Below are 57,671 nucleotides of genomic sequence, written 5' to 3'. Positions count from 1 at the left end.
CTGCTCATCATGACGATGCCCACACAGGTTTCGGCGCTCGGCTTTTTGAACCTGATGGACTCGATGAAGCTGACCAACACCCTCTGGCCGCTGATTCTGCCGAGCATCGCCGCACCGACAGTGTTCTTCTTCATGAAGCAGTATATGGATTCGAGCCTGCCGCGCGACATTATTGATGCGGCGCGCATTGACGGCTCGGGAGAGTTCCACACCTTCAACACGGTCATTCTGCCGATCCTGAAGCCCGCCATGGCGGTACAGGCAATATTCAGCTTTGTGGGCGCATGGAACAACTACTTTATCCCGGCGCTGATCATCAACGATGCCAAGTGGAAAACGGTGCCCATTCTGGTTGCACAGCTGCGCAGCGCGGACTTTTTGAAGTTCGATATGGGCAAGGTGTATATGATGATTACCATTGCGATTCTGCCCGTTATGATCGTCTATCTGCTGCTCTCCAAGTACATTGTCCGGGGCGTTGCATTGGGCAGTGTGAAAGGGTAAAAAAGTTTTATAGACCGTAAAAAGCGGGCGAACAGAAATGTTTGCCCGCTTCAGTTTGTCGGAAAAGCCCTTTTTCGGGTAGAAATGTAGGGCGCGTGTCTATCTCCGCGCTAAGAGCCGCCGCTGTGCGGCGGTTGCGCTCCGAAACGCGCCTGCGGGCGCAGTGACCGCGCCGCACCGCTGGCTGCGCGCAGCGCATAAAATCGCGCCGGACGGCGCACGGTTTCACGGTATATCGTACTATTGGATAGGCTCCATGCGCGTCTTGATGATCTCGCTGATTTTCTCGGCGTCGCTGTCGGGTTCGGTCAGCCCAACGATCTGCCCGTCATCCGCCATGCCGAAAATAAGCGCGCCGCCCAGTGTGTTCGCAAAAGCGCTCATGCTCTTGCACCAGCTTTTGCGCGAACTATCGGTGCTTTAATTATACAACTTGGCAGGGTCGGTTTGCAATCGTAAGTTGTACTCTCCGGTGGTAAGTTGTACGCATGGCCGTAAGACCATAGCGGGATGAATCCAATTTTTTGTAGTTTTACGGATAGGATACGATAGTATATTAGTATTTTATTTATTTAGTTATTTATTTGTGCAGGCTTTTCCTGTACAGGGAAAGCCCGTTCAGGTAAATGCCTTTGCGGTAAAATAAAAAATCCCCGGAAAGCGGGGAATTTAGGGCGCTATTTGGCTGGGAGGGACAGCTCCGACGCGGTGTGAATGCGCCTAAACAAGGGCGTTTCTCGCGGCGACAGGGGCGGTGTGCGTGAATGCTGCGGAGTAGTGCTTGTGTACAACTTCTTGTTGGAGGATAAAACTTATATACGGATTCGTAGGGCTTTTCACTGGCAAGAACCCAGTGATGCTCGTATTCATGTTTCTCAATGAGACTAAAGCTGCGCATTTATTTGAGAGTTGCGAGTCAGAATCCGTCTCACAGATTTGCCCCCAAAACTGCCCCCAAAAGGGTTTGGAACGGGTCAGCACGATGCGGCACTCCTTTGTACACAGGGGACAAAATCTATTTCGAGCCTTGGTACACAATACCACCAAACCCAACAAAACATCACTGTAACGCACGATTTTTAGATTTCTCATAACCCGGAGGTCGCAGGTTCAAGTCCTGTCTCCGCAACCAACAAAAGCTCGTTGAAACGACAAGTTTCAACGAGCTTTTTTCTACATCATGGAAAAAGTGGTAACAAGCTGGTAACTTTGACCCCAAAATGACCCCAAAACGGCAAAACGACTGCGCCCGGACGGCTGAAATTTTCAACCGCCCGGGCGCTTTTTGTGGATAAATTTTGCGGAGTTGGCAGGTAAAAATAGGAGCGGTCAGCGTAGTCAGCTCGCCTTGACGAGTACCAACACGCTGTTGTTTGGCACTACGATTTGGTCTTGTTTGGTGGGAATGGGTGGGTTCTTGTACTGGCGCAGGGCTTTTTGGATTTGCTGCTTGACCTCGAGCAGGGCGGCGTCCAGCGTGGGGGCTTGTGCGGTGACTTTGGGGAAGTCAGGAACATGGGCGGTGCAGCCGTCCGGGGATAAGGTGCAAAGTACTGGGTACGGCTGATTCTCGATGGAGATGCGGTACTGCATCCCGAACATATCGTCCATCTTGTCCATCTCATGGCGCTTGTGTTCGTCCATGCTGTGGACATAGGTGTCCATTGTGAACGCCACCGAGTAGTGACCAAGGATGGCTGACAGGGTCTTGTAGTCCATGCCGCACTCCAGCGCACGGGTGGCAAAGGTGTGGCGCAGGGCGTGGAAGGTAAAGTGTCCGATATCGGCATCCTTCAACAGGCGGTCGTAGTAATCCTTGAAGGTTTTCTGCTCAAAGTAGTGTCCAAACTCATTGGTGACGATGAAGCCGTCATCGGTGTACTTATCCCCTGCCCGCTGCTTGTCCTGCGCTTGCTGCTGTTTCCAGCGGGCAAGCTCATCTACCATTGTGCGGGTCAGCGGAATCGTGCGGCGGGAGTTTTTCGTTTTGGGTGTACCGAATACAATTTCGGTCTTGTTCTCGCCGTCGTGGGCTTCGTACTTGGCAAGGCGGTTGATGGTGCGGCGAACATGAAGTTGCGCAGTGGAAAAGTCGATGTCCTCCCACTTTAGTGCCAGCAACTCCCCCATCCGCAGCCCGGTACACAGGTCTAAGCGGATAAACACGCCATAGCGGTGGCGGTAGCTGGCCTGCACCAGCGCCCGCTGCTGGTCGTTGGTAAATACGCTGATTTCGGGCTTTTCTCCGCTGGGCAGGGTCACGGCATCGCAGGGATTATAAACCAGTAGATGCTCTTTTACAGCTTGTTGTAAGCACTTGTGTAATGCCATGTGGTAGTTGCGAAGCGTCTTGGGCGACAGCCCTTCTTCGCGGAATTTGTAGTTATAAAATTCCTGCAGGGTATGAGGTTCAAGCTTCTTGAGCAGGATTTTTCCCAGTACACAAAAGTGCTTGTTGAGATAACTGCGGTAGCTGGCGTAGGTGGACTGCTTGACGGTATCTTTCATGTAAGTCTCCAGCCAGTATTCGTACCATTCGCCAAGAGTCACCGACATAGGATCGCGCCAGCCCTGTGTGCGGACTTCGTGGGCTTGCTGCTGCAGGATTGCGATTGCCTCTTGCCGCGTGTTGCAGCAGGTGGATGTACGCCGGGGCTTGCCTGTCTTGTAGTCGATTCCGGCAGATAGCCGCACCTCCCACCGTCCGTCTGTTCGCTGACGGATGTTGCCCTCGTTGTGTCCGCGGCGCAGGGCTTTTTTAGATGTGTCTTTCACGGTGCATCGTCTCCTTTCGTGACACAAAGACTACCACAAGAGTGCGGAGAAAGCTATTCATCAGACCCGACAATCTTCGGATTCTCGTTTTGGGCTTTATTGACCTTTTGCCGTTCCAGCCAGTCAAGCAGTTCATCCCGCCGCACCAGCAGTCGGTTTCCAATGTGGAACGCAGGAAAAGTCGCGTCATGGAATATGCGGTAGGTGGTCGAACGTGAGATACCGAAGTAAGTTTGCACTTCCTTGGGGCTGACAACATTGGGCAAATTTTGAAATTCCGTGTTCATGGGTTCCTCCTATGTAAGTAGTGAAAAAACGCTTTCACTATATAGCCACTGGGAAAAGGCAAAAAGTATCGCAGACTTTTGAAATGTAATAATTTGTAATAAAATGCCGGCATTATATAGCCATTGGGAAAAATCAAAATCTTACCTGCTATAAAAATTTTCATCAAAATTAAAAAAGGCAAGCCGCAGATTAAAACGGCTTGCCTGTAGAATGACGATGCTGACGGTGATGACGATGTTTTTGATATACCCCTTTACCCTATCCCACGAACACCGTCACCACCGTCACGCTTATAGCAAAATGACGCTTGCAGTTTACTACTGCTCAAAACAAAAATAGTGATATTACGAGAAACACAAAATCAGAATGACGCAAGGCTTTCGTCAGGGGGTCTGGGGTACGCCCCAGAAATGTGCATGTGGATGACCACATGCTATGCTAGCAAAACACGTTCCCGCTCAAAGCGGGGGTAATCAAAGCGGATACGCATACAAATTCGTATATGCTCCAGAGTGAATCAGTTTAGATTCATCCAAAAATCTTGACTCGAAAAAGTGAATCAGTTTTGATTCACTCGGCGGAAAAATCCACAATTCTCGGTATATGCACCATACAATCCCAACGTGTGTAATTGAGGTGGAAATCAGGTATCCAAAGGCGACAACTGCTTGTGCCTAAAAATACAAAGGACGCTGTGTTTCACGCCGCATCACTTTTGCAGAGCACATATCAGCTTGTGCGCAATGCTTTGGGGCGCAATCGCCCATGTATCAACTCCGTCTATCAGGTCAAACAGCATGGAGTTTGTACCTAGTGTAATGCGTTTGCGCTTAGCATTGGGAAAGTATCGTTTATGCCACAGCGTAGCAAAACGCGTCTACCCAAAACAGTGGCTATCATGGCGCGCATACAAATTCATACATTCCTCGGGCGTGAATCACTGCGGATTCACGTCTGTCGAAAAAGTCCAAATTTCAGACATAGGTTTTTTGCATTGAGTTGGGGATGGGGCGCGTGCTACAATCAAAGCTAGAAAGCTGTGCCCTTTTCCGGGCAAGATTGTAGGAGGAACTGTCAATGAAACTTCGACTTGGCATCATCGGCGCGGGCAACATTGCCTCCGCCCACATCCAAAATGTCCTGGACGGGAAATGCCCGAATATCGAGATTGTGGCCGTGGCCGACCGCAAGGAGAGCCGCCGCCAGTGGGCTGCCGAAAAACTGCCCGATGCCCGCATTTTCACCGAGGGCAGCGACCTTATCGCCGCCAAATGCTGCGACGCGGTTCTCATCGCCGTGCCGCACTACCAGCATCCCACGCTGGCCATCGAGGCGTTCCGCGCCGGGCAGCACGTCATGTGCGAGAAGCCCGCGGGCGTCTACACCTTACAGGTGCGGGAGATGATCGCCGAGGCCGACAAACACCCCGAGCTGACCTTCGGCATGATGTTCAACCAGCGCACCAACTGCGTCTACCGCAAGATGAAGGAGATGCTGGACGCGGGCGAACTGGGTGAGCTCAAGCGCGTGAACTGGATCGTCACCGACTGGTATCGCACCCAGTTTTATTATGACTCCGGTGCATGGCGTGCGACCTGGGCCGGTGAGGGCGGCGGTGTGCTGCTGAACCAGTGCCCCCACCAGCTGGATCTACTGCAATGGCTGTGCGGCCTGCCAGTGCGCGTGCATTCTTTCTGCCATGAGGGCAAGTGGCACGACATTGAGGTCGAGGACGACGTGACCGCCTACATGGAGTTTGCCAACGGTGCGACGGGTGTGTTCATCACCACCACCGCCGACGCCCCCGGCACGAATCGCTTGGAAATCACCGGCACGAAAGGCCGTCTGATTTGCGACGAAAACGGCCTGACCTACGACCGCCTGAAAGAGGATGAGCGCATCTGGTGCGCCACCTGCAAGGAGGGCTTTGAAAAGCCCGGCTGTGAGCGTGTCGAGGTCGAGACCGACGGCGAAAACCCGCAGCACGCAGGCGTGCTGAATGCCTTTGCCGCCCACATCCAGACCGGCGCACCGCTGGTGGCAGACGGCCGCGAGGGCATCAACGGTCTGATGCTCTCCAACGCCATCCACCTGTCGTCCTGGCTGGGCGAGACGGTCACGCTGCCCATCGATGAGAAAAAGTTCCTGAACCTGCTCAACGAGCGCCGCGCTCACTCCCGCCTGAAAGAGGACACCGACGTGGTCATGGACACTGCGTCCAGCTACGGCGGCGGGGCAAAATAAAATGGAAAAGGTAAAAACGGCGGTCATCGGCATTGGCAACATGGGCACGGCACACGCCCAAAGCCTGTGGGATGACCGTGTGCCCGGCCTGGCGCTGGCCGCAGTTTGCGACACCGACCCTGCGCGGCTGGCCTATGCCGCCAAAGCGTGGCCCGGTGTGGCCTGCTATGCCAGCGAGGACGCACTGTTGGCCGCAGGCGGTGTGCAGGCGGCCATCGTTGCTGTACCCCATCCGCTGCACAGCAAAATTGCCTCGCTGGCGTTAGCGGCTGGGCTGCACGTGCTGGTGGAAAAACCGTTGGATGTCCGCCTTTCGGTCGCACAGGCATTGTGTGCACAGGCAAAAGCCAGCGGCAAAGTGTTTGCCCTGATGCTGAACCAGCGCACGAACCCGCTGTTCGCCAAGGCGCGGGAAATCGTGCAGGGCGGCCAGCTTGGGCAGCTCAAGCGCTCGGTATGGATCATCACAAACTGGTATCGCACCCAGCATTACTATGATTCCGGTGCGTGGCGTGCCACCTGGGCGGGCGAGGGCGGCGGCGTGCTGCTGAATCAGGCACCCCACAATCTTGACCTGTGGCAATGGATCTGCGGCATGCCTGAGAGCGTGACCGGCTACTGCGACGTGGCTCGCTACCACCACATAGAGGTCGAGGACGACGCGACGATTTTTGCCAAGTACCCGAACGGTGCGACTGGTGTGTTCATTACCTCCACCGGCGAGATGCCCGGCACGAACCGGCTGGAAATTGCCGGCACAAAGGGTAAGCTTGTCCTGGAGAACGGTGTGCTGAAATGGTGGCGGTTGAAAACGCCCGAGGATGCCATCCGCTTTGCCAGCTCCGACAACTTTGTGACGCCGGACTGCGACTATCAGGAGCTCACCCCCGACGCGCCCGAATCCGCGCACATCGGCATTTTGCGGAACTTCGCGGATGCGATTTTGCACGGCGCACCGCTGCTCAGCCCCGGCGAGGACGGCCTAAAAGAGCTGGCCATCTCCAACGCGGCCTATCTCTCCCAGTGGACCGGCAACGCCGCCATGCCGCTGCCGCCGGATACCGTGCTGTTTGATAAGCTGCTGGCCGAGCGGGTCAAGACCTCCGCCTATAAGCCCAAGACCGATACAGAGCACCCCGACGGCCGATACAGCCGCCGTTGGCAGGTGAATTGGTAACAAGGAGAACGCTATGTCAAAAACAACGCAGCTGTCTTTCCCGGCGGCGGATCCATTTATCCTGCGTGCTGTCGATGGGCGGTACTACCTTTACTGCACTAGCGAGGACGGTAGCGGCATCCCTATCCATGTGTCCGATGATTTGGTGCACTGGCAGCGATGCGGCACAGCCATCGGCAAGGATACCGCCCGCTGGGGCGTGGGTTGCTTCTGGGCGCCCGAGTGCTATGAGATAAACGGAAAATACTACCTGTTTTACAGTGCCGACTGGAAAGAAAACCCGACCGGTGCACTGGAAAACTTCCGAATCGGCGTCGCCGTGGCAGATGACCCGGCCGGGCCGTTCGCCGATATGGCCGACAAGCCGATTTTTGACCCAGGGTATCCCATCATCGATGCCGACGTTTACACCGAGGATGGGCGATACTACCTTTACTATTCCCGCTGCTGCTATGAGCACAATGTGGACGGCCTTGAAGAAAGCTGGATCTACGGCGTGGAGCTGAAGCCCGATTTTACCGGTGTTATCGGCGAACCTGTGCTGCTGCTGCGCCCGGAGCAGGAGTGGGAGGGGCGCAGCGCTGCCGCCACAGGCCGCCGCTGGAACGAGGGTTCGTATCTCCTGAAGCACAACAGAAAATACTACATGACCTACTCCGGCAATTTCTTTGCAGGGCCGGACTACGCCGTTGGCTACGCTACGGCTGACACCCCGCTGGGCCCCTACACAAAAGCACCGGAAAACCCGATTTTGGAGCGCGGCGCACAGGTGACCGGCACCGGCCACAACTGTATGTTCCGCACCACGGCGGGCGAATTGATGATTTGCTACCATGGCCGCACCGAGGCCACCGGCACTGATCGCATCGCCTTTATCTCCCCGGCACATTTTGATGAGCAGGGCAGATTGGTCATCGACGCGGAATAACGCACAACACAAAATCCCCCTGCACGTTGTCGTGCAGGGGGATTTGTGTTTTTTATTGGTCGGCCATCTGCTGGGCTTTCAAGCATAGCTCGGCAGCTCTAAAGGCGTGCGCCTGAGTCATGGCGGTCTCGGTGCGGTCGATGCAGTCGCGGATCAGCCGCCCAAAGAAAGGGCAGCCCACCTTGCCGGTGGCATTCGTGCTGAACTCACCCTGCCGGTTGGCCCAGTAGACCATGTTCTCCCGCTTTTCGCCGGCGGCCAGGTCGATGAACTTGCGCAGTTCGATGTAACCGTCTGTGCCGGTGATGAACGTCCGGCCATCGCCCCAGTTGCGCAGGCCGTCTGGCGTGAACCAGTCTACCCGAAAATACCCGCTCACGCCGTTGGCGGCGGTGGCGGTACATTCGCCGAAATCCTCAAACTCCGGCGTGGCGGGGTGGGCGTAGTTGGCCTTGCGGGCAAAGGTGATGTCGACATTCTCGACCCCGGCAAAGTAGAGAAACTGTTCCAGTTGGTGGCTGCCGATATCGCACAAAATGCCGCCGTACCGCGCTTTCTCGTAAAACCAGGCCGGGCGCGGGCCGCCCAAGCGGTGTGGGCCGAAGCCCTCAACGTGCAGCACACGGCCAATCGTGTTCTGTTTGATAAGATAGTCTGCCAGCGTGGCGGCCTCGCTGTGCAGCCGTTCAGAGTAGTAGACCATGTACTTGCGGCCAGTCTCGGCCACAGCGCGGCGGGCTGCTTCCAGCTGGGGCAGGCTCGTCATTGGCGCTTTGTCAACAAAATAGTCTTTCCCGGCGGCCATCACCTGCAGGCCAAGGGGGCAGCGCTCGCTGGGGATGGCGGCACTGGCGATAAGCTGAATATCCGGGTCGGCCAGCAGCTCGTCCAAGCTGGCCGCTGCCCGCGCCTGAGGAAAAGTGCGGCGGTAGGCGGCAACTTTTTCCGGGTCTTCATCCCAAACGGCGGTCAGTGTTGCACCGGCTTCCAGCAGACCGTTTGTCATGCCGTAGATGTGGCCGTGTTCCAGCCCCACGGCGGCAAATTGAAATTCCCCGGGGCCGACGACGGGCTGAGGTTTCGGCGGCAGGTGCAGCTCCATGTTACAAAAACTCCTTCAGGGCGTTGCAGGCGGCGTCAAAGGCGGCATCGCTGCTGGGATAGCGGTAGCCGCCCACATGGCTGGTATTGCCGTCCTGTTCCAGGTCTTTCAGTCCCTCAAACACTTGCAGGTGCGGTTCCACGGTCACGTCCTCACCGCCCTGGGCGCGGTAGGCGTCCAGAATACGCTTGACGTTGCCCAGACCCTTGCCCGCGGGCACAACGCTGCCATCGGCCAATGCGTCTTTGATATGCAGGTAGTCAATGTAGGGGTTCAGTTCTTCCCAGGCGCTCCACGTCTCCTGGCCGCACTGCACATAGTTGGCGGGGTCGAACACGCCGCGCATCTGGGGGAACGCTTTGTGCAGGTCAAGGCAGCGGGAGGCGATATCACCGTAGATGCCTTTCTCATTTTCGTGGCAGAACAGCACGCCGCTGCCCTCGCCCACGCGGAGCATTTCGCCCACTTGGTCGATGACCCTATTGCGGTAGTCGGCGGGATCCTTGCCTACGGGGATGTAGAAGGAGAACATCCGCAGCCGCTTTGCGCCCAGCACCTGGGCAACTTCCAGCGTGTGGCGCAGCTGCTCAAGGTGGGCGGCAAAATCGCCGGTCTCAATATCGATCTTGCCGATGGGCGAGCCGATGGACCAGGTGCACAGCCCCGCGTCGTCCAGCTTGCGGCGCACCTCTTTGGCCTTTTCCAGGGAAATGGCGGAGACGTTCTCGCCGTCTACCCCGCGGATTTCCAGGCCGTTCAGCCCATTGCGGCGCATCGCCGCAATCTGGCTGTCGATGGCGGGGGATGCTTCATCAGCAAACGCGTAAATTCTCATGGGAAACCTCCTCTTCGGTATATGTAGGGGCGCACCTGCGTGTGCGCCCGCCTTGCGTGGCAAACGGCTGCGGGCGTACACATAGGTGCGCCGCTACGGAGTAAAGCCGCTTGCAAATCACGAACAGCCGCGCGGGACGTCTGCCCTGCGCGGCTAGGGGAAAATCACAGCATCAGTGCAAACAGTCCACCCTGCACGCTGCGGCCGATAAAGGCCACGAACCGAGTCGTTTTCGTGTCGTACCAGTCAGAGAACGGTACGCGGGACGTTGTCTCGTGTAGCTCTTTGGCAACCGGCGCAATCAGCGCGGCACGCACGGCCGGGTCGTCCGCCATGCGGGCGGTCCAGCAGATCCAGTCGGACTTGGTGTAGTCCGCGCGGGAATCCAGCGGCAGGCCGTAGGTGTTGATGCGCGGCAGATAGCTGGCGGTCTCGGCGGCGTAGAAGCTGTCGGGCAACAGGCCGAGGTGCAGCACCTTGTCCCACAGCAGATTGTACTTCATGCTCCAGCCCTGGCCGTCCAGTGTCAGCGGGGTGTTGCCTTTATCGCCGATTTTTTCCAGCAAGTGGGCGGCCATCGTCTTGGCCTGGGCGGTGCAGCTCTCGTCGCCGGTCAGGCGGGCATAGCAGGCCACGCCCACAATGGCCTTGGCGGCCAGATTGACGTTGTGTGCCAGGTGCCCGGCAAAGTCGTCGGTGCACAGCTGCTCGGCAGGGTCCTCACCATATTGTACCAGATACTTGACCCAGTTGTCCAGCAGCGAGCGGTACTGATCGGCCAGTGCCTTGTCCGCGCCAAAGGCGCGGGCGGCCTCCAGCATAATCAGCATATTACCGCACTCTTCCACCGGCATCTGGTAGCGCGGATCCCACACATCCGTACCGGCAGGGTACAGGTAGTACGGCGGGTGGCTGGCCGTGCGGCCAATGGGTTTGCGGGCAGCGTAAACCTGGCCGGTGGCCAGCGGGTAACGGCCGACATCATGCGGGGCAAAATCGCAGTCCCAAACCGGCATGGAGGCAAATTCCAGCACCGGGCGGCAGAGGGCATTGACGAGCTCGGGGCAGTAGTGCAGGAACAGCGGGATGGAGGGGTAGCTCACATCCACCGTGCCGATGCAGCCGTTGGAATCGTTCTCCTTGGAGAGGAATGCCATCTCGCCCTTGGGCGTGGCGATAAGCTTGTGCGCGGCAAAGGTGTGCCGCCAGGCGGCGTTGACGATATCCTCGTAGTCCTGACCGCCGGCTTTCTGAGCATCGTTGCTGACGGTCTCATCCATGGCAGCACAGCGCAGCAGGATCTCGTCAAAGTGCTTTTGGGCGTAAAGGATGGCATCGGTGATCTGGCGGCCATCACGGCGATACCATGCCTTGCACAGATCGCCGAAGTAGTTGATGGAGGCAATATCGTCATAGGCGATGACGGCCTGCGCGGGCGCACCGCCCACGGTCAGGCTGCAGGTGGTCTGCACGCCGTCGCCGACGGCCTTGACAACGCCGTCGGCGCTCAGGTACAGGTAGCCCCAGTCGATCGTGATGTGGTCAGCGGAGTGGCTCAGCGGCTTCTGGGTCTCCTGGCCGATGTAGACGGTCTGCTTTGTGCCCAGCGTATACGCGCCGTCGATCATATTCGGGCGCAGCTCACCGTCATAGCAAAGCTTGTCGGACAGGTGCAGCTTGACCTGCACGTCGTGTGCCTTGCCGTCGGTGGCCTTGGCGCTGAATGTGACCAGTGTCAGGGGCATACTCAGCAGATCCAAATCGTCGGGCAGGGCGGGAGTGGCAAAGGTGGTTTCGAGCTGCACGCCGCCAAACTCGCTGACAAAGCGGGTGCGGGTGGCCGTGACTTTCAGTTCGGTCAGCGCGGCCTCCGGCTCTGCACCCTCGCCCAGGAAACGGCAGGCAGCACCGTCCACGGTCAGCACACCGCGGATGGACTTGGCCGGGCCGCTCCAATGGCAGGTGTCGGTCTGGGTCATCGTGTCAGCGGGCATCCAGATGGAAAGATAGGGGTCAGACGCCACCAGTGGGATGGCGGGAAGTCTGTCGATACAGAGCATACGCAAATTCTCCTTGTTGAAATGTGGAAAACTCAGCCTTTCAGACCCTGGATGGAGATACCCTCGACAAGGTTCTTCTGGAAGAAGAAGAAGAGGGTCAGCACCGGGACAAGGGAGGCAGTGGACATGGCAAATGTTGCGCCGTAGTCAGACATCGAGCTGTCGTTGAACATCTTCAAAGCGTAGGCAACGGTGTAAGTGGCGGGCTTGTTCAAGTAGAGCAGCGCACCCATGAAATCTTCCCAGCTGCCCATGAAGGTCAGCACGCCGACAGTGACGAGGGAGGGCACAATCATCGGGACGATGATGCGGAAGAAAACGCCGTACCAGCTGCAGCCGTCGATCTTGGCGGCCTCGTCCATATCGCGGGGGATGCCGCGGATGAACTGCATGATGAGGAAGATGTTGAAGCCGCTGGCAAAGAAAGACGGTACGATCATCGGCAGATAGCTGCCGACCCAGCCCATTTTGTTGAACAGGACAAAGCGGGGGATCATCATGACCTGACCGGGAAGCATCATCGTAATGATCATCAGCACGAACCAGACGTTGCGGCCCTTGAAGCGGATGCGCGCCAGACCAAAGGCGACGAGCGCCGAGGAAATCGTCATGCCGATGGCGGAAAGAATGGCGACGAACAGCGAGTTCTTGAAGAACACCGTGAAGGTGTAGCCGCCAAAACCCTGCCAGCCCTTGATGTAGTGTTCCAGCGTGGACTGGGCAGGGATAAGGGAGGTGGCGGTGGTAAAGATATCACCGTTGGGCTTGAAGGACGAGGCAATCAGCCACAGCACCGGGTAGAGCATCAGGAAGCTGACAAGCAGCATCAGCACATGGTAGATGGTGGTACTGACCGCACGCCGGCGAGACATGCTGGGGGAAATGTATTTCATCAACATAGTCAATTACCGTCCTTCCGATTCATAGTAGACCCACGCGCTGGAGGAGCGGAAGATCAAAGCCGTGAAGAAGGCGATGATCAACAGCATGAACCATGCCATGGCGCTGCCGTAGCCCATCTCAAATTGGTTGAAGGCCTTGTTGTACAGGTAGACACCGTAGTACAGGGTCGTGTTCAGCGGCTTGCCGCCGGTGATGAGGTAGCTGGAGTTGAACGCCTGAAACGCGCCGATGACCTGGTTGATGAGGTTGAAGAAGATGATGGGGGTCAGCATCGGCAGCGTGATGGAGAAGAAGCGGCGCACAGGGCCGGCACCGTCCACGATGGCGGCCTCGTGGTAACTCTGGGGAATGTTCTTGATGGCGGCCAGGAAAATCAGCATCGAGGAGCCGAACTGCCACACGCCCAGGGCAATCAGGGTGCCCAGCGCGGTCTTGGGGTTGCCCAGCCAGGCGGTGCTGTCCGGCAGGCCGAAGAAGCCCAGCACCTGGTTGATGACGCCCTTGGGGGAGAACAGCTGCTTCCACAGCAGGGCGATGGCAACGCTGCCGCCCATCAGGGACGGAATGTAGAACGCGGCGCGGTAGAAGCTGGTCAGTCGGGTAGAGCGGGACAGCACCAGCGCGACGAGCAGTGCGACTGTCAGCTTGATGGGCACCTGGATCAGTGCAAACTTGAAAGTGACTTTGAAGGACGTCCAGAACAGATCATCCTCCAAGAACATCTTCTTGAAGTTGTCAAGGCCCACCCACTTGGGGGCGGACAGGATGTTGTAGTTGGTGAAGGCCAGGTACAGCGAGGTGAAAAAGGGAATGGCAGTGAACACGATCAGACCGATGATAAAGGGGAGAATAAAGACATAGCCTGCAACATTGTCCCGATCAAGCCAGCTGCCGAGCTTGTGGGAAAAGCCGTCTTTCTGTTTCATGGCAATGGCTCCTTTCATGGAATGTGGGGTGATTCAAAGAATCGCGCCGAAGGGAAAGACCTCCGACGCGATCAAGGAGAAGAAAACTTTTAAAAGAAGAAGGGGATAAGGAAGAAAATCAAATCTTACTCAGCGCTGGCCAGGATGGCGTTTGCTTCGTCCATGAACTGCTGGGCAGCAGTGGGCAGGTCGGTGATCTCGCCGTAGCGGACCTGGTCGGAGTACTGGCTCAGCAGGTCAGAGATCTCGGAGTGCTTTGCCGGGTCGGGGTTCATCAGCGGGGAAGCCATGTTGGGCTGGCTGACGTAGTCAACAAACTCAACGACCTGCTTGCCGACCTCGTCCAGAGTGGGGGCGACATACTCGCGCATCTCAGAGGAGATGGGAACGGCGCGCTCGATACCAACGATATCGTAGCAACTGGTGTCATTGGCGAAGTAGTTGATGAAGCGAACCGCGGCGTCCTTGACATCGCTGTCTGCAGCAACGCACCAGAACATGGCGGGCTTCAGATAGGTGGCGGAAGCGGTGGCGTCATCGGTGTTGGGAATCATGACCATGCTGATGTCCTTGCCGGTAGCATCGCGGTAAGCCTGCAGCTCATTGGAGTTCTGGTAGCGGCTCCAGGAGTCCATGACCATCGAGTCAAAGGCAGTGGTGGCGGTCTCTTCACCGATCATCAGACCCCAGCCCTCGTTCTGAGCATCCAGTGCCAGCTGCCACATATCCACGATGTACTTCGGATCGTCGAAGCCCAGGGCAGAAGCGTCGTCATTGTAAAGGTTCATGCCGTAGTTGCGCAGGCGGAAACGCAGGTTATCCGCAGAGCAGCTGGTCACGAAAGTATCGCGCAGGCCGGTGGCCTCATAGACTTTCTTGGAAATGTCGGTATACTCGCTCATCGTCGGGTTCATCGGCATCTCGATGCCCAGGTCATCCAGAATGTCCTTGCGGTACAGCATGACGGGGGCGTTCGTGCCGGTGGAGACGGCGTACAGCTTGCCGTCGATCGAGCCGGAGTCAATGACGCTCTGGGCAACGTTGCTCAGGTCAAGGCTGCCGTCGGCAACGTAATCATCCAGCGGTGCCATAACGCCGTTTTCAACGTACTGTGCCAGCTTGGCGTAGTCCATCTGGAAAACGTCGGGGGTCTGGCCGCCGGCGACCTGAGCGGGCAGCTTGGTCCAGTAGCCGTCCCAGTCAGAGTAGTCCATCACGACTTCAATGTCGGGGTTCTCTTCCTGGAATTTCTCCAGCATCTGGGTGGTCAGCTCATGGCGGGTCTGAGAACCCCACCACAGGATGTTCAGCTGGGTCTTGCCGTCCGCCGTCGTGCTGGCGGAAGAAGCCTCTGTGCTGGCATTCGTGCTGTCAGTGGAAGCTGCGGTGGAATCCGCGGCGGACTCGGCAGCAGAGCCGCAGCCGGTGGCAACGCTGGCGACCATCATACTGGCGCATAGGGTTGCGAGTACTTGTTTCTTTTTCACGTGAAGCACCTCCATGTGTTTCTTTTTGTTGTCATCATTATAGCCAAAAGTTTTGCGAAACTGAATTCACTTTTTCGATTTTTTGGTATGTTTTTCCGGGATGTACCCAGAAAAAACAGAAAAACCGCCGGAAATCGGCGGCTTTTGGGTGGGCGGTGCGGGTTTACCCCTGCCCGGTCTGCTCGTCCAGCTGCTTGCGGTAGTCCTTGGGAGTCATGCCAGTGTATTTGCGGAACAGCTGGCTGAAATAGTGCGGGTTCTCGCCCAGGCCGACTTTCTCGGCAATTTCGTAGCTGTGCAGCGAGGGATCACTGCGTATCAGCAGCTTGGCGTGTTCCATGCGGATGCTCAAAAGCTGGCTGCTGAATTTCTGCCCCACAGAGCGGGTGAACTCGCGGCCGATGTAGTCGGCGTTCATATATACTACATTGTCGGCAATATATTGCAGGGACAGCGCCTCGTCGGCATAGTGGGCGTTCATATAGGCAAGCATCTGCTGCACAAAATCATTGCTGCGGGCAGCACCGCCCTCCTTGCGTAGGCGCAGCAGGCTGCGCACGATGAGGTCTTCCAGCGATTCACGGTCGCGCAGTGCGTCGGTGATGACATTCATACCCCACTCGGTCTGGCCGCTGCCCATGCTGCCGGTCACAACGGCGATCAGCGTTTCCTGCAAAAGGCTGGGGTCTTCCACTGTTTTGACCAGCTCGCCAACCTGGCGCTTGATCTGGTCGGCATTCAGGCCGCTCTCCCGCAGGGCGTTGAAGCTGTCCACCAGCGATTTGATGCGCTGGCGACGCTCATCATAGAGATACAAAACCTTTTTGCGGTTTTTGTCAATGTTCGTGCAAGCACGGCGCAAGGCGTTCTCCAATTCCTCCTGGTCGCAGGGCTTAAGCAGATACTCGATGACACCGTATTTGAGCGCCTCTTGCGCGTACTGGAAGGTATCATACCCCGACAGCACGATACATTGCAGCATCGGGTGCAGGGCCACGGCACGCTGCACCAGTTCCAGGCCGGTCATGCCCGGCAGGCGGATGTCTGTCAGCAGGATATCGGGCATATCGTCGGTCATGCTGTCCAGCGCGGCAATGGCGTTCGGGCAGGAGGCTGTCATTTTCAAGCTCAGCTTTTCCCAGTCGATCATCCGCTCCAATCCCTCGCGTATGATGGGTTCATCATCGACCAATAACAGTTTGTACACGGTGTTCTCCCTTCTTTTCTCCTGTACCGCGGGGCGTTGAGAAATCCGCCCGGGGTGTTTCAGGTTTCTCCGGCCTTGTATCCGGCAGATGGATGATGATCTGCGTGCAGCCGTCCTCGCAGCGGATGCGCAGGCCGTACTCTTTGCCAAAGGTGTGCTGTACACGCTTGTGGATGTTGCGCAGCCCGATACCAAGCCCCTCGGGCTGGACCTCGCCGCTTTCCAGCTTGGTCAGAATATCCTCGTCGATGCCGGGACCGTTGTCCTGCACGATAACGTCTATGCCGTCCGGAACTACATTGCCGCTGATGCGGATAATGCAGGTGTCCAGCATATGCTCGGCGGCGTGGTGGATGGCGTTTTCCACCAGCGGCTGCACAGTCATGGCCGGGATGTGGCAGGGCATGACGGCATCGTCCACGGCGTACTCCACCTGCAAACGCTCACCGTAGCGTATCTCCTGGATGCTCAGGTAGTCGCGCACGGTCTGCAGATCCTCCCGCACGGTGACGACGTCGCGCTTGTCGTTGAGCGAGGCACGCAGCAGTTTTCCCAGCGACGAGGTCATAACGGCAATGCGCTTGTCGCCGGAGTTCTGCGCCAGGCAGTAGATGGATTCCAGCGTATTGTATAGGAAGTGCGGGCGCACCTGAGCGCGCAGCTGCTGCATCTGCTTTTCCTGCAAAAGGTGCTGCTGTTCTTCTTTTTCGTGGTTGACGCGGGTCCATTCGCGGGTCATCCAGTCAAAGCCGCGGTGCAAATCGCCGATCTCATCAAAACGGTCTTTGTAGCAGGCACTCTCCTGGGTGGAGATCGGCTCACCGCTGATGGCAAAGGCGTCGAATTTTTGCATCAACACCTGGAAATGAACCAGGATGCTGTTGATCAGCCCGGTGCTGACGGCTACGACCAGCAGCGCCGCCCCCAGGATGCAGAGGATGGTGACGCTGACCGCAGCCAGCGTTGTGGTGCGGATGCCGCTGTAATCCACCAGGGTCACATATTTCAGCCCGTTGGTGGCGGTGTACCGCACGCAGAGAACCGGCTTGCCATCGGATTTCATATAGGTGTAGCCGTCCTCGCCCATGCCCAGCGCACGGATGCCCTCGTCACTGGCGTACAGGCAGATCCCTTTATTATAGACCGCACAGCGCGGCTCTACGCCCAGACTGCCCATGGCCTGGCTGTACTGCTCGACCAACGAGGGAAAATCTACCTCGATGAGCATATAGCCGAGGTTGTCCAGCGTCATGTTCTCCATCTCGCGGATCTCGCGCACCAGAAACAGACGGGAGGCGTCGCCGTTCTCCTCGGTCAGCCAGACGAACCGGCCCTGCCGCCAGGCAGCTGCGGTCATGCGTTCATCGGTCAGCTCGTTCGCGCCGCTGGACGCCCGGAAAAAGTGGCTGTATGTGGTGCCCCGCGACGTGCGCAGCTGAAAGCTGACCGTGTTGGAGAACCATAGGCTGTAATACGCCGCGCGGCTGGCGACGTTGCGCTCTGCCTCAATCCAGGTCAGCGTGCCCGGGGAAGCATCTTTTATGATGGCCAGATTTTCCTGCAGCGAGGAATCCGTCAGGATGCGGTAGCTGATATCCTCATAGTTTTTCATCTCGTGCTTGATCTGCTCGGCATAAAGGGAGATCATCTGGGAGCTGCTCTCGTACAGCTGCTCGTCGTAGGCGCGCAGCGGAATCAGCAGCGTCGCAATGGCGTCCACGCCGATGATGACGATGCCGACCAGCAAAATCAGCAGAAATTTCGCCCGCAGATGCAGGTTCTGCCAGAACGTTTGAAGCTTACGCATGGAGGACTTCCTTTTTTATATTTATTGTATTTATAGAACGCTGTGCGCTGCGGTGGTCGATTTATACTATAATTTATACTATAATACATCTATAAGTGTGACCGTTTCCATACACCTGCGTCAAGTCAAAAACTTGATTTTTCGGTACAAAAATCCGATGTGTGTCCCGAAAATTCATAAAAAACCACGCAAAAGTCGAAATTTTACCGGTAAAGTACGGATTTGTGAATTGCACACTGCCCGGCAGACGAGTATGCTAAACTCAAGGCGCGCTGTGCGCATTTAGATTGTAGCACAACGCAAATCAGGTTTCCAGCATGAAACACTTTGATTGCATTTGTTCAAAACTTGTAAGGGGGCATACCATGGAATTACTTCATTCCGAATATAAGGATCGGATTGCACACTGGCAGCGCGTGCTGGCGCAGGACTTCTACCGCCCAGAGGGGGAAATCGCCTTTGAGGGCTTTACCACGATGGATCACCTGACGCCCGAACAGGCGGTGGACGGCGGCTTCCGGCCTGTGCCGGTGGGCACGGTCTGGGGGCACACCTGGGAATATCTGTGGCTGCGCGCTACGGTCACGCTGCCGGAAGAAACCGCAGGCAAGGCCGTGGCCATGTCGCTGGATATGGGCGGCGAGGCCACGCTGTTCGTCAACGGACAGGCTTTCGGCACCCGTCGTGCCGAGTGGGTCAGCGTGCCGCACCACTATATCAGCGATAATGTGCTGACCCGCTGCGCTGAACCGGGGCAGAAGTTTGACCTGCTGTTTGAGGTCTACGCCGGACACTATTTCCCCGATGTGGGTGGCTGCTGCACCGGCCCCGTGCTGCCCGGCACGCTGGGAGACCCCAAGGCCGAGGGGAGCCGCACCCGGGTGGGCCGCAGCACCTTCGGCGTCTGGAACGAGGACGCCTACCAGCTGTGGATGGACGTATCCACCCTGCTCATGCTGATGGACGAACTCCCCGAGGATTCGCTGCGGGCGGCCAAAATCGCCGACGGCCTCGAAGAATACACCCGCATCGTGGACTTTGAGCAGCCGCCCGCCGCCCGGGACGAGAGCTACCGCAAAGCCCGCGCTGCCCTGCGCCCGCTGATGCAGGCCCACAACGGCAGCACCGCGCCGCTGATGGCCGCCATCGGTAACTCTCACCTTGATCTGGCATGGCTGTGGCCGATGGCCGAGACCCACCGCAAGACCGCCCGCACCTTTGCCGCGCAGCTGCGCCTGTTGGACCGCTACCCCGAGTACCGCTATATCCAGAGCCAGCCCGCCGCCTACGAGATGTGCCGCGAACACTACCCGGAGCTGTATGCTCGCATCAAACAGGCCGTAAAAGACGGCCGATGGATCGCCGAGGGCGCAATGTATGTCGAGCCGGACACGAATATGCCGTCAGGCGAAGCGCTTGTGCGGCAGCTGGTTCTCGGCAAGCGGTTCTATAAAGAAGAGTTCGGCGTGGACAGCAAGATGCTTTGGCTGCCGGATACCTTCGGCTATTCCGCTGTGCTGCCCCAGCTGCTGGCAAGCTGCGGCGTAAAGTATCTGGTCACGCAGAAAATCTTCTGGAGCTACAACGAGGGCGATCCGTTCCCCTACCACTACTTCAACTGGAAGGGCATGGACGGCAGTCAGGTCGTATCCTTCCTGCCAACCAACTACACCTACCGCACCGACCCCAAGGAGCTATGCGGCGTCTGGAAAAACCGCGTGCAGAAGCGGCATCTGGAAGATTTCCTGATTCCCTTTGGCTACGGTGATGGCGGCGGCGGCCCCTGTCGCGATTACATCGAGTACGCCCTGCGCGAAAAAGATCTGGAGGGTATGCCCCGGGTCGAGATGATGTCGCCGCTGGATTTCTTTGACGATTTGCAGGCCAAGGGCGGGCCGAAGAACACATGGGACGGCGAACTGTACTTCAACGCCCACCGCGGCACTTACACGACCCAGGCCGCCGTGAAGAAAAACAACCGCCGCAGCGAGCACGCCCTGCACCACATGGAGCTGTGGGGCGCACTGGCTGCCCAACGCGGCCATGCCTACAACGCCGCCGAGGCCGAGCGCCTGTGGAAAGTTCTGCTGCTGCACCAGTTCCACGATATCCTGCCCGGTTCGTCCATCGCCCGCGTGTACACCGAGGCAAACGCCGCCCACGCTGCGCTGCAAAAGGACGCCGCTGCGCTGTACACCGCCGCCCGCCGCGCTCTGCTGACGCCCAATGAGAACGCCGTGACCGTCTTTAACGGCCAGGGCTTCGCGCGGGAGGAAATCATCGACCTGCCCGCCGCTTTTGCCAACGGTGCGAAAACCGCCGAGGGCGAGACTGTGCCGGTCTGTGCGGGCAAGGCGCGGATTACGCTGCCCGCGTTCGGCGCGGTGACGCTGCTGCCCGCCGCCAACGGCACAGCCCCGGCGGCTGTGACCGCCACGGCTACCGCCGACGGCGCGATCCTGCGCAGTGACCGCGTGACGCTGACGTTGGACCGCGAGGGGCATGTGACCGGCTACACGCTGGATGGCCGCGAGATGACCGCAGGCCGCCCGATGAACGTGCTGCGGATGTACAAGGATGTGCCCCGCATCTTCGATGCCTGGGATATCGACAGCAACTACCGCGAACAGGATTCCTGGACCTCCACGGCGGAAACATTTGAAATTGTAGAGGCCGCCGGTTTTGCTGCATCGGTGCGATGGACCGGGAAGATCGGCCATTCCACCGTCGCGCAGACCATCACGCTGTGCGCAGACAGCCCGGTGGCCGAGTTCGATACCACCGTCCAGTGGCACGAGCTGCACCGCCTGCTGAAAGTCGAGTTCCCGGTGGATGTGCGTGCGGAGAATGCGTACCATGAAATTCAGTTCGGCTATGTCGAGCGCCCGACCCACCGCAGCCGCGGCTATGACCAGCAGCGGTTTGAGGTCTGCAACCACCGCTACACAGCCCTGGCCGACAACGCCCACGGCTGCGCGGTGGTAAACGACTGCAAGTACGGTGTCGGCGTGGAGCAGAACAGCATCGAGCTGACGCTGCTGCGGGCAGCGGCCTCACCCGAGATGGGCACCGACCAGGGCGAGCAGACCTTCCGCTACGGCTTTACCGCGTGGAACACGTCTTTCGCCGAGGCACCCATCGTGCAGCAGGCGGCAGCGTTCAATGATGCACCGTTTGTTGAACTTGGCGGTGCGCTGCACGCATTCTCCGCCTTTACCACCGATGCGAAAAATGTTATCCTGGATACAGTCAAGCCCGCCGATGACAGCAGCGGGGATATCATTCTGCGCGTCTACGAGAGCAAAAAGGCCGACACGTTCTATCATATCCAATCCGGCCTGCCGGTGCAGGCACTTGTACCCTGTGATTTGATGGAAAACCCTATCGGCGAGGCCGCTGCCGCGGATGCCCAGCTGCACGTCAAGCCGTTTGAGGTGCAGACGTATCGCGTGAAATTATAAATGACTGGAGGAATTTTCATGTCCAACCAACGCCCGCGCATTGTGCTTGTGGGGGCGGGCGGGTATGGGCGGCTGTATGTCGAGACGATGGCCCAGCGCGATTACGGCGCGGACCTGGCGGCCATCTGCGATATCGACCCTCATCTTGCCGACCGCATACCCATCATCCGGGAACAGAGTATCCCGATCTACCCTAGTCTCGAAGCCTTTTTTGCGAACGATACCGCCGACCTTGCAGTACTCGTCTCGCCGGTGCATTTCCACACCGATATGGTGCTGCTCTGTCTGGCGCATGGGCTGAACGTTCTGTGCGAGAAGCCCCTCTGCCTGACTACCCAGGAGGCCGAGACGATGCGCACAGCCGCCCAAAAAGCCGGGCGGTTCCTCTCCATCGGCTACCAGATCGACTACCGTCGCGACGTGCTGGCTCTGAAGCAGGATATCTTGGCCGGGCGGTTCGGCGCACCCAAGCGCATTGCCGTCTACCACGGTTTCCGCCGCGGCGCAAACTACTACGCCCGCAACGACTGGGCCGGGCACATCACCTGCCATGGGCGCGAAGTCTTTGACAGCCCCTTTACCAACGCCTGCGCCCATCATTTCCAGATGCTGACGTTTTTACTGGGGCCGACGATGCGCACAGCCTGCGATATCACCGGCGTACAGGCCGAACTGTACCGCGGCAACCCGAACGTGGAAAACTACGATGTGGCGGCACTGCGGTTCAAAATTGCCGGCGATACGCCGATTTTGTACTACACTGCCCACCCCATCCGCACCGAGTGCTGGGGTCCGGTGGGCGTGATGGAGTTTGAAAAGGCGACCATCACCTACACTGGGGAAAAGCCGGTGTTCCATGGCGTGATGGCCGATGGCACGCCTTTTGACTATGACGCGGTGGCCCCCGGCGGCGATATGCAAAAGCTGGTGGACGCCATCACGGCCACCGTCACCGGCGAGCCGCCCATCTGCGGCGTTGAGGCTGACCTGCCCCATATCCACGCCGTGCGCCTTGTGCAGCAGAACCCCATCACCCCCATCCGCCCCGAACTGGTTGAGCGGGTGGAGCAGGACGGCGACTGCTTCTATTTTGTCAAAAAGCTGGAAGAAACGCTGGCCGACTGCGCCAGACACTGGGCATTGCCCGGCGAGCTGGGCATTAAGCTGGGGTGAGCCTTGACCCCTGCAAGAAACAGAATTGTCCAAAACAGGGGCAGAATAGGTCAATCCGCGCCGCCCGGGTGCAAAACCCTGCGTGGACGGCACTGTAAAGCTGCACAAACATAAAGGCACTGCTTTGTGCAGCTGGCCAAAAAATCCTGCCGCAAAGACAGAGACCGCTCTTTATACTGTAAAAAATACACGAAAACGCGCTGTAAATTTTGGCGGATTCCGCCAACGGAGAGAGAAAAGGAGAAAAGGACTACAAAATTGTACAAATTTGGGAGAGAATAGTCAGAGAGAACCCGGGCTTTCCTGTGATAAGATGAAGATGCAGAAACAAAGGGGGCGCTATCCGGAGAGCGCCCCCCTGAATACAGAATCATACAGGATAATCCAAATCACGAAAGGAAAGCCCATGAAATCGATTGATGTGTTTTGCCATCTGATGCCGCCGGAATACGCGAAAATCTGCATGGCAGAAGCCCCCAACAAATCCCATATGTTTGTCCGGGCGCTCAATGTGGCGTCCATGTCCAACATGGACGCCCGCAACGAGGTGTTGAAAGCCTTCCCCGGGTACAAGCAGATCCCCAACATCGTTTCCCCGCCGGTCGAAACCTTTGCCGGGCCGGACAAATCCCCCCGCCTGGCTGCCATCGGTAACGACGAGATCAAAAAAATCGTTGAGGCCAACCCCCAATTTTACGAAGGCTTTATTGCCGGCATCCCGTTCAACAATGTGAAAGCCTCGGTCGAGGAAATCAAGCGCGCCAAGGATATGGGTGCCAAGGGCATCCAGATCTACACCCACATGAACGGCGAGGCCATCGACACCGAGAAGTACTGGCCCATCTACGAGGCCTGCGAAAAGTACGATCTGCCCATCCTCATCCACCCGGTGGGCGGGCAGATGGTGCCGGAATTCCCGAAGGAGGATCGCTCCAAGTACGAGCTGTGGTTCACCATCGGCTGGCCGTATCAGACTACGGTCGCTATGATGCGCCTTGCCTTCTCCGGCATTTTTGAGGATTTCCCCAATATCAAGATCATCACTCACCATGTCGGCGCTATGATCCCGATGCTGGAAGGCCGCATTGAAAACGGCCTGAAGATGTACGGCAGCCGCACCGCGCCCGAACTGCGCGATGAGCTGACCAAGACGAAGATGAAGGGCGCACCCATCGATACCATACGCAAGTTCTATGCGGACACGGCGTCCTTCGGTTCGACCTCCGCCATCCGCGCGGGCATCGATTTCTTCGGCAGGGATCACATCGTTTTCGCGACCGATATGCCGTTTGACCCCGAGCAGGGGCCGGGCTACATCGACCGCACGCTCAAGTGCATTGACAATCTGGGCTTGAACGAGGATGATAAGGCAGCCATTCTGCACGGCAACGCGCAGCGGCTGTTCCATGTATAAGGGGGATATTATGGCTACTCTGATTTCGGTTCTGACGAACCAGTTCTTTCTGATTTTTCTCGCTATCGCACTGGGCCTGCTGCTGGGCAAAGTGAAAATCGGCAACTTCTCGCTGGGCGTTTCCGGCGGTATCTTCTCCGGCATTGTGCTGGGCTATATTGCACAGGCCTGGGCCAAGGGTGTGCAGGAGGGCGAGCTGGGCTACGCCAGCGCGGCTTCGGTGCTCAAGACCGGCGTTGTCAGCAATTTGTTCTTTACATTTTTCCTGATGCTGTTCCTTGTCTCCATCGGCATGAAGGTCGGCGGCAGCATCGGCGCTATCTTTAAAAAATACGGCGCTAAGTTCGTCGTCATCGGTGTGATGATCCCGGTCATCTCGATGGCCGTCGCGCTGGTCGCCTACCATCTCGTGTTCAAGAACAGCCCCGCAGTCGGTGAGTTTGAGACCATTGGTATGTTCGCCGGTGCTATGACCTCCACCCCGGCTTACGGCACCGCGCTGGACGCTGTCGGCAAGGTCGTTGCCGGTGACGCGCTGGAGGCTGCATCCTCCGCCATCAGTCTGGGCTACACCGTGGCCTTCCCCATCGGCGTGCTGGTCATCGTTGTGATGATCTCTGCCCTGCCCAAACTGTTCGGCATCGATGTGGCCGCTGAAAAGGCAGCCTACGAAAAAGAGCTGCAGGAGAGCGCTAGCAACGAGAAAAAGCTCAAGGACGGTCCTCTCGACTTTATGGTGCTGGGCTTGGTCGCGGCTGTCGGTATCCTGATTGGCAACATCAAAATCCCCTTGGGCGGCTTTGGTGAGTTCTCTCTCGGCGCTGCGGGCGGCATCCTCGTCTCCGCACTGATTTTCAGCTATATCGGCAAAATTGGCCCCATCAACTTCCGCATGGATCAGAAGGCGCTGGGCATCCTGTACCAGACCGGCCTGACCTTCTTTATGGCCGTTGTCGGCCTGCGTTACGGCTATGACGTCGTCAACTCCCTGATGGGCTCCGGCCTGCAGCTGGCCATCGCCGCCGTCTTTGTCGAGGCCATCGCGGTCCTCATCGCCTTTATCGTCGGCCACAAGGTATTCAAAATCAACTGGATCATCCTCAGCGGTGCAATCGCCGGCGGCTGCACCTCTGCCCCGGGTCTGGGCGCCGCCATCAGTGCCACCGGCTCTGAGGAACCCACCGCCGGTTACGGCGCAGCACAGCCCTTTGCCATCCTGGCAAATGTTTTGCTGGCAACCTTGTTCTTCAATATTGTATAATAGGGAAAACGACCCTTTACGCAAGGAGAACTGAATTATGGAAGACGTCCGGATTGAACACAGATACAACGCGTCCGACTTCAAACTGGGAAACCACCACGAAAATGTCTACCAGATGCTGCTCATCACCAATGGCCGTATCCGCTACCGCGTAGGCAGCAAAACCTACGAGACCGGCCGCGGCGGGATACTTGTGCTGAACACGCTGGAGGAACATGACCTGGAAGTGCTGGAATACCCGTATGAACGCTACATGGTCCGTGTTCAGCCGGACTTTTTCCAGAATGAGGTAAAATATCCCGAGGTCATTGCGGCCTTTATCAAGCGGCCGCCGAACTTCTCCCACCTGATTACGGTGCCGGAGCCGGTCTGGAACTATCTGTATGATATCGTTCTGGAAATGGAGCGGGAATACAACGCCAAGAAAAAATATTGGGAGCTGTATGTGGGCGCGGACCTGCGCAGAATGTTCATCACGATTTACCGCGAGTGCGCGGATGTTATGACGATGAAGATAGGCCACAGCGTTACGGTAGCCTACAACATCATGAATTATATCAACCACCATTTTGCCGAGGAAATCACCGTAGACAAAATTGCGGCGGAATTGTACCTGAACAAAAACTATATCGCCCATGTATTCAAAGAGGAGACCGGGTACAGCCTGATCGGCTATGCCATCGCCCTGCGCATCAACCGTGCCAAGGTGCTGCTGACCAAGACGGACAAGAGCATCACTCAGGTGGCGGCGGAGTGCGGGTACGACGATTTCACCTATTTTTCCCGCCAGTTCAAAAAGTCCACCAGCCTGACACCCAGCGCCTACCGCAAGACCCATGCGGATGAGGACGAAGAACAAAAGAGGTAATACAATGCCACAAGAAAAATTTCACTATAAATCGTTAGAAGAAATCAAGCAGCGTGCCGCAGAGCTGGGGGTTGACCTGCCCTTTGCAGCTGACACCCACGCGCTGGCGCAGCCGCTGACCGTGCGTAATATTACCTTCCCGAACCGTCTGGGCATCGCGCCCATGGAGGGCGCGGACTCAACGCCCGAAGGCGCACCCACCGAGTATACGACCCGCCGCTATGTCAACGAGGCTATCGGCGGCAGCTCGGTCATCTGGTTCGAGGCAATCTCCATTGTGGAGGAGGGACGATCCTCCCAGACGCAGCTGCTGCTGACCCGCGACACGCTGGACGAGTTCAAGAAGATGACCACCGCCGTCAAGGAGGCGGGCCTCAAGGCCAACGGCTATGCGCCGTATTTGATCATGCAGGCCAACCACAGCGGCCGCTACTCTAACCCCGGCAACAAGCCTGCCCCGATGATCGCCTACCGCCACCCGATTCTGGAGCAGTACCGCGCCGCCGATGATTCCTGCATCGTGACGGACGACTACCTGAAAGGGCTGGAAGAAAAGTTCGGCGAGGCGACGAAGCTTGCCAAGGAGGCCGGTTTCGACGCCGTCGACATCAAGAGCTGCCACGGCTACCTGCTGGCAGAGCTGGCATCCGCCTACAACCGCCCCGGCGAGTACGGCGGCAGCTTTGAAAACCGCTTCCGCCTGCTGAAAAACGGCATCCGCGCCGCCAAGGTGTACGAGGACGACAGCTTTATGGTCACGGCGCGCGTCGGCATCTACGACGGCTACGCCTACCCGTGGGGGTTCGGTGTCAGCCCGGAGAGCGGCATGACGCCCGATTGGACGGAACCCATCCGCCTGGTGCGCGATTTGCACAACGAACTGGGGCTGAATATGGTCAACCTGACGATGGGCAACCCCTACGCCACCACCCATGTGACCCGCCCCTTCGACTTTGGCAAGTATGAACCGGACGAACATCCGTTTGTTGGCCTGTCCCGCATGATCCACGGCATTGGCGCAGCGAAAAAGGCGGTGCCGGAAATGACGGTTTGGGCATCTGCACCTACTTACCTGCGAGCCTATGCGGATCTGTTCAGCGCAGGCGCGGTCGAGCAGGGCCTGTGCGATGGTATGCTGTTCGGCCGCATGGCCTTTGCTGACCCGGATTTCGCCAACGAGATCGTCAAAAATGGCCGCATCGACCCTAAGCGGGTCTGCCTGACCTGCGGCAAGTGCGGCGATTTGATCCGCGCGCACAAGCCCACGGGCTGTGTCATCCGCGACAGTAAGACGTTTATGCCGTTCTACAAGGAATTCTTGGAGATCAAAAAAACCCAGCCTGCGAACTTCCGCGGCTGATGGAGAGGGTGTACTTATGAAAAAAACTGCCATCGTCACCGGGTCCAGCCGCGGCATCGGCTTTGCCATTGCCAAGCAGCTTGGGCTGGATGGATACAATATTGTTATGGTCGCCACCGGCCCGCAGGAGAAAAACCAGCATGCGCTGGATGAGCTGAAAACACAGGGCATTGACTGCGCCTATGTGCAGGCCAACATCGGCAGCGCCGACGACCGCAAGAAGATTCTGGACGGCGCACTGGCCGCCTTTGGCCGCGTGGATGTGCTGGTTAATAATGCAGGTGTTGCTCCCAAAGTCCGCGCCGATTTGCTGGATATGAGCGAGGAAAGCTTTGACTATGTTGTCGGCATCAACACCAAGGGCAATATGTTCCTGACGCAGCTGGTGGCCAAGCAGATGATTTCGCAGGAACCTGTCGATGGCCGCAAGGGTGTCATCGTCAATGTGTCCAGCTGCAGCTCGGTGGTGTCCTCCACCAACCGCGGTGAATACTGTGTCTCCAAGGCGGGTATCTCGATGCTGACGACGCTCTACGCCGACCGCCTGGCTGCTGAGGGCATCCTTGTCAACGAGGTGCGCCCCGGCGTTATCGCCACCGATATGACCAGCAAGGTGCAGGGCAAGTATGATGCCTTGATTGAAAAGGGCACCTTCCCCATCGCCCGCTGGGGCACGCCGGAGGATGTGGCCGGGGCCGTCAGCCTGCTGTGCAGCCCCCGCCTGCGCTACACCACCGGCAACTACATTGATGTGGACGGCGGCTTCCATATCCAGCGCCTGTAAGGGAGCAACGAGATGGAAAACGAAATTTTCCGCGCCGGAAATTATACCGCCAAGGTCGTCCGCTGCAACACGGCCATCGTGGGCAGCGGCGCGGCGGGCTTCAACGCCGCCGACCGCCTGTGGCAGCTGGGGCAGCATGACATCGTCCTCGTCACCGAGAACCGCGTCGGCGGCACCAGCCGCAACACCGGCAGCGACAAGCAGACCTACTATAAGCTGACCCTGTCCGGGGGTGACCCCGACAGCGTGCGCGAGATGGCCGACACACTGTTTGCGGGCCGCTGCGTGGATGGTGATATTGCCCTGTGCGAGGCCGCGCTCTCGACCCAGTGCTTCTTGAAGCTGGTCGAGCTGGGCGTGCCGTTCCCTCGCAACCGCTACGGCGAGTACATCGGCTACAAGACCGACCACGACCTGCGCCGCCGCGCGACGAGCGTCGGCCCCTACACCAGCAAACAGATGACCGAATGTCTGGAAGCTGCCGTGCAGGCCAAGGGCGTGCCGATGCTGGACAAGACACAAGTCATCAAAATTCTGACGGACGGCGGTACGGTTTGCGGCCTGCTCTGCCTGAACACGGCTGCGCAGGACGCCGCCGACCGCTTTACGCTGATTCGATGCAAAAACGTTATCTGGGCCACCGGCGGCCCCGCCGGTATGTACGCCGACAGCGTCTATCCCTTCAGCCAGTATGGGGCCACCGGCCTTGCGCTGGAAGCAGGCGCAAAGGGCAAAAACCTGACCGAATGGCAGTACGGCCTGGCATCGGTCGCGCCGCGGTGGAATGTGTCGGGAACGTATATGCAGGTGTTGCCGCGGGTCTACTCCGCAGCGGCGGACGGCAGCGGCGAGCGCGAGTTTTTGATGGACTTTTTCACCGACGCGCACGATATGCTCAGCAAGCTGTTTTTGAAGGGCTACCAGTGGCCCTTTGATGTGCGCAAGGTTGCCGACGGCAGCTCCATCATCGACATCCTTGTGTATCTGGAAACCTGCAAGGGACGCAAAGTCTATCTTGATTACCGCACAAACCCCGCGGGCGGCGCGTTTAGCTATGACGCCTTGCTGCCCGAGGCGCGCGAGTACCTGACCCGCGCCGGTGCCTGCTTCGGCACGCCGATTGAGCGGCTGGCGCATATGAACCAGCCAGCCATCGATTTTTACCGTGATAAGGGCGTGGATTTGTACACCCAGCCGTTGGAGATCGCCCTCTGCGCCCAGCATAACAACGGCGGCATTGGCATCGACTGCTGGTGGCAGACCGATGTGAAAGGCCTGTTTGCCGTGGGTGAAGCCGCTGCCAGCCACGGCGTCTACCGCCCCGGCGGCACGGCGCTGAACGCCGGGCAGGTGGGCAGCACCCGCGCGGCACAGTACATTGCCGCCCGCTGCCAGGGCGATGCGTCTGCCTGCTTTGATACGGCAGCCGCCGCTGCCCTGACCGAGATGGCTGCGCTGGCGGATGCCTGCCGCGCCGATACCGGCAATGTGCGCGCCCTGTGGCAGCACGCCGCCGAGGGCATGAGCCGCTGCGGTGCGGCCATACGCGACCCGGCGCAGATACGCGCCTACGGCAAACAGGTGGAAGCGCAGCTTGCCGGCTTTGCCCAAACGGTCAAGGCGGGCAGCCGCACCGAGCTTGCCATGGTCTACCGCCTGCGCGATATGCTGCTGAGCCAGCACGCCTACCTGACCGCCATGGAGGACTATACCGCCCACGGCGGCAAAAGCCGCGGCAGCGCCCTGTACACCGACCTGACGGGCGGGGTCAAGCCGTTTGCCCAGCTGCCGGATACCTTCACCTTTGCCTTGGACGAAACCGAAGCCCCGCTGATTCAGGAGCTGTGGTTCGAGGATGGTACCTGCCGCACCGGCTGGCGCGCCCCGCGCCCCATCCCCGAGGATGACGACTTTTTTGAAAACGTCTGGCGCAGCTACCGCGAAACCGGCAACATATACTAAAGCAAGCGCAGCTTCGTGAAAAGCTGCGCTTTTGTAAAAGGAGTGGGAACTTTGTTTACTATCATCAAACGGCGGGAGCTGAACCTTACCGTAACCGAACTTTGCATCCATCCCCGGCTTCATCAAGCATGTCGCCGAGGGCGACTTTGAGGCCGCCTACAACGTGATTGCCCAGTCCAGCGCGCTGCCCGCCGTCTGCGGACGTGTCTGCCCGCAGGAGCACCAGTGCGAAGGCAAGTGCGTCCGCGGCATCAAGGGCGAGGCTGTCGGCATCGGTCGTCTGGAGCGCTTTGTTGCCGACTGGTACCGCAACAACGTACATACCAAACCCACCGCCCCCGCGCCCAACGGCCACAAGGTCGCGGTCATCGGTGCCGGCCCCTCCGGTCTGACCGTTGCGGGTGATCTGGCCAAGCTGGGCTACAAGGTTACCGTCTACGAAGCCCTGCATGTGGCCGGCGGTGTTCTGATGTACGGCATCCCCGAGTTCCGTCTGCCCAAGGACATCGTCCAGCACGAGGTCGAGGGCCTGAAGGAACTGGGCGTTGACATTGAAACCAATATGGTCATCGGCAAGGTGCTGACCATCGACGAGCTGATGAACGACTACGGCTTCGAGGCTGTCTATGTCGCGTCCGGTGCCGGTCTGCCCCGCTTTATGGGCATCCCCGGCGAGAGCCTGAACGGCGTTTACTCCGCCAACGAGTACCTGACCCGCGTCAACCTGATGAAGGCGTACAAGGAGGATTCCCGCACGCCCATCATGAAGAGCAAGTCTGTCGCTGTTGTCGGCGGCGGCAATGTTGCCATGGACGCCGCCCGCTGCGCCAAGCGTCTGGGTGCCGAGAATGTCTACATCGTCTACCGCCGCGGCATGGCCGAGCTGCCTGCCCGTAAAGAAGAGGTCGAGCACGCCGAGGAGGAGGGCATTGTCTTTAAGACGCTGACGAACCCCACGGAAGTGCTGGGTGACGAGAACGGCTGGGTCAAGGGTATGACCTGCGTGGAGATGGAACTGGGTGAGCCGGACGCCTCCGGCCGCCGCCGCCCCCTCGTCAAGGAAGGCAGCGAGTTCGTTCTGGACGTTGATACGATGATCATGGCGCTGGGCACCAGCCCCAACCCGCTGATCCGCTCGACCACGCCGGGTCTGGACGCCGACAAGCACGGCTGCCTGATCACCAACGGCCCCGACGGCCTGACGAGCCGCCCGATGGTCTACGCCGCCACGGTCATTCTGGCCATGGGTGCCGGTAAAGAGGCTGCAAGAGCGATCGACGCGGCGATTCAAGCGGGGAAGCCGTGTTGATTTAATTATACCAGAGACAAAAATCACAGTGCAATCGTAAGTTGTACTCTCCGGTGTTAAGTTGTACGCATTACGGCAAGATTCCAGTGGAAAAAATCCGTTTTTTGTAGTTTTACGGATAGGATACGATAGTATCTTAGTAATTTATTTAGTTAGTTATTTATTTGTGCAGGATTTACCTGTACAGGGAAATCCCGTTCAGGTAAATGCCTTTGCGGTAAAATAAAAAATCCCCGGAAAGCGGGGAATTTAGGGCGCTATTTGGCTGGACAGGCACCGTGTCGATGCGTTGCGAACGTACCCAAACAGAGGCGTTTCTCGCGGCGACAGGGGCGGTGTGCGGGGATGTTGCGGGTTGGGTTTGCATACAACTTCTTGCTATGGAGTAAAACTTATATATTAGTTTGCTGGGCTTTTCCTGTGTGAGAACCCCGTGATATCAGTATCCCAATTTTGCAATGAGACCAAAACTGTGCATTTATTTGATTGGTGCGAGTCAGAATCCGTTTCACCGATTTGCCCCCAAAACTGCCCCCAAAAGGGTTTGGAACGGTTTAGCACCGTATAGCACCCTTTTGTACACATGGGACAAAATCCGTTCTGAGCCTTGGTACGCAATACCACCAAACCCAACAAAACAGCAGACCAACGCACAAATTTTAGATTTCTCATAACCCGGAGGTCGCAGGTTCAAGTCCTGTCTCCGCAACCAACAAAAGCTCGTTGAAACGATAAGTTTCAACGAGCTTTTTTCTGCAATATGGCAAAAGTGGTAACATTCTGGTAACTTTGACCCCAAAATGACCCCAAAACGGCAAAGTGACTGCGCCCGGACGGTTGAGATTTTCAACCGTCCAGGCACTTTTTGTGGATAAATTTTGCGGAGTTGGCAGGTAAAAATAGGAGCGGTCAGACAAATTCACTGACTGCCTTGTGCGGGTTTCTGTTTGGCACTTTTGCGGTACTCGTTGGGGCTGGTGCCTTCGACCTTGCGGAAGCATTTGGAAAAATAGGGCAGTGAGCCGAAGCCAATCTGCTCAGCAATCTGGGTCAGGCTGAAATCGGTGCTGGTCAGTAAGGCTTTGGCCTCGGTGATGCGGCGCTTCATCAGGTAGTCGATGGGGGAGAAATTATACTCGTTCTTGAACGAGTGGGACAGATAATATTTGTTAACGTGGGCAATCTCCGCAAGCTTGTCCAGGGTAATGCTTTCACTGTAATTTTCATCGATATAGCGCTTTGCGGCGGCACATTCCTTGCTCTCGGAGGGCGGCGCAGTGAGGCGCAGCGAAACCGATGCCATGCGCACGATTTTGACTAGCAACACCTCGGTCAGGTCCTGGCAGACCATTTCGCAGCCGTCCTCTCGGGCATCAATCTCCCGCAGCAGCATCTTCATCAGGCTCAGCAGCTCCTCCCGTACGGAGCTGCATTTCAGCATGGTGTAGCCGCGATCCTTCTGCTCAAACAAAATTTCAATGCCTTCGATGCCCAGCACAATGTATTCCAGTGGGTTTGCCTGGTAACTCAACTCGGTGTGCAGGGTGCGGGGATTCACAATGACCATATCGTCCGGTGCGACGTCCAACATTTTGCCTTCGACGTTGAACTGACCGCGTCCATCCACGCAGTAGAACACTTCGGTGCAGGAGTGGGTATGCGGCACCGAGTTCCAGTCCCCGCCGAAGCGGCTCTTGCTCACGTACAGCAGGCGGATGGCCTCCCGCGGGGGAACATCCATATTGAATTCATACCGTGTGTTCATAGGCGGTGCGCCTCCGAATGACAAAATATTTACAAAAAATCCAAAGTATGCAGAGCAATATCGTTACATAATTAAGCAAGAACGGAAAGGTAAAAAGTCACGGGCCGTTTCCGGTTCCGTCCTTATTATATACGCATTTGGGGCGCATGGCAAGAGCTTTTCATAAAAAATCACGATGCAAAACAGAATAACGGCACGTTTCGCTGCAAACAGGCCCAAAGTTGGCAAGCTGCACAAAGAAAAGTCTTACTTTTTGTGCAGCTTTTTCTTTATTTTCTGATGTTGCCGCCGACATTCGAAAATAAAGCAAGATAGTACAAATGCGCAACAATATACCTACTGTTCAAAGAGGGCAGAAACAAGTATGATGATGTCAATGAAACGATGCCTGCTGCGGCAGACAAAACGGACAGAGAAGGGATTATGAAGATGGAGCAGACCGGAAGATTGACACTTCCCACAGACGCGGATGTGGTCGAGGAGACCCTGCGGCTGAAAAATCTGTTGGGCGCGGATGCGCTGCGCGACTGCGACGGTACCGAAATGCCGCAGGAATTGCTGACAGACCCCGCCAAAAAGTACGCTACCTATTATACGACCCGCAAGGACAACGCCTGGGCGGAGGCAAACCCGGACGAAATCCAGCAGGAGTACCTCATCAGCGACCGCCACACGGCGCGCGGCACGACGCTGCGCATTCATCTGATGGACGGCTTCCACACCCAGCAGCTCAAGGTCAACACGCTGGATGACCCCAAGCGCTGGTGGGAGGTCATCGACCGCACGACCGGTGAGGTCGTACCCACCGACAAGTGGTTCTTTGACGAGCCGACCGGTGAGGTTGAGATCGAAACCGTCCCCTACCACGAGTACACCGTCAGCTTTCTGGCGTTTTTGATCTGGGACCCCGTACACATGTACAACTTCCTGACCAACGACTGGAAGGACACGCCCCACCAGCTGACCTACGATGTGCGTCAACCCAAAACGCAGGCGTATGTAAAAGAAAAGCTGCGCCGCTGGTGCGAGGCCAACCCCCACATTGATGTGGTGCGGTTCACGACCTTCTTTCACCAGTTCACGCTGACCTTTGACGACCAGAAGCGCGAGAAATTCGTCGAGTGGTTCGGCTACAGCGCCAGCGTCAGCCCCTACATTCTGGAAAAATTTGAAAAGTGGGCAGGGTACAAGTTCCGCCCCGAGTTCATTGTGGATCAGGGCTACCACAACACGATGTTCCGCGTGCCGAGCAAGGAGTTCCGCGACTTCATCGAGTTCCAGCAGCAGGAAGTCTGCGCTCTTGCCAAAGAGATGGTCGACATCGTCCACTCCTACGGCAAGGAAGCGATGATGTTCCTCGGCGACCACTGGATCGGCACCGAGCCCTACGGCAAGTATTTTGCCTCCATCGGGCTGGACGCCGTGGTCGGCTCCGTCGGCAGCGGCGTTACGCTGCGGATGATCTCCGACATCAAGGGCGTCAAGTACACCGAAGGCCGTCTGCTGCCCTACTTCTTCCCCGATGTGTTCACCGAGGGCGGCGACCCGATCGGTGAGGCCCGCACCAACTGGATGAAGGCCCGCCGCGCGATTTTGCGCAGCCCGCTGGACCGTATCGGCTACGGCGGTTACTTAAAGCTCGCCAGCAACTGGCCCGGCTTTATCGACGAAATCCAGAATGTGGTCGGCGAGTTCCGCCAGATCCACGAAAATATGCAGGGCACAAAGTCCTACGTTGCCCCGTTCAAGGTGGCCATCCTCAACTGCTGGGGCGGTCTGCGCAAGTGGATGAGCAATCAGGTGCATCACTCCATTTATCACCGTGAGACCTACTCCGCCGAGGGTGTTCTCGAATGCCTGAGCGGCATGCCGTTTGACGTGGAGTTCATCGACTTCGATGACATTCGCAACGGCATCCCCAAGGACATCGGCGTCATCATCAACGTCGGCGATGCGTACACAGCCTTCAGCGGTGCCGAGAACTGGATCGACGAAAAGGTCGTGACCGCCATCCGCAAATTTGTGGACGAGGGCGGCGGCTTCATCGGCGTGGGCGAGCCCACCGCCTGCCAGCATCAGGGGCGGTACTTCCAGCTGTCCGACGTGATGGGCGTGGACCGCGAGATGGGCTTCTCGTTAAGCACCGACAAATACAACACCTGCGACCCGCACCACTTTATCCTGGAGGATATTGACACCGCCGTTGATTTCGGCGAGGGCACGAGCCGCATCTACGCGCAGGGCAAGCACTATCAGATCCTGGCGCAGGACGGCGAGTACAGCCAGTTGGTCGTCAACGAGTACGGCAAGGGCCACAGCGTCTACTTTGCCGGGCTGCCCTACTCCCCGCAGAACTGCCGCATTTTGCTGCGCGCCATCTACTACGCCGCCGGTATGCCGGAGGAGATGAAACACTACTACGTGACCAACGTCGATACCGAGGTCACGGTATTCCCCGAAACGAAGCGCATCGCGGTCATCAACAATGCAGATGCCGAGGAAAAGACAGACCTGTACATCAAGGGGCATCTGATCGACAGCCTGACGCTGGCCCCGCGCGAGATGCGCTGGGTAGACGATGCCGAATAACACCCGATAATTTATGCCCCGCCGTGGGACATACGTTATACAGCCAAAGAATGGAGAAACATTTTTAAGGAGGAAATCCCCATGAAAAAGAAGAATGCAGCAGCCCTTATGGCGGCAGCTATGGCAGCATCCCTGCTGGTCGGCTGCGGCGGCGGTGCCGCTTCCAGCAGCGCAGCTGCCTCTACCGCCGAGAGCACCCCTGCCGAATCCACCGCAGAATCCACTGCCGCCGACACCACCGCTGACGGCGACGAGACCCTGACCGTATGGGCATGGGACCCCAACTTCAACATCTACGCCCTGAAGCAGGCGGAGGCCATCTACCAGAAGGACCACCCCAACTTCAAGCTGAACATTGAAGAAAACGTCTACAGCGACATCGAGACCAAGCTCATCACCGCTGCCACCAGCGAGGATTACAGCACCCTGCCTGATCTTTTCCTGATGCAGGACTACTCCTACCACAAGATGGTCGCCAACTTCCCCGGTATCTACACCGACCTGACCGACTCCGGCTTGGATTGGGACAAGTTCTCCGGCGGCAAGCTGGCTGATTCTACCGTCGATGGCCACCACTACGGTCTGCCCTTCGACAACGGCGCTTCCGTCATGGCGGTTCGTTCCGATATGATCGAGAATGCCGGTCTGACCGTCGACGACTTCAAGGATCTGACCTGGAGCGAGTTCGAGGAGAAGGCGCAGAAGGTCGTGGACGCCAACGGCGTGCCGATGCTGACCTCCTCCGGCGGCTCCGAACTGATCATCGAGATGATGCAGTCTGCCGGTGCCTCCCCCGTGGTGGACGGCGAGGTCAAGATTGCCGACAATGCCGCGCTGAAAGAGTCCCTGACCGTCTACAAGGACATGGTCGACAAGGGCATTCTGGCCGAGTACACCGACTGGGACCAGTACATTGCTTCCATGAATGACGGCAAGGCTGCCGGCGTCATCAACGGCTGCTGGATCATGTCCAGCGTGCAGGCTGCCGCGGATCAGTCCGGCAAGTGGGCTATCGTGAATATGCCCAAGCTGGACGGCATCGACGGTGCCACCAACTACGCAAACTGCGGCGGCGCAAGCTGGGCCGTTTCCTCCAACTGCAAGAACACCGAGCTGGCCTTTGACTTCCTGAAGAGCACCTTCGGTTCCAGCGTCGAGCTGTATGACGATCTGCTGCCCAACGCCGGTGCGATCTCCAGCTACCTGCCCGCTGCCGAGAGCGACGTCTACAACCAGCCCTCCGAGTTCTACGGCGGCCAGACCGTTTACAAGGACATCGTTGAGTTTGCAGGCAAGGTCCCCGCATTCGACTGCGGCGCTTACTACTCTGACGTGCGCAGCGCCCTGACCGATGCCGTCACCAACGTCGTCCAGAACAACGCCGACATTGACAGCGAGATGCAGAACGCCCAGGATACCGTGGAGTTCAACATCGCTGGCTAAGCAAAACATGACACATACTGTGTCCGGTTACAACTGAGAATTTGCCAAGGGCACGGTTTGCATCTGATACGTCCGCTGCAAGCCGCGCCCTTGCTTTTGTGGCAAAATAGGAGACACTACGATGAAGAAAAAAGGACTGAATATGGAGCAGAAGCGCAGCCTGACGGGTTGGGCCTTCCTGCTGCCGGCAGCACTCCTGATATTTGTATTCTGCTTTTACCCCATGGTGCAGGCGCTGATCCTTTCGTTCCAGAAAGGCACCGGCAGCGCTGTACAGCCTGCGGGCTTTGCCAACTACGCGCGCATTTTAAAGGATGCCACGTTCCAGCAGTGCCTGTTTAACACGATTTTCTATTTCGTGATCCAGGTGCCCATTATGCTGATCCTGGCATTGATCCTGGCGCAGCTGCTCAACAGCCCGGACATTAAGGGCAAGGGCATCTACCGCACGATGATTTTCCTGCCCTGCGCCACGTCGCTTGTCTCCTACTCGATGATTTTCAAATCCCTGTTTGCCAACGATGGTCTGGTCAACCGGGTGCTGTCCACCGTGGGCATCCCCACAGTGGATTGGTTCCAGAACGCATGGGCGGCACGCTGGGTCATCGTTATTGCGCTGGTCTGGCGCTGGACCGGCTACAACATGGTTTTTTATCTTGCCGGTTTGCAGAACATTGACTACTCGATCTACGAGGCGGCCCGCATCGACGGTGCCTCCCCGCTGCAGCAGTTTGTTCACCTGACAATCCCCCTGCTGAAGCCCACCATCCTGCTGACTGCCATCATGTCCACCTCCGGCACGCTGCAGTTGTTTGATGAGTCCGTCAACCTGACGGCGGGCGGTCCCGGCAAGGCAACCATGACACTGACCCACTATATTTATAACATCTCGTTTGTCGAGACGCCCAAGTTCAACTATGCGGCGGCGCTGTCGGTGTTTATCCTTGTGGTCGTGGCAGTGCTGTCTGCCATCCAGATGAAAGTAGGTGATAAGCGTGACTAAGGGTAAAAAGATTCTGGCGCACGCTGTGCTGATTTTGGCCAGCTTCTTGTCTGTGTTCCCGCTGTACTATATGCTGTGCGGCGCGACGAACACCAGCATTGATGTTGTGCGCGGCAAGCTGATCCCCGGCACCTATCTGGTAGAAAACTTCAAGTCGCTGGTTGCCAACCAGAATCTGGGGCTGGCAATGGCAAACTCCTTCCGCAACGCCATCCTGATGACACTCATCACGCTGCTGGTCTGCTCCATCGCGGGCTATGGCTTTGAAATTTACCACGATAAGGCGAAGGACGCCCTGATGAGCGTCCTGCTGCTGGCGATGATGCTGCCGTTCGTGGCCATTATGATCCCCCTGTTCAAGATGATGTCCCACTGGGGGCTTGTCAACAGCTGGGCGGCGTTTGTGCTGCCGTCCATCTCGACGCCGTTTATGATCATGCTGTTCCGGCAGGCATCGCGTTCCTTCCCCAATGACATTATTGAAGCGGCGCGTCTCGACGGTTTGAGCGAGATCGGCATCTTCTTCCGGATGTTTGTCCCCATCATGCGCTCTACCTACGGCGCGGCGATGACTGTCACGTTTATGAACGCATGGAACAGCTACCTCTGGCCGAAGATCGTATTCCAAAGCAACGCATCCATCACAATGCCGATGCTGGTCGCAAACCTCAAGAGCGGCTACAGTGTGGACTACGGTATGCTGATGCTGGGCGTTCTGATCTGCACACTGCCCACCGCGATCATCTTCCTCTGCCTGCAGAAGAGCTTTGCCAACGGCATCACGGGTGCAGTCAAGTGATGGACGAACGAACCTACTGCCTGACGCCGGAGCAGTGGCGTCACGCCAAAGCCTGCCTGACGCTGGCAAAGCGCTGGGGGCTGATCGACGACGACAGCCCCGAGGCGCTGGAACGCCGCCGGGCGGCCAAAAACGCGCAGGCGGAAAGAGCGGAGCAGGACGGCAAGCCCGTGTACGGCACGCGGCGCTTCTCTGCCCCTGCCTACCTGCAATATGAGCTGACCCGCTTCAAGCTGGATTTCGCGGAGCCGTGCGAAAAAATCCGTGCGCTGGGTATCTGCCCGGATTTTACCGATGCACAGACCCGCGCCTGGTATGACGCGAATCCGGATCTGTTCACGCGGTACGCCGGCGACAGCTTCCCCTATGAGGAAGTAAAGCAAATCATCGAAAAGCGGATGCGGGAGGAGGTGTACAACAGCCTTGTGCAAGACCTATTACGTGGACCCACAGACAGGCCGTGACACCAACGACGGCCTGACGCCGGAAAAACCACTGGCCACACTGTTTGCCGTCAACCGGCTGGCCCTGGCCCCCGGTGACACGGTGCTGCTGAAATGCGGCAGCGTGTTTGAAAAGCAGTTCCTGCACCTGCGCTGCTGCGGCGAAAAAAATTGTCCCATCACCATCGCTGCCTATGGTGAAGGCAGCGCCCCGCGCATTGATGCTGACGGGCAGGGGCTTTGGTATCAGGACTATGGCTGCGCACTGGATTCACCCACCCATGTGTACCGCGGGTATGTTTCCTCCGCCGTGCTGCTGTATGATGCAGCCTATGTCACGGTGCGTGATCTGGAACTGACGAACCGTGCCGACGCTGTCATCGGCGAGCAATATTCCCAGCCGGATAAGCTGGAGCGCACCGGCGTGGCTGTGGTGGCGAAGGACAGGGGCACACGCTGCGGCATCACACTGCAAAACCTGCTGATCCATGATGTACACGGCAACGTGTACGACAAGCACATGAACAACGGCGGCATTTACATGACCGCCTTGCAGCCCGCAGATGAGACCGCTACCGGCGCGGCACGCTTTGCCGATGTGCTGGTCGAGGGCTGCTATGTGGCCCGCGTCAGCCGCTGGGGAATCGCGGTGGGGTATACTTACGCCCATGCGCAGTTCCAAGGTGCTGAACTGGCAGAAAAGACCTTTTTGCAGTACGGTCACGAGAATGTCGTTCTCCGTGATAACTACGTGAAAGCGGCGGGCGGCGACGGCCTGACGGTCATGTACGCCCTGCGCCCGCTGGTCGAGCACAACACGGCGGACTCCGTCGCCTGCGAGATGAACGACCGTGTTTATCGGGAGCCTGGCAATCGCATGGGCAAGGTGGCTGCCGCCATCTGGCCGTGGAAGTGCAAGGATGCGCTGCTGCGCTGCAACGAAGCCGTTGACACGCGGCTCAATCAGGACGGCATGGCCTACGATGCCGACTCCGGCGATGGCACGGTGTATGAGTACAATTACAGCCGCATGAATGAGGGCGGCTGCGTGATGTTCTGCCTGGAAGAAGCCATCCACAACACGTTCCGCGACAACGTCAGCTATGACGACCTCGGTGGCACGATCAGCCCCTCCCAAAACCCGGACGCACGGATAGAGGAGAACACCTTCTATGTCCGCAACGGCGTCCCCTTTGTCCGCCCCCACATGGGCGGCGGCAGCTATACCGAGCGGGACAACACAGTGATCCCCCTGCCGGAAAAAGAATAAGAATAAAGAAGCGCCCCGGATGCTGAGAGTTTCAACATCCGGGGCGCTCCTTTGTGGAAAAACGGCGGGCGATAAATCAAAAATACGGCATTACCCCTTGCCCCCGCGCAGCGCCTCAAGGTCGCTGCGGGTGTCGATGTCCCGCAGCTCGGCGGTGGGGGTGGGCAGCAGGCGGATCGCCTGCGGGTGGGCGCGCAGCACGGCGCTGCCGCCGCAGCCCTGCGGCAGGTGAAGGAGGGCAGCAAAATAATCCCGGCCGAACAGCACAGGGCTGCCCGGTGTGCCGTCGGGTGCGGCCGGCCGCCGGATCGTGTCCGACGCGGCACCGATCGCCAGCGCCTCCAGCGTCTGGCGGGTCAGGTAGGGCTGGTCCCCCGGCAGAAACACACACCCCTGCAGGTCGGGCTGCTGCGCCAGCAGCGCGGTCAGGCCCAGGCGCACCGTATCGCTGCGGCGTGGCTCGGCATGGCGCAGCACGGGGAAGCCCCCTGCACGGCAGAGGGCCTCGACCTCGGCCGAGCGGGTCACGGCAATGCGCCCGGCAAACACCGGCGCGGCGGCCAGCGCCAGCGCATGGGCAGCCAGCGGCCGGCCGTTCAGCTCGGCCATCAGCTTGTTGCCGCCGAACCGCCGCCCCAGCCCCGAGGCCATGACGATGCAGCCCAGCGGCGGCACAGGGCAGTCCAGATCGTACACAAAGGCGTCCGGGTCGGCGCAGAGCGCGCGCAGGAACGGGGTGTCCTGCTTGCGGACGACCGCGAGAACGCGGCAGACTTTCAACAGATCCAGCACGCTTTGTTGAAAATCCGCGCAGCCGCTCTCCAGATAGCCAAGCTCGTCCAGCACGGCCCAGCCGCCGGCCGCCGCCATCCGCTGCAGGGCGGGTAGCCCCACGGCGGCAAAGCCGGCCGGCACGGGGCGCATCCGGTTTTCACCGGGGGGCAGGGCGGCATCAAACCGGCCGATGACCGCCGCTGCCCCGGCGGCTGTATCGCGCATCTCGACCCATCTGCCCGGGACGGCAGCGGTGAGAAGCATCGGGGCATCGGGGCAGAGGGATGGCATAAGTGCGCGCAGCAGCGTTGTTTTGCCGCTGCCACGCCCGCCGGTCAGCAGCAAGTGGCGCTTACCGCTGGCCCGGAAAGAACGCAGAATAGAACTCGCGGCTGGTCTGTACACAGGCATCACGGTAGGCCTCATACCTTTCTAAAAATTGGCGGGCCTCGGCGGTCAGGGTGCTGCCGCCGCCGCCCCGCCCGCCGATGGTCTTGCAGGTCAGGGCAAAGCCCAGTTCTTTTTCGGCGTGCTGCACAAGCCGCAGCGCCTTGGAGTAGGAAAGCCCCATCTGCGCCGCTGCGCTGCGCAGCGAGCCGGTCTCCTCGATCAGATGGAGCAGGCGGCAGGGCCCCTCGCCAAAAAAGCGCTCGCCTGCGTCATCGCAGAGCATCACGCGCAAAGCAGGTTTCATGGTATCACCTCACAGCGGCAGCAGGGCCAGACGGCGTCGGCCCCGGCAGTCGGTAACGGGCAGCAGCTCCAGCGGGCCGTACACGGCGGCAAGGGCTGCCTGCAGCACGGCAGGCGGGTCGGTTCTGGGGTGCAGCACCGCCGCGACCCCGCCGCCCTGCAATACCACCAGTATATCACAGCTGTCCAGCGCCAGCGCGGGGTCGTGCAGGCAGACCAGCGCGGTCTTGCCGCCGGTGTGGACCAGCTGCGCCAGCAGCGCGGTCATCCGGCGGCGGTTCGCAAGGTCAAGCGCACTGTCCGGCTCGTCCAGCAAAAGCAGCGGCGCATCCTCGGCAATCGTACGCGCCAGAATACAGAGCTGCTTCTCGCCGCCGCTCAGCGTCAGGTAGTCCTGCCCGGCCTTGTCGGCCAGACCTACGGTGCGCAGGGCCTCGTCCGCAGCGGCGCGCATGGCGGCGGTGGGGCTTTGCAGGACCCCCAGCCGCGGGTTGAAGCCCATAAGCACGACCTCCCGCGCCGAGAGCGAGACCGAGATGCCGCTCTGCTGCGGGATATAGCTGACGGTCTGCGCAAGCCTGCGGGTGGACAGACTCTCCAGCGGGACGCCGTCCAGAAGGCACTGCCCGGTGTGGGGCAGCAGCCCGGCGGCCGCCTTGAGCAGCGTGGTCTTGCCGCTGCCGTTTACCCCCAGCAGCCCGATCAGCTGCCCGGACACCGGGACAGAAAAGCTGACCCCTTGCAGCACGGCCGCTGTGCCGTACCGTACGGTGAGGTCCTGCACGCAAAGCCCCACGGGCGGGGGCGTGGTTTGTGGCATCATGACGCATCCCTCCCCGGCCGCAGGATCAGATAAAGCAGAAACGGTACGCCCAGCAGCGAGGTAAAGATACTGACCGGCAGCTCGGTGGAGGCTGCCGTCTTGGCCAGCGTGTCGGCTGCCAGCAGCAGGGCGCTGCCCAGCAGCCCGCTCAGCAGGCAGGCCGAGCGCCGGTTGTGCCCCGCCAGCAACCGGGCGCTGTGGGGGGCCAGCAGCCCGACAAAGCTGATAAGCCCTGTCACGCTGACAACGGCAGCGACCGTCATGGTGGCAAGTGTCAGCAGCAGCAGGCGCATCGCGCCCACCCGCACGCCGAGCAGCCGGGCCTCGCCCTCCTCGATCGAGAGCAGCAGCGCCTGCCGGTGCAGCGCAAAGATCGCCGCGCAGCAGACCAGCACGACCGGCACCGGGAACCACACCCGGCTGCGGGTCACGGCGGCCAGACTGCCCATGATCCAATACTCGATGCTGGCCAGCTCCTTCTCGGGGTCGGCGGTCAGCTTGAGCAGCATCAGCAGCGTCTGGGCCAGCGCGTGGACGGCGATGCCCGCCAGCACCAGCGACATTTTGCTGCGCCCCGGCGCGGCAGCGGCCAGCCCCAGCGAGAGGAACACCGCCGCCAGCCCGCCCGCAAAGGCACAGACCGTGGTGGACAGCGCCCCTGACGAAACGAACAGGATGGCGAATGCCGCGCCGACACTGGCCCCCGAGGAGACGCCGATGATGTCGGGGCTTGCCAGCGGGTTGCGGAATACGGTCTGGTAGACAAAGCCGGCCGCCCCCAGCCCAAAGCCGCCGATCAGCGCCATAACGGCGCGGGGCAGCCGCAGCACGGTGAAGGTGCGCACTGCCATGGCATCGCCGGCCAGCAGCGCCGCCGGTGTTATGGGGTAGCGGCCCAGCGCAAGGGCCGCACCAAAAGTCATAAAAACGCAGAGCGCTGCGCCCAGAAGGCACAGCGCCGTGCGCTTGCGGTTATTCATAGGAGGCAGGGGTGAAGCCGTAGTAGGTCGTGTAGAATGCATCGGCGCAGTCGTGGTAGAACTGCTCGCTCACCTGCTCGGGATGCAGCACGCTGCCCAGATAGACGCTGCCCAGAAAGCTGCCGGGCACGGGGGAGTCCACAGCCTCGATGGCGTGGGGCAGCTGGTAGACATGGCCCTCCTTGACGGCGGTGCAGTCGGCCAGTGCGGCATCGTTCAGGACGGAATCGACATCATAGTCGGCATCGGACGCCAGAATGATGTAGTCGGGGTCCCAGTCCAGCACCTGCTCATAGGAGACCTCGGCCCAGTAGGTGTCCTCAACACTGGCGGCAGCGTTGAGACCGCCGGCGTTCTCGATCATATAGTTCTGGTACATGGCGGGGCCGGCGGTCTGCAGCACAGAGCTGTTGCCGGCCATGTAGACGGTGGGGGCCTCGGCATCGCCGATGGCCTCGTGCAGGCTGAGCAGGTTGTCCTCGATCGCGGACTTCAGCTCCTCACCGCGGGCAACGGTGTTGGTGGCCTGAGCCAGTAGGTCGATGGCGCCGTAGAGCTTGTCCTGATCCTCCGGCTTGACGGCCAGCACGGTCAGGCCCAGTTCCTCCATCTGGGGGATGGAATCCTTCAGCTTGGCGGGCACGATGACAAGGTCGGGGGTCAGCGCGGCGCAGCCCTCAAGGTCAAACTCCTTGGCGGTGCCGATGCTGGGCAGGCTCTGCAGCTCGGGTGCGGAGAGGCTGTAGATCGTGCGCTTGTCGGCCTTGGCCTCGACGCCGACCAGCTCGTCCTGCACGCCGAGGGCGATGAGCAGGCTGGTGGAGATGTAGTAGCCGCTGGCCAGCGTCTTGGGCTCGGTCTCGATGGTGACCTCGCGGCCCAGCTGGTCGGTGACGGTCAGCGGGTAGGTGACGGCGGTCTCGGCGGCGGGTGCAGCGGCAGCCTCCTCGGGGCTGGCGGTGACCTCGGGTGCAGCGGCGGAGGCGGCGGCCTCGCTGCTTACGGCGGCGGTGCTGCCGCAGGCGGTCAGCGCCATGGCGGTGGCCAGCAGCAGGGCGGTCATTTTGGTCATTTTCATGGATCTTTTTCCCTCATACAATAAAAAATATCGTTGTATTTTTAAAACAACAACGGTATTATACCAGATTTTATGGTAGAATAAAAGTACCTATCCACGAAAAGTGTGATTTTTTCGCCCAAAACAGAAAAAACGGAGATTGACCCATGATGACGATACGCGAATATGCCCGCCCCGCCACGCTGGAGGAGGCATGGCAGCTGAACCAGAAAAAGCCCAACCGCGTGCTGGGCGGTATGCTCTGGCTCAAGATGGAAAAGATCAATGTCGGCACGGCCATCGACCTGTCGGCCTTGGGGCTGGATACGATCGAGGAGACTGACACCGAGATCATCATCGGCGCTATGGCAACGCTGCGCGATCTGGAAACGAACGCCGCCCTGAATGCCTACACCGCGGGGGCTGTGCGGGAGGCTGTGCGCCACATTGTCGGCGTGCAGTTCCGCAACTGCGCCACGGTGGGCGGCAGCATCTATGGCCGGTTCGGCTTTTCCGATGTGCTGACGCTGTTTTTGGCGCTGGACTGTGAGGTCGAGCTGTACAGGGCGGGTCGGATGCCGCTGGCGCAGTTTGCCGCGATGCCCTATGACCGCGATATTCTGACCCACATCTGCCTGCGCAAGACGCCGGGGCTGAAGGTGCAGTACCAGTCGGTGCGCGCGACCCAGACCGATTTCCCGATCCTGACCTGTGCGGCCGCCCGCACGGCGCAGGGGCAGTACCGCTTTGCCATCGGCGCGCGCCCGATGAAGGCCGTGCTTGTCACGCCGGACTGCGACCCGGCGCAGATGCCCGCCGCCGTGCAGGCAGCCGTCAAGACCGGCAGCAACCTGCGCGGCAGTGCCGAGTACCGCACCCACCTGACCGGCGTGCTGGTCCGGCGTGCCGTGGCCGCGTTGGAAAATTGACGGAGGTATACCATGCAGATCACATTTACCTTAAATCATAAAAAAGTCACCGCCGAAATCGCGGCTGACACCGTGCTGCTGGACCTTGTGCGCAGCCTCGGATGCAAGAGCGTCAAGCGCGGCTGCGAGACCGCCAACTGCGGCCTTTGCACGGTCTTTCTCGATGAAAAGCCGGTGCTGTCCTGCTCGGTGCTGGCGGCGCGGGTCAACGGCCGCAGCGTCACCACGCTGGAGGGGCTGCAGGAGGAGGCTGCCGAGTTCGGCACCTTTATCGCCGATCAGGGTGCGGAGCAGTGCGGCTTCTGCAACCCGGGCTTTATTATGAACGCGCTGGCGCTTTTCCGGGAAAACCCCGACCCCGGCGAGGATGAAATCAAGGAGTATCTGGCCGGCAACCTCTGCCGCTGCTCCGGCTATGAGGGCCAGCTGCGGGGCATTTTGAACTTTTTAGCGTGGAAAAAGGGGAAGGAGGCTGCCCAATGAAAACCGTGAACCAATCCATGCGCAAAAAGGACGCCATGCAGCTTGTGACCGGCCAGCCCGTCTACATGGATGATGTCATCCCGCAGGACTGCCTGATCGTAAAGCTGCTGCGCTCCCCCCATGCCAACGCTATCGTGCAGGAGATCGACACGAGCCGTGCCCTGCTGGTGCCGGGCATCGAGGCGATCTACACATGGAAGGATGTGGACCAGCAGGGCCGCCGCTACACTCAGGCGGGCCAGACCTACCCCGAGCCGAGCCCCTATGACCGGCTTGTCATCGACCGCCATGTCCGCTTTGCGGGGGATGTTGTCGCAATTTTGGCCGGCAAGGATGAAAAATGCGTCGATAAGGCGATGAAGCTCATCAAGGTCCGGTATGAGGTCCTGCCCGCCGTGCTGGACTACCACACGGCGCTGGACAACCCCATCCTTGTCCACCCGGAGGAAAACTGGGAGTCGCTGGCACCGGTCGGGGCCGACAACAAGCGCAACCTCTGCGCCCACGATGAGAGCGGGGCGGGCGATATTGAGGCGGTGCTGGCGGGGTGCGATGTCGTCATCGACCATACATACCACACCCGCGCCTGCCAGCAGGCCATGATGGAGACCTTCCGCACCTACTGCAGCATAGATGCCTACGGGCGGCTGAATGTCCTCAGCTCGACCCAGATCGTTTTCCACTGCCGCCGGATCCTGGCCAATGCGCTGCACATCCCCAAGTCGATGATCCGGGTGGCCAAGCCCCGCATCGGCGGCGGCTTCGGCGCCAAGCAGACCTCGGTCTGCGAGGTCTACCCCGCCTTTGTGACATGGAAAACCAAAAAGCCCAGCAAGATCATCTTCAGCCGGTACGAGAGCCAGATCGCCTCCACCCCGCGCCATGAGATGGAGCTGCATGTCCGCCTTGGTGCGACAAAGGACGGCATCGTCAGGGGCATCGACCTCTACACCCTGTCCAACACCGGTGCTTATGGCGAGCATGGGCCTACAACGGTGGGCCTGTCCGGCCACAAATCCATCCCGCTCTACGGCAAGGCCGAGGCATTCCGCTTTGTCAGCGATGTCGTCTACACGAACCACATGTCCGCGGGCGCTTACCGCGGCTACGGTGCGACTCAGGGCCTGTTTGCGGTGGAGTCCGCCGTCAATGAGCTGGCCGACAAGCTGGGCATCGACCCGTTTGTGATCCGCCAGCGCAACATCGTCCATGAGGGCGATGTGATGCCCGCCTACTACGGGCAGGTCAACACCAGCTGCGCGCTGGACCGCTGCCTGCAGGCCGTGCATGACAACATCGGCTGGGACGAAAAATACCCCGTGCGCGACATGGGTAACGGCAAGGTGCGCGCCGTGGGCATGGGCATGGCGATGCAGGGTTCCGGCATCACGAGTGTGGATGTGGGCAGCGCCAGCCTGAAGATCAACGATGACGGGTTCTATACCCTCTCGATCGGTGCGGCCGACATGGGCACCGGCTGCGACACGATTCTGGCGCAGATCGCCGCCGAGGTGTTGGAGTGCCCGCTCGACAATGTGACGGTCCTCGGCGCGGACACCGATTCCTCGCCCTACGATTCCGGCTCCTACGCATCCAGCACGACCTATGTCACCGGCAAGGCGGTTGAGCAGTGCGCCGAGCAGCTCAAGCAGAAGATCTGTCAGGTCGGTGCGGGGCTGCTGGGCCTTGACGAGCGCGCGGTCGTCTTTGCGGGCGATGCTGTGACAAGCGAGGACGGCACGCAGCGCGCCACGCTGGCGCAGATCGCCGCAGCCTCCCAGTGCGGCAGCAATACGGCGCTGGAGGCAGTTGTGACCCACAGCTCGGAGATCTCGCCCCCGCCGTTCATGGTGGGCGCGGCCGAGGTCGAGGTCGATCTGGAGACCGGTGAGGCGCAGGTCATCCGCTATGAGGCGGCCGTTGACTGCGGCACACCGGTCAACCCGAACCTTGCGCGGGTGCAGGCCGAGGGCGGCATCCTGCAGGGCATCGGTATGGCGCTGACCGAGAATGTCACCTACGATGACCGCGGCATGCCGCAGGAAAACTCGCTGATGCAGTACAAGATCCCGGCGCGCAACGACATCGGGCATATCCATGTCGTATTTGAGAGCAGCTACGAGGGCACCGGCCCCTTCGGTGCCAAGAGCATCGGCGAGGTGGTCATCAACACCCCGCTGCCCGCCGTGGCCGATGCGATCTACCACGCCACCCACAAGCGGTTCTATGAGCTGCCCATCACCCGCGAGCAGATCGCGCTGGCCGGGCAGTAAAGGGCAGGGAACGGCGAAAAAGCCCCTCTGCGGGGATAAAAAAATTGCAAGCCGGCAGATCGTCGGCTTGCAATTTTTTTTTCAGGCTGCAAAAAAACTCTTGTAGGGGCGAGCATTGCTCGCCCGTGCCCGTTTGTCTGTGAAAAACCTTCCCGGAAAACGCGCTGCTGCGCCAAGCCGGTGTGAAGATTCAGGTTTCACCACCGCGGTTAAAACTGCGCCGGTTGTTGGGGAACCAAATGGCAGGGGTGAACACAGCCAGCCCCACCGCTGTGGTATCCCCGGGGTTGGAAACGATGTGGGGCAGGTTGGACTGCACCACAGTGGTGTCTCCGGCGTTCAGGCGGGTAGTCTCGGACTCCACCAGTACATCCAGCTGCCCCTGTTCCAGCAGCAGGATTTCCTCACTGGGATGGATCACCGGCAGGTCGCCGTCTTTGCAGTGGGGTTCCAGCTCAAAGCGTATGACCAACGACTGAGGTACAAAATCTCCGTTGGGCATGGGCGTAAGCAGATGATACCGTATATTGGAATTGGGCTGGGAGAGGATCATCATATCCGCCTGACGGGTTGTCAGGCCAGTGCTGCTCTCACCTCCCATAAACAGATAGGTGGGGATGTCCAGAGCGGCGCTGAGTTTGCGCAGGGTGGACAGGGACGGGTCGGTGAGATTGCGCTCGATTTGGGAGATATACCCGATGGACAAACCAGTCTTTTCGGCCAGTTCCTTGAGGGTGATTCCCCGCTTTTTCCGGATATTTCGAACCTGTTCGCCCAGCATAAGACCTCCCGCTTTTTCGTAAAAAGATTTATTTACAGTATATCACAAAATGCCCTGTACGTAAATAAGCAAGAAAATATTCGATATTTATAAAATTTTTTACAAAGAAAATCAGATAATTTCTTGCTTATCCCATAAAGTGCTCTGAAAAATGTGAAAAAAGCAGAAAAGCTCTTGACAAAAATTTTAGAAATAGTAAAATTTATAAAAAAATTGTAAATTTTATAAAAATTATTGTGCAGGAGGAACCCCATGAAAATCACAGATGTAAAGGTAGAAACCATCCGTATCCCCATGAAAAAGCCCTTCCGTATTGCTTTTGCGGTACAGGATCATTCGCTGAATGTGCTGGTGAAGATCTCCACCGACGAAGGTCTGTGGGGCATCGGTGAGGCCGCGCCCTTTGAACCGGTGACCGGCGAGAGCGCAGCCACCGTTTTGGAAGCGCTGAAACTGTTCCGCACCGGATTGATCGGCATGGATCCGCTGGACGTTGAGGGCATCCACAGGATGATGGACCGCCTGCTGTCAGGCAACACCTCGGCAAAGGCTGCGGTGGATATTGCCCTGTACGATATCAAGGGCAAACTGATGGGTCAGCCTCTGTACAAGGTGCTGGGCGGCAGCGTGAACCAGATCATCACGGACATGACGGTGGGCATTGACACACCGGAAGCCATGGCCGCCGAAGCCCGGGAACGGGTGGAAAAGGATGGCTTCACCATTCTGAAAATCAAGGCCGGCATCAACCCGATCGAGGATATCCAGGCATTGACCCTGATCCGTCAGGCGGTGGGCCCCAACATCCGCCTGCGTGTGGACGCCAACCAGGGTTACACTGTCAGCGATGCGGTGCGCACCCTGAAAGCCTTTGAAGAGGTGGGCGTGGAAGCGGTGGAACAGTGCCTGCCCAGCTGGGATCTGGACGGTATGCGCTTTGTGCGTTCCAAGGTGGACTTGCAGGTCATGCTGGATGAGTCGGTCCACACCCCCATCGACGCAGCAAAGGCCTGCAAGATCGATGCTGCAGACATTATCAACATCAAACTGATGAAGTGCGGCGGCCTGTACCCGGCGGAAAAGATCAACGCCATTGCCGAGGCAAACCATGTACAGTGCATGGTGGGCTGCATGCTGGAGACCAAGGTGGCCATTGCTGCCGGTGTGAGTCTGGTTGCCGCCAAGCAGAACATCACCGAGGCGGACTGCGACAGCTTTATGTACGCCGTGGACCCCGAGATGGGTATGCCCGGCGGTTTTGCCGTGAATGGCGGCGTCTACACCCTGTCCGACAAACCGGGCCTTGGCATCGATATTGATTTTTAAGCGGGACCCCGCAGAGAGGTATAGAAAGGTATATTATGGCGAATACGATTTTTTCCTCCGAAGGCGCGCTCCTGTTCATTATGGTCGCCACGGTTGCACTGGGATTCTGGCTGCAGCGGTTCAAGGTGTTCAAAACACTGGGTCCGGCCCTGACGGTTATCGTCATGGGCATCGTGATGTCCAACCTGCGGATCGTGCCTACCTCCAGCCCTACCTATGATGCCATCAGCGGCTACTGTGTGCCGTTGTCCGTTTCCATCTGCCTGCTGAGCCTGGACCTGAAACAGATGCGCAAATTATCCAAGGAACCGATCATTGCGTTGGCCTCGGCCATATTCAGCGTCTGCGTGGCAGCTTTGGTGTTCGGCGTACTGTTCGCCAACAAAATCGACGAGGGCTGGAAGGTGGCCGGTATGTTCGTGGGCACCTACACCGGCGGCAGTTCCAACCTGACCGCCATCGCTGTAGGCCTGGATGCCAGCAAGAACACCATCGCCTCGGCCAATGCCGCCGACTATGTGGTGGGCATCCCCACGCTGATCCTGATGTTTGCTACCCCCGCCCTGTACAAGAGTTCCAAATGGCTGAAAAAGCTGTGGCCCTATGATATGAGCGAGTCGGAGCTGCTGGGGGATGGCAACCACGAGGAACTGATGACCTCCAAGGAATGGTCCATCCAGGAAATCGCCTGGTTGCTGGCCATCGGCTTTGGCACCGTGTGGGCTGCCACCAGCATCTCCTCGATGGTATTCGGAGAAGGGTTCCGCAGTGCAGGCCGCATCCTGCTCATCACCACCTTCTCCATCATCCTGGCACAGGTGCCGGCCGTCCGCAAGCTGCGCGGCAACTTTGACCTGGGCCTTTTCATAGCGGTGCTGTTCCTGGTGACCATCGGCTTTGCGGTGGACCTGAAGCAGTTCTTCGGATCTACCTTCTACATCACCCTGTTCTGCTTCTGTGTCATCGCCTGTTCCATTCTGCTGCACCTGCTCATCACCCGGCTGCTGAAAGTCCGTTTTGAGTATGTGCTGCTGTCCATCGTGGGCTGTATCTCAGATGGCCCCACCGCCGCCCTCATCGCCTCCAGCGCCCAGTGGAAGATCCTTATCAACATCGGCTTGCTCATGGGCGTACTGGCCGGTGCCCTGGGCAACTATGTGGGCATCGGTGTAGCCTATGCCATCCGTGCTTTCATCGGCGCCTAAACGGAAAACGGGAGAAACGGAAATGCGTAATTTTGACTTATATGTTTCAGGCATCCTGTACGGCAGACTGCGGCTGGGCGACGGCACACCCCAGATCCAGAAACTGGACGTGCATACCGGCGTGCTGCTGGACTGGCAGGACCTGACTGAACAGGACCGGGATTTTTACCGTTTCTTTGTGAAGATAGACTTTGCCGCCCTGGGGCAGAACCTGTCCCATTACGAGTCGGGGCTGCATGGCACCGGGGAAGTTTCCCTGTGCGGTGAGCGCTACACCAGCGAAGACGGCTGCAGCTACCTGCAGCGGGATGTAAAATTCCCCAACAACAAACAGATAAAAGAAGGGCGGCTGATCGCCGTCACCTGCCCTGCCCGGGAGATGGTCACGGTGCTGGTGGAACCCGGTGCCGAGGAGGAGACCATCCTGCGCCTGTGGCGCTCGACCTGGCCGGAGGAACAGTTGTTCCCGGTAGAACATGCGCAGACCTTCCCAGTGCCCATGCGGGACGGGGTACATCTTTCCACCGACGTATACCTGCCTAAAAACTGCAGTACCCCGGTGCCCGCAGTGCTGGTACGCACCCCCTACGGCAAAGAGGACGGCTGTGAGGTATACTACCGTTACGTCCAGCGCGGCTACGCGGTGGTAGTACAGGATGTGCGCGGCCGAAACGCCAGTGAAGGCGAATGGCTGCCCAACTACCACGAGGTGGAGGACGGCGACGATACTCTGAACTGGATTGCCGCCCAGCCATGGTGCAGCGGACGCATCGGTATGGTGGGCGGGTCCTACCTGGGTTATGTACAGTGGGCGGCCGCTGCCAGCGGCAACCCCCACCTGAAAGCTCTGATCAGCGTAGTCTGCGCAGGCAGTTCCTTTGTGGATCTGCCCCGCCGGGGTGGGTCTTTCACCTCGGGCATGCTGGCCTGGGCCTTTGCGGTGTCTCAGAAAACCTTCCACCCTGAGCTGATGGAACGCGATGACTGGGAGAAAGTGCTGAACATCCGCCCCCTGACCGACCTGCCGAAAAAGGCTCTGGGGTACGATGTGCCCTTCATCACACGGTGGCTGGAACCCAGTGACTACAACGATTTCTGGCGTATGTCCAACTGGCAGGAACGCTCCGTCGGGGCGCAGATCCCGGCGCTGATTCAGTCCGGCTGGTTTGACGACAACGGCATGGGTACCACCGAAGCCCTGGAACTGGTCCATGACTTCCCTCGGGGCATGCGCAAGGTCATTCTGGGACCCTGGCAGCACAGCGGCAATAGTAAGTACGACATGCACGGGGTATCCTTCGGCAGCCAGGCGCTGCGCTTTGATCTGGACTGGCTGTATTTCCGATGGTTTGAGCATCACCTCAAGGAAGTGGACAACGGCATCGACCAGACTGCCCCGGTAGAATACTACACCCTGGGCCAGGAGGTATGGAAGACCGCCGAAAACTGGCCAGTGCCCGAGACCCGGGTCACCCACCTGTATCTGGATAGTGACGGCCATGCCAACACCTCTGCCGGGGACGGGCGGCTGACTTTTGCCAAGCCGGAGCGGGAGAACTGCGACGGTTACGCCTATGACCCCGAAAATCCGTCCCAGCACATCATCGATATGTCGGAGAACGAGATCGAAGTGCCAGAGGACTACACCCGGGAGGAACTGCGTCAGGACCTGCTGTGCTACACCTCCCCTGTGCTGAAGGAAAATCTGGTTCTGACCGGTGATATGACGGCGGAGTTGTATATTTCTTCTGACGCGCCGGATACCGACTTTGTGGTGCGTGTTACCGACGTGGATGAGAACGGCCGGTCCATCAAACTGGCGGATGGCCTGCTCAGCGCCCGATACCGTAATGGCTTTGCCCGGTCGGAGTTTTTGCAGGAAGGTGAGATCGTCTGCCTGAAGATCCGCACCACCAAGTTGTCCAATTGCTTCCGGAAAGGCCACCGCATCCGGGTGACCGTCACCTCTAGCGCCAAGAATTTCATCTTCCCCAACAGCAACACCCGGGAAGGTTTTGCTTCCGCCCGGACCGTGGTGGCCCATAACCGGGTATACCACGGTGGATTGCACGCCTCCCGCCTGACGGTGCGGGTGGAACCCTAAGCTATGGATTGCCCTCCCTGTCAGCGGAAGCGAACAGATCACATTCTGCTCCGCAACCATCAAGCCTCGGCCAGAAAAGGCCGGGGCTTTTCTGGTTCTGGGAGTTAGAAATGTTCCTGTTTCAGCTGGGAAACCGGCTGTTCCAGGCCTTGACGATTGCTGCAAAGTACTTACGCGGTATCACCTGAAAAATATGACGCTGCCGGATCACATTACAGAATGTTATAAAACCAAAAAAGAAAGCCAATAAAACAATAAGCACCACCAAGTTAAACTTAGTGGTGCTTATTTGCTTTCTGCAGTTCAGACCGTTCCGATCATCCCCGGCGCTTTTTATAACCGGTGTTTCAGTTCTTCTACAATGCTGACGCTGGCTGTGGAGCCGATGCGGGATACGCCAAGCTCGATCATACGCAAAGCGGTATCCAAAGTGCGGATGCCGCCGGCCGCCTTGATCTTTACCTCATCGCCGACGCATTTTTTCATCAGCGCCACATCCTCAAAGGTTGCGCCGCCGGTGCCAAAGCCCGTAGACGTCTTTATGAAATCCGGGCGGACCTCCCGCGCGATGGAACACAGTGCACGCTTTTCCTCCTCGGTCAGGTAGCAGTTCTCAAAGATCACCTTCGAGATCGCCCCTGCACGGCGGCATTCTTCTACAATGCCGGCCATCTCATGCTCAATGAAATCGTAGTTTTTCTCTTTCAGCTGCGTAATGTTGATGACATAATCTATTTCATCCGCGCCATTGGCGATCGCATCTACGGCTTCATATTTCTTGACCTGGGGCGTACTCTGCCCCAAGGGGAAACCAATCGCTGCCCCTACATGGACCGATGTTCCCGCCAACAGTTCCTTGCACAGAGAAACCGGAGCCGGGTTGATGGCCACCATGGCAAAGCCGTACTCACGAGCCTCTGCACAGAGCTTTTCAAAATCCTTGCGCTGCGCATAAGCGCGCAGCTGGGTGTGGTCAAAATAAGCTGCCAGTTCGGCAGGCGTAATAGGATTCATAACAAATCTTTCCTTTCTTTTCGTGTGCGGCAGCAGCCTTTACAAAAACGATGCTGTCTTGCCGGGGTCGATGAAGCCTTCGCCGTAGACCTCGCCGGTTTCTGTCACCATGACCATACAGCCGGGGTCAATGCGGTAAGCCGCCACCCGGATGCGGTACACCTGCGGTCTGGCACAGACGCAGAGCAGCATCTGCCGCTCCGTGCCGGTGTATGTGCCCACCGCTTTGACCATCGTTGAGCCGCGCTCACATTGGCGGGAAATTTCGTCCGCAATTTCCTGCCCCTTGGTAGTGATGATCGTCAGCATTTTGCCGGCATTGCTGCCGTACATGATTTTATCGATAACCAGCGATGTGACCGCCGTTGTGACAAGACCGTACAAAACGGCATCGACAGAACCAAACACAGGCCACCCCAACAGGATGACCACAAGGTCTATCGCACCGGTCACAACACCGACCGACAGATGCGGGCGCAGCACCTTGATCGACATCGTCAAAAAATCGGTGCCGCCGCTGGACGATCCCCGCATATACAAAAGCGCCAACGCGCCGCCCCATGTGATACCCGCAAACAGTGCCGCCAGCAGCGGATCGCCGCCGTAGCCGGGCTGGTCTGCAAAGACAACATCCTGAAAAAAGGTACACCACAGCATACTGATGACCGTTTTTCCCAGAAAGGCGCGTCCCACAAAGCGGAAACCAAGCAGAACCAGGGGCACATTCAGCACCAGCGTTGTGATGCCGATGGGGAACCCCCACAGATAGTTGCCCAACAAGGCCAGACCCGACAGCCCGCCGGGTGCAAAGTCGGCGCCCTTGGCAAAATAGCAGATGCTCAGGGCATACAGAAACCCTGCGACCAGATTATACAGCTGATCCGTTACAAGGGTCTGCGCTTTTTCTTTCATCATAGAACACTGCCCCTTTTTTGGAAAACGAGGAGCTTCTCTTGCGGGAAAGCGCTCCTCGTTTTGCATTTATCCAATCAGTTTTAATTTTCGGAGTGCATGGGCGATGCCGTCATTTTCCACGGTGTCTGTGACCATATCGGCACAGGCGCGCACCTGCGGCAGGGCATTGCCCATTGCCACGCCGATACCGGCTAGCTGCAGCATTTCCAAATCGTTTTCGGCATCTCCAAAGGCAATGGTTTCCTCCGGTGTGATACCGATTGCCGCACACAGGGCACGGATGCCGTTTTCCTTGCCGCCGGTTCGGCTCATCAGATCCACCACAGCATCCCCCCAGCGCTTTGTCCGGCAATGGGGCATCTGCCGCAGCAGTTCTTCTTCCTCCTCCTCGTTCACGAAGGGGATGACCTGATATATGCGGCGGTTTTCCAAATCGGAGATGTCACGCACAGCCGGCACGGCGGTGCCGATTTTTGCCTGCTCGACCTCCATGCGGGAATCCACACAGTTGGCGTACATCCTGTCTTTTTCAAGAAAGATGCAGCTGCAGTTCTTTTTCTGCAAAAACTGCTTCAATGCCGACAAATCCCCGGCGGGAATGGGTGTTTCCCGCACGATCTGACCCTGCAGCTCACAGAGCTGGCCGTTCATATAAACAGCACCGTCAACCGTGATCCCGGGCAGCATGTTTTCTTCCGCGATTTCCAACGCATGGCGGCCGGTACACAGAAATACCTGCACGCCGCTGCGCTGTAAAGCCTGCAGTGCCGGGGCTACACTGGGCGGCATCCGATGCCCGCCCACGGTAATCAGGGTGCCGTCCACATCAAAGAAGGCTGCGCGTATCCTTTTTCCGCCGCACGCCGCCAGCGCAGGCAGCTCGGCAAGGCTGTCGATATGCAGCTGCGCCGCACGCTGGTCAAACGGGAATCTTTCGTCACGCAGGGCAGCCACAACGCCGCCCGCCGCCGTACCTGCCTGCACACCGTAGGTGGAGTCCTCCACGATCAGGCACTCCTCCGGCCTGCGTTTCAGCTTGTCCATGGTGAAACGGTAAATTTCAGGATCCGGCTTGCTGTGGGTAAATTCGTGACCGCTGACGATACAGTCAAACAACTCCCGGATTTTGCACTGTGTCAGGACCTGCTCAATACATTCCCGGCTGCT

General features: G+C 58.7%; 44 protein-coding genes and 2 pseudogenes (1 of these 46 running past the window's edge). 25 read left to right on the top strand and 21 right to left on the bottom strand.

The window, feature by feature from the left end; genetic code table 11:
- A protein-coding gene (locus ACZO0A_RS06870) for a carbohydrate ABC transporter permease (protein ID WP_242943432.1) crosses the window boundary here: on the top strand, positions 1-504 show its 3' portion. 327 nt of this gene lie to the left of the window's left edge; only the last 504 of its 831 coding nucleotides appear in the window; the start codon falls outside the window, past its left edge; its stop codon occupies positions 502-504.
- A gap of 240 nt (positions 505-744) precedes the next feature.
- Here the strand turns inward: ACZO0A_RS06870 and ACZO0A_RS06865 are convergent.
- From ACZO0A_RS06865 to ACZO0A_RS06855, 3 genes and pseudogenes are all read right to left on the bottom strand, one after another.
- Positions 745-900: pseudogene (locus tag ACZO0A_RS06865) on the bottom strand (AlbA family DNA-binding domain-containing protein); the annotation flags it as partial.
- A 942-nt stretch (positions 901-1,842) separates the two neighbouring features.
- Entirely contained in the window at positions 1,843-3,279 is a 1,437-nt protein-coding gene (locus ACZO0A_RS06860) for a site-specific integrase (protein ID WP_486846180.1), read from the bottom strand.
- A gap of 53 nt (positions 3,280-3,332) precedes the next feature.
- Complete coding sequence (locus tag ACZO0A_RS06855; protein WP_256272375.1) at positions 3,333-3,566, bottom strand: helix-turn-helix domain-containing protein; 234 nt, start codon at positions 3,564-3,566, stop codon at positions 3,333-3,335.
- Positions 3,567-4,644: 1,078 nt separating this feature from the next.
- Here ACZO0A_RS06855 and ACZO0A_RS06850 point away from each other — a divergent pair.
- The 3 genes from ACZO0A_RS06850 to ACZO0A_RS06840 are packed head-to-tail and all read left to right on the top strand — an operon-like array spanning position 4,645 to position 7,916.
- Positions 4,645-5,811 carry a Gfo/Idh/MocA family protein gene (locus ACZO0A_RS06850; protein ID WP_291211275.1) on the top strand — a complete coding sequence of 389 codons (1,167 nt, stop codon included), beginning with the start codon at positions 4,645-4,647 and terminating at the stop codon, positions 5,809-5,811.
- 1 nt (position 5,812) lies between these two features.
- Complete coding sequence (locus ACZO0A_RS06845; RefSeq protein ID WP_302375792.1) at positions 5,813-6,988, top strand: Gfo/Idh/MocA family protein; 1,176 nt, start codon at positions 5,813-5,815, stop codon at positions 6,986-6,988.
- Positions 6,989-7,001: 13 nt separating this feature from the next.
- Positions 7,002-7,916, top strand: coding sequence for a glycoside hydrolase family 43 protein (locus ACZO0A_RS06840; protein WP_302375791.1), 915 nt, complete (start codon positions 7,002-7,004; stop codon positions 7,914-7,916).
- 52 nt (positions 7,917-7,968) lie between these two features.
- Here the strand turns inward: ACZO0A_RS06840 and ACZO0A_RS06835 are convergent, their stop codons facing one another.
- The 8 genes from ACZO0A_RS06835 to ACZO0A_RS06800 form a co-directional block, all read right to left on the bottom strand.
- Positions 7,969-9,018, bottom strand: a complete 1,050-nt coding sequence (locus ACZO0A_RS06835) for a Gfo/Idh/MocA family protein (RefSeq protein ID WP_302375790.1) — start codon at positions 9,016-9,018, stop codon at positions 7,969-7,971.
- A gap of 1 nt (position 9,019) precedes the next feature.
- Positions 9,020-9,853, bottom strand: a complete 834-nt coding sequence (locus tag ACZO0A_RS06830; protein ID WP_302375789.1) for a sugar phosphate isomerase/epimerase family protein — start codon at positions 9,851-9,853, stop codon at positions 9,020-9,022.
- Positions 9,854-10,017: 164 nt separating this feature from the next.
- A complete protein-coding gene (locus ACZO0A_RS06825) occupies positions 10,018-11,913 on the bottom strand; it encodes a glutaminase domain-containing protein (RefSeq protein WP_486846179.1) in 1,896 nt (631 codons plus the stop codon).
- A 32-nt stretch (positions 11,914-11,945) separates the two neighbouring features.
- Entirely contained in the window at positions 11,946-12,812 is an 867-nt protein-coding gene (locus ACZO0A_RS06820; RefSeq protein WP_368043160.1) for a carbohydrate ABC transporter permease, read from the bottom strand.
- A 6-nt stretch (positions 12,813-12,818) separates the two neighbouring features.
- Positions 12,819-13,742: a carbohydrate ABC transporter permease gene (locus ACZO0A_RS06815; RefSeq protein WP_486846178.1), complete on the bottom strand. Its 924-nt coding sequence runs from the start codon at positions 13,740-13,742 to the stop codon at positions 12,819-12,821.
- A gap of 125 nt (positions 13,743-13,867) precedes the next feature.
- On the bottom strand, positions 13,868-15,229 hold the full coding sequence (locus tag ACZO0A_RS06810; protein WP_486846177.1) for an ABC transporter substrate-binding protein: 1,362 nt from the start codon (positions 15,227-15,229) through the stop codon (positions 13,868-13,870).
- Between the two features lie 163 nt (positions 15,230-15,392).
- Positions 15,393-16,436 (bottom strand): response regulator, encoded by a 1,044-nt coding sequence (locus tag ACZO0A_RS06805; RefSeq protein WP_215692770.1) that lies wholly within the window; start codon positions 16,434-16,436, stop codon positions 15,393-15,395.
- A complete protein-coding gene (locus ACZO0A_RS06800; protein WP_486846176.1) occupies positions 16,411-18,243 on the bottom strand; it encodes a sensor histidine kinase in 1,833 nt (610 codons plus the stop codon). Before ACZO0A_RS06800 ends, ACZO0A_RS06805 begins: the two co-directional genes overlap by 26 nt.
- Positions 18,244-18,608: 365 nt before the next feature.
- On the opposite strand from ACZO0A_RS06800, the gene ACZO0A_RS06795 reads away from it, so the two are divergent.
- The 9 genes and pseudogenes from ACZO0A_RS06795 to gltA form a co-directional block, all read left to right on the top strand.
- Positions 18,609-21,704, top strand: coding sequence for an alpha-mannosidase (locus tag ACZO0A_RS06795; protein WP_486846175.1), 3,096 nt, complete (start codon positions 18,609-18,611; stop codon positions 21,702-21,704).
- A gap of 18 nt (positions 21,705-21,722) precedes the next feature.
- A complete protein-coding gene (locus ACZO0A_RS06790) occupies positions 21,723-22,877 on the top strand; it encodes a Gfo/Idh/MocA family protein (protein WP_302375781.1) in 1,155 nt (384 codons plus the stop codon).
- A 406-nt stretch (positions 22,878-23,283) separates the two neighbouring features.
- Positions 23,284-24,291, top strand: a complete 1,008-nt coding sequence (locus ACZO0A_RS06785) for an amidohydrolase family protein (RefSeq protein WP_302375780.1) — start codon at positions 23,284-23,286, stop codon at positions 24,289-24,291.
- 10 nt (positions 24,292-24,301) lie between these two features.
- Positions 24,302-25,552 carry an aspartate-alanine antiporter-like transporter gene (locus ACZO0A_RS06780; RefSeq protein ID WP_486846174.1) on the top strand — a complete coding sequence of 417 codons (1,251 nt, stop codon included), beginning with the start codon at positions 24,302-24,304 and terminating at the stop codon, positions 25,550-25,552.
- Between the two features lie 37 nt (positions 25,553-25,589).
- Complete coding sequence (locus tag ACZO0A_RS06775; RefSeq protein ID WP_302375776.1) at positions 25,590-26,420, top strand: helix-turn-helix domain-containing protein; 831 nt, start codon at positions 25,590-25,592, stop codon at positions 26,418-26,420.
- Between the two features lie 4 nt (positions 26,421-26,424).
- Entirely contained in the window at positions 26,425-27,780 is a 1,356-nt protein-coding gene (locus tag ACZO0A_RS06770) for an oxidoreductase (RefSeq protein WP_486846173.1), read from the top strand.
- Positions 27,781-27,796: 16 nt separating this feature from the next.
- A complete protein-coding gene (locus tag ACZO0A_RS06765; RefSeq protein ID WP_308132287.1) occupies positions 27,797-28,564 on the top strand; it encodes a 3-ketoacyl-ACP reductase in 768 nt (255 codons plus the stop codon).
- A 12-nt stretch (positions 28,565-28,576) separates the two neighbouring features.
- The gene (locus tag ACZO0A_RS06760) at positions 28,577-30,526 is read left to right on the top strand and encodes an FAD-binding protein (RefSeq protein ID WP_486846172.1); all 1,950 of its coding nucleotides are present in this window, start codon (positions 28,577-28,579) and stop codon (positions 30,524-30,526) included.
- 109 nt (positions 30,527-30,635) lie between these two features.
- Positions 30,636-31,835: pseudogene (gene gltA / locus ACZO0A_RS06755) on the top strand (NADPH-dependent glutamate synthase); the annotation flags it as partial.
- A 919-nt stretch (positions 31,836-32,754) separates the two neighbouring features.
- Here gltA and ACZO0A_RS06750 read toward each other — a convergent pair.
- Positions 32,755-33,600, bottom strand: a complete 846-nt coding sequence (locus ACZO0A_RS06750; RefSeq protein ID WP_302375771.1) for an AraC family transcriptional regulator — start codon at positions 33,598-33,600, stop codon at positions 32,755-32,757.
- 423 nt (positions 33,601-34,023) lie between these two features.
- Here ACZO0A_RS06750 and gnpA point away from each other — a divergent pair, with 423 nt between their 5' ends.
- The 6 genes from gnpA to ACZO0A_RS06720 all read left to right on the top strand — a co-directional run bounded on the left by gnpA (position 34,024) and on the right by ACZO0A_RS06720 (position 41,147).
- On the top strand, positions 34,024-36,189 hold the full coding sequence (gene gnpA / locus ACZO0A_RS06745; protein WP_302375769.1) for a 1,3-beta-galactosyl-N-acetylhexosamine phosphorylase: 2,166 nt from the start codon (positions 34,024-34,026) through the stop codon (positions 36,187-36,189).
- Between the two features lie 81 nt (positions 36,190-36,270).
- Positions 36,271-37,632, top strand: coding sequence for an ABC transporter substrate-binding protein (locus ACZO0A_RS06740; RefSeq protein ID WP_291212733.1), 1,362 nt, complete (start codon positions 36,271-36,273; stop codon positions 37,630-37,632).
- Between the two features lie 121 nt (positions 37,633-37,753).
- Positions 37,754-38,635 (top strand): carbohydrate ABC transporter permease, encoded by an 882-nt coding sequence (locus ACZO0A_RS06735; protein ID WP_302375768.1) that lies wholly within the window; start codon positions 37,754-37,756, stop codon positions 38,633-38,635.
- The gene (locus ACZO0A_RS06730; protein ID WP_333490664.1) at positions 38,628-39,434 is read left to right on the top strand and encodes a carbohydrate ABC transporter permease; all 807 of its coding nucleotides are present in this window, start codon (positions 38,628-38,630) and stop codon (positions 39,432-39,434) included. Before ACZO0A_RS06735 ends, ACZO0A_RS06730 begins: the two co-directional genes overlap by 8 nt.
- Complete coding sequence (locus ACZO0A_RS06725; protein ID WP_302375766.1) at positions 39,434-39,898, top strand: hypothetical protein; 465 nt, start codon at positions 39,434-39,436, stop codon at positions 39,896-39,898. Before ACZO0A_RS06730 ends, ACZO0A_RS06725 begins: the two co-directional genes overlap by 1 nt.
- Positions 39,858-41,147 (top strand): right-handed parallel beta-helix repeat-containing protein, encoded by a 1,290-nt coding sequence (locus ACZO0A_RS06720; protein ID WP_302375764.1) that lies wholly within the window; start codon positions 39,858-39,860, stop codon positions 41,145-41,147. The genes ACZO0A_RS06725 and ACZO0A_RS06720 overlap by 41 nt, the downstream gene beginning before the upstream one ends.
- Positions 41,148-41,237: 90 nt before the next feature.
- Here ACZO0A_RS06720 and ACZO0A_RS06715 read toward each other — a convergent pair whose 3' ends face one another.
- From ACZO0A_RS06715 to ACZO0A_RS06695, 5 genes are read right to left on the bottom strand one after another with little or no spacing between them, the layout of a single operon-like run.
- Positions 41,238-42,332 carry an NTP transferase domain-containing protein gene (locus ACZO0A_RS06715; protein WP_302375763.1) on the bottom strand — a complete coding sequence of 365 codons (1,095 nt, stop codon included), beginning with the start codon at positions 42,330-42,332 and terminating at the stop codon, positions 41,238-41,240.
- The gene (locus ACZO0A_RS06710; RefSeq protein WP_302375761.1) at positions 42,274-42,615 is read right to left on the bottom strand and encodes a winged helix-turn-helix domain-containing protein; all 342 of its coding nucleotides are present in this window, start codon (positions 42,613-42,615) and stop codon (positions 42,274-42,276) included. Before ACZO0A_RS06710 ends, ACZO0A_RS06715 begins: the two co-directional genes overlap by 59 nt.
- Before the next feature lie 9 nt (positions 42,616-42,624).
- Positions 42,625-43,437 carry an ABC transporter ATP-binding protein gene (locus ACZO0A_RS06705; RefSeq protein WP_302375759.1) on the bottom strand — a complete coding sequence of 271 codons (813 nt, stop codon included), beginning with the start codon at positions 43,435-43,437 and terminating at the stop codon, positions 42,625-42,627.
- The gene (locus ACZO0A_RS06700; RefSeq protein ID WP_278543806.1) at positions 43,434-44,417 is read right to left on the bottom strand and encodes a FecCD family ABC transporter permease; all 984 of its coding nucleotides are present in this window, start codon (positions 44,415-44,417) and stop codon (positions 43,434-43,436) included. The genes ACZO0A_RS06705 and ACZO0A_RS06700 overlap by 4 nt, the downstream gene beginning before the upstream one ends.
- The gene (locus ACZO0A_RS06695; RefSeq protein WP_302375757.1) at positions 44,410-45,495 is read right to left on the bottom strand and encodes an ABC transporter substrate-binding protein; all 1,086 of its coding nucleotides are present in this window, start codon (positions 45,493-45,495) and stop codon (positions 44,410-44,412) included. The genes ACZO0A_RS06700 and ACZO0A_RS06695 overlap by 8 nt, the downstream gene beginning before the upstream one ends.
- A 146-nt stretch (positions 45,496-45,641) precedes the next feature.
- On the opposite strand from ACZO0A_RS06695, the gene ACZO0A_RS06690 reads away from it, so the two are divergent.
- The 3 genes from ACZO0A_RS06690 to ACZO0A_RS06680 are packed head-to-tail and all read left to right on the top strand — an operon-like array spanning position 45,642 to position 49,159.
- The gene (locus tag ACZO0A_RS06690; RefSeq protein ID WP_078784778.1) at positions 45,642-46,403 is read left to right on the top strand and encodes an FAD binding domain-containing protein; all 762 of its coding nucleotides are present in this window, start codon (positions 45,642-45,644) and stop codon (positions 46,401-46,403) included.
- Positions 46,404-46,415: 12 nt separating this feature from the next.
- Entirely contained in the window at positions 46,416-46,886 is a 471-nt protein-coding gene (locus tag ACZO0A_RS06685; RefSeq protein ID WP_302375756.1) for a (2Fe-2S)-binding protein, read from the top strand.
- Entirely contained in the window at positions 46,883-49,159 is a 2,277-nt protein-coding gene (locus ACZO0A_RS06680) for a xanthine dehydrogenase family protein molybdopterin-binding subunit (RefSeq protein WP_302375754.1), read from the top strand. The genes ACZO0A_RS06685 and ACZO0A_RS06680 overlap by 4 nt, the downstream gene beginning before the upstream one ends.
- Positions 49,160-49,349: 190 nt before the next feature.
- On the opposite strand, the gene ACZO0A_RS06675 is transcribed toward ACZO0A_RS06680, so the two are convergent.
- Positions 49,350-49,940, bottom strand: coding sequence for a helix-turn-helix domain-containing protein (locus tag ACZO0A_RS06675; RefSeq protein WP_291209378.1), 591 nt, complete (start codon positions 49,938-49,940; stop codon positions 49,350-49,352).
- 252 nt (positions 49,941-50,192) lie between these two features.
- On the opposite strand from ACZO0A_RS06675, the gene ACZO0A_RS06670 reads away from it, so the two are divergent.
- From ACZO0A_RS06670 to ACZO0A_RS06660, 3 genes are read left to right on the top strand one after another with little or no spacing between them, the layout of a single operon-like run.
- Positions 50,193-51,266, top strand: coding sequence for a mandelate racemase/muconate lactonizing enzyme family protein (locus ACZO0A_RS06670; RefSeq protein ID WP_302375752.1), 1,074 nt, complete (start codon positions 50,193-50,195; stop codon positions 51,264-51,266).
- A gap of 35 nt (positions 51,267-51,301) precedes the next feature.
- Positions 51,302-52,471: a DUF819 family protein gene (locus ACZO0A_RS06665; protein ID WP_291209379.1), complete on the top strand. Its 1,170-nt coding sequence runs from the start codon at positions 51,302-51,304 to the stop codon at positions 52,469-52,471.
- Positions 52,472-52,493: 22 nt separating this feature from the next.
- The gene (locus ACZO0A_RS06660; RefSeq protein WP_302375750.1) at positions 52,494-54,575 is read left to right on the top strand and encodes a CocE/NonD family hydrolase; all 2,082 of its coding nucleotides are present in this window, start codon (positions 52,494-52,496) and stop codon (positions 54,573-54,575) included.
- 333 nt (positions 54,576-54,908) lie between these two features.
- Here ACZO0A_RS06660 and deoC read toward each other — a convergent pair whose 3' ends face one another.
- The 3 genes from deoC to ACZO0A_RS06645 form a co-directional block, all read right to left on the bottom strand.
- Positions 54,909-55,589 (bottom strand): deoxyribose-phosphate aldolase, encoded by a 681-nt coding sequence (deoC, locus tag ACZO0A_RS06655; RefSeq protein ID WP_215692343.1) that lies wholly within the window; start codon positions 55,587-55,589, stop codon positions 54,909-54,911.
- A 39-nt stretch (positions 55,590-55,628) separates the two neighbouring features.
- Positions 55,629-56,504 carry a YitT family protein gene (locus ACZO0A_RS06650; protein WP_308133092.1) on the bottom strand — a complete coding sequence of 292 codons (876 nt, stop codon included), beginning with the start codon at positions 56,502-56,504 and terminating at the stop codon, positions 55,629-55,631.
- Between the two features lie 66 nt (positions 56,505-56,570).
- Positions 56,571-57,671, bottom strand: a 1,101-nt coding sequence (locus ACZO0A_RS06645) for an HAD family hydrolase (RefSeq protein ID WP_486846171.1), incomplete at its 5' end; no start/stop codon positions are given.

The sequence above is a fragment of the Gemmiger sp. genome (genome assembly GCF_057431175.1).
The sequence above is the reverse complement of the archived record's forward strand: the minus strand, read 5'-3'. Positions and strand labels throughout refer to the sequence as shown.

Coding starts and splice junctions, on each gene's coding strand:
- ACZO0A_RS06855 (WP_256272375.1), bottom strand. CDS start 3,566: ATGAACACGGAATTTCAAAATTTGCCCAATGTTGTCAGCCCCAAGGAA.
- ACZO0A_RS06850 (WP_291211275.1), top strand. CDS start 4,645: ATGAAACTTCGACTTGGCATCATCGGCGCGGGCAACATTGCCTCCGCC.
- ACZO0A_RS06845 (WP_302375792.1), top strand. CDS start 5,813: ATGGAAAAGGTAAAAACGGCGGTCATCGGCATTGGCAACATGGGCACG.
- ACZO0A_RS06840 (WP_302375791.1), top strand. CDS start 7,002: ATGTCAAAAACAACGCAGCTGTCTTTCCCGGCGGCGGATCCATTTATC.
- ACZO0A_RS06835 (WP_302375790.1), bottom strand. CDS start 9,018: ATGGAGCTGCACCTGCCGCCGAAACCTCAGCCCGTCGTCGGCCCCGGG.
- ACZO0A_RS06830 (WP_302375789.1), bottom strand. CDS start 9,853: ATGAGAATTTACGCGTTTGCTGATGAAGCATCCCCCGCCATCGACAGC.
- ACZO0A_RS06825 (WP_486846179.1), bottom strand. CDS start 11,913: ATGCTCTGTATCGACAGACTTCCCGCCATCCCACTGGTGGCGTCTGAC.
- ACZO0A_RS06820 (WP_368043160.1), bottom strand. CDS start 12,812: ATGTTGATGAAATACATTTCCCCCAGCATGTCTCGCCGGCGTGCGGTC.
- ACZO0A_RS06815 (WP_486846178.1), bottom strand. CDS start 13,742: ATGAAACAGAAAGACGGCTTTTCCCACAAGCTCGGCAGCTGGCTTGAT.
- ACZO0A_RS06800 (WP_486846176.1), bottom strand. CDS start 18,243: ATGCGTAAGCTTCAAACGTTCTGGCAGAACCTGCATCTGCGGGCGAAA.
- ACZO0A_RS06795 (WP_486846175.1), top strand. CDS start 18,609: ATGGAATTACTTCATTCCGAATATAAGGATCGGATTGCACACTGGCAG.
- ACZO0A_RS06790 (WP_302375781.1), top strand. CDS start 21,723: ATGTCCAACCAACGCCCGCGCATTGTGCTTGTGGGGGCGGGCGGGTAT.
- ACZO0A_RS06785 (WP_302375780.1), top strand. CDS start 23,284: ATGAAATCGATTGATGTGTTTTGCCATCTGATGCCGCCGGAATACGCG.
- ACZO0A_RS06780 (WP_486846174.1), top strand. CDS start 24,302: ATGGCTACTCTGATTTCGGTTCTGACGAACCAGTTCTTTCTGATTTTT.
- ACZO0A_RS06775 (WP_302375776.1), top strand. CDS start 25,590: ATGGAAGACGTCCGGATTGAACACAGATACAACGCGTCCGACTTCAAA.
- ACZO0A_RS06770 (WP_486846173.1), top strand. CDS start 26,425: ATGCCACAAGAAAAATTTCACTATAAATCGTTAGAAGAAATCAAGCAG.
- ACZO0A_RS06765 (WP_308132287.1), top strand. CDS start 27,797: ATGAAAAAAACTGCCATCGTCACCGGGTCCAGCCGCGGCATCGGCTTT.
- ACZO0A_RS06760 (WP_486846172.1), top strand. CDS start 28,577: ATGGAAAACGAAATTTTCCGCGCCGGAAATTATACCGCCAAGGTCGTC.
- ACZO0A_RS06750 (WP_302375771.1), bottom strand. CDS start 33,600: ATGAACACACGGTATGAATTCAATATGGATGTTCCCCCGCGGGAGGCC.
- gnpA (WP_302375769.1), top strand. CDS start 34,024: ATGAAGATGGAGCAGACCGGAAGATTGACACTTCCCACAGACGCGGAT.
- ACZO0A_RS06740 (WP_291212733.1), top strand. CDS start 36,271: ATGAAAAAGAAGAATGCAGCAGCCCTTATGGCGGCAGCTATGGCAGCA.
- ACZO0A_RS06735 (WP_302375768.1), top strand. CDS start 37,754: ATGAAGAAAAAAGGACTGAATATGGAGCAGAAGCGCAGCCTGACGGGT.
- ACZO0A_RS06725 (WP_302375766.1), top strand. CDS start 39,434: ATGGACGAACGAACCTACTGCCTGACGCCGGAGCAGTGGCGTCACGCC.
- ACZO0A_RS06715 (WP_302375763.1), bottom strand. CDS start 42,332: ATGCCTGTGTACAGACCAGCCGCGAGTTCTATTCTGCGTTCTTTCCGG.
- ACZO0A_RS06710 (WP_302375761.1), bottom strand. CDS start 42,615: ATGAAACCTGCTTTGCGCGTGATGCTCTGCGATGACGCAGGCGAGCGC.
- ACZO0A_RS06705 (WP_302375759.1), bottom strand. CDS start 43,437: ATGATGCCACAAACCACGCCCCCGCCCGTGGGGCTTTGCGTGCAGGAC.
- ACZO0A_RS06700 (WP_278543806.1), bottom strand. CDS start 44,417: ATGAATAACCGCAAGCGCACGGCGCTGTGCCTTCTGGGCGCAGCGCTC.
- ACZO0A_RS06695 (WP_302375757.1), bottom strand. CDS start 45,495: ATGAAAATGACCAAAATGACCGCCCTGCTGCTGGCCACCGCCATGGCG.
- ACZO0A_RS06690 (WP_078784778.1), top strand. CDS start 45,642: ATGATGACGATACGCGAATATGCCCGCCCCGCCACGCTGGAGGAGGCA.
- ACZO0A_RS06685 (WP_302375756.1), top strand. CDS start 46,416: ATGCAGATCACATTTACCTTAAATCATAAAAAAGTCACCGCCGAAATC.
- ACZO0A_RS06680 (WP_302375754.1), top strand. CDS start 46,883: ATGAAAACCGTGAACCAATCCATGCGCAAAAAGGACGCCATGCAGCTT.
- ACZO0A_RS06675 (WP_291209378.1), bottom strand. CDS start 49,940: ATGCTGGGCGAACAGGTTCGAAATATCCGGAAAAAGCGGGGAATCACC.
- ACZO0A_RS06670 (WP_302375752.1), top strand. CDS start 50,193: ATGAAAATCACAGATGTAAAGGTAGAAACCATCCGTATCCCCATGAAA.
- ACZO0A_RS06665 (WP_291209379.1), top strand. CDS start 51,302: ATGGCGAATACGATTTTTTCCTCCGAAGGCGCGCTCCTGTTCATTATG.
- ACZO0A_RS06660 (WP_302375750.1), top strand. CDS start 52,494: ATGCGTAATTTTGACTTATATGTTTCAGGCATCCTGTACGGCAGACTG.
- deoC (WP_215692343.1), bottom strand. CDS start 55,589: ATGAATCCTATTACGCCTGCCGAACTGGCAGCTTATTTTGACCACACC.
- ACZO0A_RS06650 (WP_308133092.1), bottom strand. CDS start 56,504: ATGATGAAAGAAAAAGCGCAGACCCTTGTAACGGATCAGCTGTATAAT.